This window comes from Mesorhizobium sp. L103C131B0 (assembly GCF_000502275.1).
GTDB lineage: Bacteria > Pseudomonadota > Alphaproteobacteria > Rhizobiales > Rhizobiaceae > Mesorhizobium.
This window is the reverse complement of the sequence record NZ_AYXC01000002.1, coordinates 331,991-389,661: the sequence shown is the minus strand read 5'-3', so window position 1 is coordinate 389,661 and position 57,671 is coordinate 331,991. Positions and strand designations below refer to the sequence as shown.

Annotated in this window: 45 protein-coding genes, 3 pseudogenes and 1 riboswitch (2 of these 49 running past the window's edge); of the genes and pseudogenes, 24 read left to right on the top strand and 24 right to left on the bottom strand. The window is 63.3% G+C overall.

All coding sequences use genetic code 11. The features are described 5' to 3' along the window. Positions 1 to 1,719 carry the 5' portion of an FUSC family protein gene (locus X730_RS159280; RefSeq protein ID WP_023825661.1) on the bottom strand. Its footprint begins 348 nt before the window's first position, so the window shows 1,719 of its 2,067 coding nt (coding positions 1–1,719); its start codon is at positions 1,717 to 1,719; the stop codon falls past the left edge of the window. A gap of 102 nt (positions 1,720 to 1,821) precedes the next feature. Further along, positions 1,822 to 3,876, bottom strand: a complete 2,055-nt coding sequence (gene parE, locus X730_RS159285; RefSeq protein WP_023825660.1) for a DNA topoisomerase IV subunit B — start codon at positions 3,874 to 3,876, stop codon at positions 1,822 to 1,824. 256 nt (positions 3,877 to 4,132) lie between these two features. On the opposite strand from parE, the gene cpaB reads away from it, so the two are divergent. From cpaB to X730_RS159325, 10 genes and pseudogenes are all read left to right on the top strand, one after another. Beyond that, entirely contained in the window at positions 4,133 to 5,038 is a 906-nt protein-coding gene (cpaB, locus tag X730_RS159290) for a Flp pilus assembly protein CpaB (protein WP_023681601.1), read from the top strand. 78 nt (positions 5,039 to 5,116) lie between these two features. After that, positions 5,117 to 6,593 (top strand): annotated as a pseudogene (locus X730_RS01000000164185) (type II and III secretion system protein family protein). Between the two features lie 4 nt (positions 6,594 to 6,597). Further along, the gene (locus X730_RS159295; protein WP_023667602.1) at positions 6,598 to 6,864 is read left to right on the top strand and encodes a hypothetical protein; all 267 of its coding nucleotides are present in this window, start codon (positions 6,598 to 6,600) and stop codon (positions 6,862 to 6,864) included. Between the two features lie 44 nt (positions 6,865 to 6,908). Further along, a complete protein-coding gene (locus X730_RS159300; protein WP_023681597.1) occupies positions 6,909 to 8,123 on the top strand; it encodes a response regulator/pilus assembly protein in 1,215 nt (404 codons plus the stop codon). Further along, positions 8,120 to 9,617 (top strand): annotated as a pseudogene (locus X730_RS01000000164180) (CpaF family protein). The gene X730_RS159300 and the pseudogene X730_RS01000000164180 overlap by 4 nt, the downstream one beginning before the upstream one ends. Before the next feature lie 4 nt (positions 9,618 to 9,621). Continuing rightward, positions 9,622 to 10,587, top strand: coding sequence for a type II secretion system F family protein (locus X730_RS159305; protein WP_023688292.1), 966 nt, complete (start codon positions 9,622 to 9,624; stop codon positions 10,585 to 10,587). A 1-nt stretch (position 10,588) separates the two neighbouring features. After that, the gene (locus X730_RS159310; RefSeq protein WP_023688293.1) at positions 10,589 to 11,554 is read left to right on the top strand and encodes a type II secretion system F family protein; all 966 of its coding nucleotides are present in this window, start codon (positions 10,589 to 10,591) and stop codon (positions 11,552 to 11,554) included. Continuing rightward, on the top strand, positions 11,485 to 12,552 hold the full coding sequence (locus X730_RS159315; RefSeq protein WP_245261299.1) for a hypothetical protein: 1,068 nt from the start codon (positions 11,485 to 11,487) through the stop codon (positions 12,550 to 12,552). Before X730_RS159310 ends, X730_RS159315 begins: the two co-directional genes overlap by 70 nt. A 133-nt stretch (positions 12,553 to 12,685) precedes the next feature. Next, entirely contained in the window at positions 12,686 to 13,156 is a 471-nt protein-coding gene (locus X730_RS159320) for a hypothetical protein (RefSeq protein WP_023825658.1), read from the top strand. Between the two features lie 161 nt (positions 13,157 to 13,317). Then, positions 13,318 to 14,481, top strand: a complete 1,164-nt coding sequence (locus X730_RS159325; protein WP_023825657.1) for a GGDEF domain-containing protein — start codon at positions 13,318 to 13,320, stop codon at positions 14,479 to 14,481. A gap of 12 nt (positions 14,482 to 14,493) precedes the next feature. Here the strand turns inward: X730_RS159325 and gcvP are convergent, their stop codons facing one another. From gcvP to gcvT, 3 genes are read right to left on the bottom strand one after another with little or no spacing between them, the layout of a single operon-like run. Then, positions 14,494 to 17,304 carry an aminomethyl-transferring glycine dehydrogenase gene (gene gcvP / locus X730_RS159330; RefSeq protein ID WP_023825656.1) on the bottom strand — a complete coding sequence of 937 codons (2,811 nt, stop codon included), beginning with the start codon at positions 17,302 to 17,304 and terminating at the stop codon, positions 14,494 to 14,496. Between the two features lie 17 nt (positions 17,305 to 17,321). Further along, positions 17,322 to 17,690 (bottom strand): glycine cleavage system protein GcvH, encoded by a 369-nt coding sequence (gene gcvH, locus X730_RS159335; protein WP_023725711.1) that lies wholly within the window; start codon positions 17,688 to 17,690, stop codon positions 17,322 to 17,324. A gap of 5 nt (positions 17,691 to 17,695) precedes the next feature. Beyond that, entirely contained in the window at positions 17,696 to 18,796 is a 1,101-nt protein-coding gene (gene gcvT / locus X730_RS159340) for a glycine cleavage system aminomethyltransferase GcvT (RefSeq protein ID WP_023735310.1), read from the bottom strand. A gap of 149 nt (positions 18,797 to 18,945) precedes the next feature. Beyond that, positions 18,946 to 19,032: riboswitch (glycine riboswitch) on the bottom strand. Positions 19,033 to 19,231: 199 nt separating this feature from the next. On the opposite strand from gcvT, the gene X730_RS159345 reads away from it, so the two are divergent. Further along, on the top strand, positions 19,232 to 20,233 hold the full coding sequence (locus tag X730_RS159345) for a hypothetical protein (protein WP_023735311.1): 1,002 nt from the start codon (positions 19,232 to 19,234) through the stop codon (positions 20,231 to 20,233). Between the two features lie 151 nt (positions 20,234 to 20,384). Here X730_RS159345 and X730_RS159350 read toward each other — a convergent pair whose 3' ends face one another. From X730_RS159350 to X730_RS159375, 6 genes are all read right to left on the bottom strand, one after another. Then, positions 20,385 to 21,176, bottom strand: coding sequence for a molybdopterin-binding protein (locus tag X730_RS159350; RefSeq protein ID WP_023822981.1), 792 nt, complete (start codon positions 21,174 to 21,176; stop codon positions 20,385 to 20,387). A 1-nt stretch (position 21,177) separates the two neighbouring features. After that, entirely contained in the window at positions 21,178 to 22,053 is an 876-nt protein-coding gene (locus X730_RS159355; RefSeq protein ID WP_023825655.1) for a cytochrome b/b6 domain-containing protein, read from the bottom strand. Positions 22,054 to 22,189: 136 nt separating this feature from the next. Then, on the bottom strand, positions 22,190 to 22,882 hold the full coding sequence (locus tag X730_RS159360; RefSeq protein ID WP_023825654.1) for a DUF1345 domain-containing protein: 693 nt from the start codon (positions 22,880 to 22,882) through the stop codon (positions 22,190 to 22,192). 21 nt (positions 22,883 to 22,903) lie between these two features. Further along, the gene (locus tag X730_RS159365) at positions 22,904 to 23,377 is read right to left on the bottom strand and encodes a YaiI/YqxD family protein (protein ID WP_023691149.1); all 474 of its coding nucleotides are present in this window, start codon (positions 23,375 to 23,377) and stop codon (positions 22,904 to 22,906) included. A 64-nt stretch (positions 23,378 to 23,441) separates the two neighbouring features. Further along, positions 23,442 to 24,011, bottom strand: a complete 570-nt coding sequence (gene gfa / locus X730_RS159370) for an S-(hydroxymethyl)glutathione synthase (protein WP_023691150.1) — start codon at positions 24,009 to 24,011, stop codon at positions 23,442 to 23,444. Between the two features lie 67 nt (positions 24,012 to 24,078). Beyond that, positions 24,079 to 25,206, bottom strand: a complete 1,128-nt coding sequence (locus X730_RS159375; RefSeq protein WP_023691151.1) for an S-(hydroxymethyl)glutathione dehydrogenase/class III alcohol dehydrogenase — start codon at positions 25,204 to 25,206, stop codon at positions 24,079 to 24,081. Between the two features lie 237 nt (positions 25,207 to 25,443). Between X730_RS159375 and X730_RS159380 the strand changes: the two genes are divergently transcribed. The 4 genes from X730_RS159380 to X730_RS159395 all read left to right on the top strand — a co-directional run bounded on the left by X730_RS159380 (position 25,444) and on the right by X730_RS159395 (position 32,762). Next, complete coding sequence (locus X730_RS159380) at positions 25,444 to 27,456, top strand: acetyl/propionyl/methylcrotonyl-CoA carboxylase subunit alpha (RefSeq protein ID WP_023825653.1); 2,013 nt, start codon at positions 25,444 to 25,446, stop codon at positions 27,454 to 27,456. Between the two features lie 259 nt (positions 27,457 to 27,715). Then, the gene (gene dnaE / locus X730_RS159385) at positions 27,716 to 31,243 is read left to right on the top strand and encodes a DNA polymerase III subunit alpha (protein ID WP_023688305.1); all 3,528 of its coding nucleotides are present in this window, start codon (positions 27,716 to 27,718) and stop codon (positions 31,241 to 31,243) included. Between the two features lie 169 nt (positions 31,244 to 31,412). After that, the gene (locus X730_RS159390; RefSeq protein ID WP_023825652.1) at positions 31,413 to 31,811 is read left to right on the top strand and encodes a nuclear transport factor 2 family protein; all 399 of its coding nucleotides are present in this window, start codon (positions 31,413 to 31,415) and stop codon (positions 31,809 to 31,811) included. A gap of 147 nt (positions 31,812 to 31,958) precedes the next feature. Continuing rightward, the gene (locus tag X730_RS159395; protein WP_023701195.1) at positions 31,959 to 32,762 is read left to right on the top strand and encodes a potassium channel family protein; all 804 of its coding nucleotides are present in this window, start codon (positions 31,959 to 31,961) and stop codon (positions 32,760 to 32,762) included. 7 nt (positions 32,763 to 32,769) lie between these two features. Here the strand turns inward: X730_RS159395 and X730_RS159400 are convergent, their stop codons facing one another. Then, the gene (locus X730_RS159400; RefSeq protein ID WP_023701194.1) at positions 32,770 to 33,651 is read right to left on the bottom strand and encodes a DMT family transporter; all 882 of its coding nucleotides are present in this window, start codon (positions 33,649 to 33,651) and stop codon (positions 32,770 to 32,772) included. Between the two features lie 182 nt (positions 33,652 to 33,833). Here X730_RS159400 and X730_RS159405 point away from each other — a divergent pair, with 182 nt between their 5' ends. After that, positions 33,834 to 34,340 (top strand): hypothetical protein, encoded by a 507-nt coding sequence (locus X730_RS159405; RefSeq protein WP_023701193.1) that lies wholly within the window; start codon positions 33,834 to 33,836, stop codon positions 34,338 to 34,340. A 6-nt stretch (positions 34,341 to 34,346) separates the two neighbouring features. On the opposite strand, the gene X730_RS159410 is transcribed toward X730_RS159405, so the two are convergent. After that, positions 34,347 to 35,675: a DNA polymerase IV gene (locus X730_RS159410; RefSeq protein WP_023825651.1), complete on the bottom strand. Its 1,329-nt coding sequence runs from the start codon at positions 35,673 to 35,675 to the stop codon at positions 34,347 to 34,349. A gap of 67 nt (positions 35,676 to 35,742) precedes the next feature. Between X730_RS159410 and X730_RS159415 the strand changes: the two genes are divergently transcribed. Then, entirely contained in the window at positions 35,743 to 36,318 is a 576-nt protein-coding gene (locus X730_RS159415) for a GNAT family N-acetyltransferase (RefSeq protein ID WP_023729854.1), read from the top strand. A 100-nt stretch (positions 36,319 to 36,418) separates the two neighbouring features. After that, complete coding sequence (locus tag X730_RS159420) at positions 36,419 to 37,906, top strand: hypothetical protein (RefSeq protein ID WP_023710629.1); 1,488 nt, start codon at positions 36,419 to 36,421, stop codon at positions 37,904 to 37,906. Between the two features lie 24 nt (positions 37,907 to 37,930). Here X730_RS159420 and X730_RS159425 read toward each other — a convergent pair whose 3' ends face one another. Together X730_RS159425 and X730_RS159430 are read right to left on the bottom strand one after the other, a co-directional pair. After that, positions 37,931 to 38,584: a hypothetical protein gene (locus X730_RS159425; protein WP_023710628.1), complete on the bottom strand. Its 654-nt coding sequence runs from the start codon at positions 38,582 to 38,584 to the stop codon at positions 37,931 to 37,933. Next, positions 38,581 to 38,880, bottom strand: a complete 300-nt coding sequence (locus tag X730_RS159430; RefSeq protein ID WP_023729852.1) for a DUF3572 domain-containing protein — start codon at positions 38,878 to 38,880, stop codon at positions 38,581 to 38,583. Before X730_RS159430 ends, X730_RS159425 begins: the two co-directional genes overlap by 4 nt. Positions 38,881 to 39,119: 239 nt before the next feature. Between X730_RS159430 and X730_RS159435 the strand changes: the two genes are divergently transcribed. After that, positions 39,120 to 39,491 carry a response regulator gene (locus X730_RS159435; protein WP_023667574.1) on the top strand — a complete coding sequence of 124 codons (372 nt, stop codon included), beginning with the start codon at positions 39,120 to 39,122 and terminating at the stop codon, positions 39,489 to 39,491. A 24-nt stretch (positions 39,492 to 39,515) separates the two neighbouring features. Further along, complete coding sequence (locus X730_RS159440) at positions 39,516 to 40,889, top strand: PleD family two-component system response regulator (protein ID WP_023710626.1); 1,374 nt, start codon at positions 39,516 to 39,518, stop codon at positions 40,887 to 40,889. 409 nt (positions 40,890 to 41,298) lie between these two features. On the opposite strand, the gene rpmG is transcribed toward X730_RS159440, so the two are convergent. The 8 genes from rpmG to X730_RS159480 form a co-directional block, all read right to left on the bottom strand. Then, positions 41,299 to 41,466 carry a 50S ribosomal protein L33 gene (rpmG, locus tag X730_RS159445; RefSeq protein ID WP_006201775.1) on the bottom strand — a complete coding sequence of 56 codons (168 nt, stop codon included), beginning with the start codon at positions 41,464 to 41,466 and terminating at the stop codon, positions 41,299 to 41,301. 322 nt (positions 41,467 to 41,788) lie between these two features. After that, positions 41,789 to 42,244 carry a hypothetical protein gene (locus X730_RS159450; RefSeq protein WP_023710625.1) on the bottom strand — a complete coding sequence of 152 codons (456 nt, stop codon included), beginning with the start codon at positions 42,242 to 42,244 and terminating at the stop codon, positions 41,789 to 41,791. A 116-nt stretch (positions 42,245 to 42,360) separates the two neighbouring features. After that, the gene (locus X730_RS159455) at positions 42,361 to 43,536 is read right to left on the bottom strand and encodes an MFS transporter (protein WP_023701188.1); all 1,176 of its coding nucleotides are present in this window, start codon (positions 43,534 to 43,536) and stop codon (positions 42,361 to 42,363) included. A 79-nt stretch (positions 43,537 to 43,615) separates the two neighbouring features. Then, positions 43,616 to 44,356, bottom strand: a complete 741-nt coding sequence (locus tag X730_RS159460) for an NUDIX hydrolase (RefSeq protein WP_023825650.1) — start codon at positions 44,354 to 44,356, stop codon at positions 43,616 to 43,618. 87 nt (positions 44,357 to 44,443) lie between these two features. Continuing rightward, entirely contained in the window at positions 44,444 to 44,896 is a 453-nt protein-coding gene (locus X730_RS159465) for a DUF983 domain-containing protein (protein WP_027050375.1), read from the bottom strand. Next, positions 44,896 to 47,202, bottom strand: coding sequence for a ribonuclease R (rnr, locus tag X730_RS159470; RefSeq protein WP_023825649.1), 2,307 nt, complete (start codon positions 47,200 to 47,202; stop codon positions 44,896 to 44,898). Before rnr ends, X730_RS159465 begins: the two co-directional genes overlap by 1 nt. Before the next feature lie 4 nt (positions 47,203 to 47,206). Further along, positions 47,207 to 49,870: a type I DNA topoisomerase gene (gene topA / locus X730_RS159475; protein ID WP_023825648.1), complete on the bottom strand. Its 2,664-nt coding sequence runs from the start codon at positions 49,868 to 49,870 to the stop codon at positions 47,207 to 47,209. 316 nt (positions 49,871 to 50,186) lie between these two features. Then, the gene (locus tag X730_RS159480) at positions 50,187 to 50,564 is read right to left on the bottom strand and encodes a hypothetical protein (protein WP_023825647.1); all 378 of its coding nucleotides are present in this window, start codon (positions 50,562 to 50,564) and stop codon (positions 50,187 to 50,189) included. 218 nt (positions 50,565 to 50,782) lie between these two features. Here X730_RS159480 and X730_RS159485 point away from each other — a divergent pair, with 218 nt between their 5' ends. The 4 genes from X730_RS159485 (at position 50,783) to X730_RS159500 (ending at position 55,897) form a co-directional block, all read left to right on the top strand. Continuing rightward, the gene (locus X730_RS159485; RefSeq protein ID WP_023701183.1) at positions 50,783 to 51,532 is read left to right on the top strand and encodes a cytochrome c biogenesis CcdA family protein; all 750 of its coding nucleotides are present in this window, start codon (positions 50,783 to 50,785) and stop codon (positions 51,530 to 51,532) included. Positions 51,533 to 51,653: 121 nt separating this feature from the next. After that, entirely contained in the window at positions 51,654 to 53,027 is a 1,374-nt protein-coding gene (gene glmU, locus X730_RS159490) for a bifunctional UDP-N-acetylglucosamine diphosphorylase/glucosamine-1-phosphate N-acetyltransferase GlmU (protein WP_023825646.1), read from the top strand. A gap of 195 nt (positions 53,028 to 53,222) precedes the next feature. Then, on the top strand, positions 53,223 to 55,046 hold the full coding sequence (glmS, locus tag X730_RS159495) for a glutamine--fructose-6-phosphate transaminase (isomerizing) (RefSeq protein ID WP_023825645.1): 1,824 nt from the start codon (positions 53,223 to 53,225) through the stop codon (positions 55,044 to 55,046). 92 nt (positions 55,047 to 55,138) lie between these two features. Continuing rightward, entirely contained in the window at positions 55,139 to 55,897 is a 759-nt protein-coding gene (locus tag X730_RS159500; RefSeq protein WP_027050381.1) for a DUF502 domain-containing protein, read from the top strand. On the opposite strand, the pseudogene recG reads toward X730_RS159500, so the two are convergent. Further along, positions 55,849 to 57,671: pseudogene (recG, locus tag X730_RS01000000164175) on the bottom strand (ATP-dependent DNA helicase RecG) (it continues 293 nt past the right edge of the window). The gene X730_RS159500 and the pseudogene recG overlap by 49 nt on opposite strands.

The window sequence follows — 57,671 nt, the reverse complement described above, 5'->3', positions numbered from 1 at the left end:
CGGCATCAGCTGGTTGATGCGGTCATAGGCCAGGCTCTCGAAGGCCGAACGCCGCGGCACCCGCTCATGCAGGCACAGCCGCGCCAGATCCTCGCGCATGGCCCGCACGATGCGGTTGGCCGCGCGCCATGGATCCACCGGCAGCACCACGATGAAGACGCCGATCGCCAGCAGGATGCCGACCAGCACCGACGCCGAGCCGGCGAAAAACGGGCCTGGGGCATAGGTCATCGCCTGATGCGGGCTGAGGAAGGCGAGGAAATTGATGGCAAAGGCCGTCGCCACGCCGACGGTGCGCGGATTGGCCATGCCCAGCGCCGTCGGTACCAGGATCGGCACGACAAACAGCGTGAACCAGCCGAAGCCGGGCAAAGCAGGCAGCGCGACCTGGCCGACAAGGAAGGCAAAGGGCAAAGCCAGCAGCGTTCCCTTGAAGAAGCCCCAGGACACCCGCACCGGGTCAGGCCGCGCGGCGAAAAGACTGGAGACGACGGCAACGAGGATGACGGTGCCGGCCGCGTCGGACCATTTCGTCGTCAGCCAGAAGGCGGCGACCGCCAACGTGGCAAGGCCGGCGCGTATGGCATTGCGCGAAGCCCCGGGATAATCGCGGTGCACCACCAGCGCAGGCGGCTGCCTGTTGCTCCGGCTGGGGCCCGTCACCGGTGCGCGCAGGGCGTCGAGGCCGCGCAGCACCTGCTTGAAGGCTTCGGCGAAATCGGCGGCGATGGTGAGGCGGGTTATGGTGCCGACCCTGTCGTCGCCCTGATCGGTCGAGGCGTCGGGCATTTGCCGGGCCTCGGCAATCGCGTCGAGCCGCGTCACCCAGGGCGACGTGTCGTCCAGCGCCTCGGGCGTCGCTGCCAGCTCGCTGACCAACGACTGCAGTTCGGAGCGTACCGGAATGAGCGCTGCGTTTTTCGGCGCGGCATGCGAATGCAGCGCGCGCGCCGCCGACAGCGCCGAGAGAAGCTGACCGATGGTTAGGCGGACCGGATGGGCGCGGGTGGCGAAGCTCGGTGCTTCGAGCCGGGCATAGGCGCGCATCTCGGCCAGCATCTGGGCGTCGGTGATCAGCTTGCGGTGCAGGCCGGCCAGCGTCGCCGGGTCGCCACCGGAAAAAGCGCCGCCTGCATAGGTTGCAAGGTCGAGGATGCTGCGCTTCAGCCTGGAGATAATGGCGTCAGCGGCCAGCTTGGGCAGGATCAGCCGGCTGGTCAGGCCGGCGCAGACGATGCCGAGCACGATCTCGGCGCAGCGCGCGACAGCGAGATCGACGACCACGTGCGGCTGGCCGAAAGCCGGCAGCCCAATGATCATCGCGGTATAGCCGGCAAGTGCGGCGCCATAGGCTTCCGGATTGCGCAGCAGCGACGAAACCAGCGTGCACAGCCCAATCCAGACGGATAGCGCCGTGACCAGCAGCCAGGGATTGGTGCCGAAAACCGAGGTGATGCCGATCGCCGCAAGTCCACCGGCCAGCGTGCCGAGCAGCCGGTAAAAACCTTTCGCCAGCACCATGCCGGCGACCGGCTGGGCGACGATGAAGACCGTCATCATCGCCCATTGCGGGTGGTCGAGTTTCAACGCGTAAGCAGCGAGAAGCGCGATCAGACCGGCCGAAACCGTGCGCAGGGCGAAAATCCAATCCGAGCGCGTCGGCTGCGTCAGGCCCGCCAAACTGGTTTCGAAGTAGCTCTTCAGCCGCGCCCGGATCACAAGCTGGTCTCCGTATCGGAAGTGCAGGCTAGAGCAATTCCAGGAAAAGTTTGAAACGGTTTTCCGCCCGGAACTGCGTCAAAACGAAGAGTCGGCCGGCGCTCAGATATCCAGCACTTCCGTCGCGGCGAATTCGGCGCGTTCCTGGATGAAGCGGAAGCGGGCTTCCGGCTTGGTGCCCATCAGCGCGTCGACAGCATCCTTGGTCGCCGCCACGGCGTCGATGACATCGACCCGGAGCAGCGTGCGCTTCCTCGGGTCCATGGTGGTTTCCTTGAGCTGCGCGGCCATCATTTCGCCCAAGCCCTTGAAACGGCCGATCTCGACTTTGGCGCGGCCGGTGAATTCGGTGCGCAACAGCTCGTCCTTGTGCGCATCGTCCCTGGCATAGGCAACCTTGCCGCCTTGCCGGATCGAATAGAGCGGCGGCACCGCCAGATAGAGATGGCCGCCATTCACCAGGTTCGGCATTTCCTGGTAGAAGAAGGTGATCAGCAGCGAGGCTATGTGAGCGCCGTCGACGTCGGCGTCGGTCATGATGATCACGCGGTCGTAGCGCAAATCCTCGTCGCGGTATTTCGAGCGCGTGCCGCAACCGAGCGCCTGAATCAGGTCCGAAATCTGCTGGTTGGCGGCTAGCTTGTCGTTGCCGGCGCTGGCGACGTTGAGGATTTTTCCGCGCAGCGGCAGCACCGCCTGGCTGGCGCGGTCGCGCGCCTGCTTGGCCGAGCCGCCGGCCGAGTCGCCTTCGACGATGAACAGTTCGGCGCCCGCGGCGGCATTCTGCGTGCAGTCGGCGAGCTTGCCGGGAAGGCGCAGCTTGCGCACCGCGCTCTTGCGCGACACTTCCTTTTCCTGGCGCCGGCGCACCCGCTCGTCGGCGCGCGCAATCACCCATTCCAGCAGCTTGGAGGCTTCCTGCGGATTGTCGGCCAGCCAGTGGTCGAAGGGATCGCGGATGGCGGTCTCGACAATGCGAATGGCTTCGATCGTTGCCAGCCTGTCCTTGGTCTGGCCGACGAATTCCGGCTCGCGAATAAACACCGACAGCATGCCTGCCGCCGAGATCATCACGTCTTCGGAGGTGACGATCGAGGCGCGCTTGTTGCCGACCAGGTCGGCATAGGCCCGAAGCCCGCGCGTCAGCACATTGCGAAAGCCGGCCTCATGCGTGCCGCCTTCGCCGGTCGGGATTGTGTTGCAGTAGGAGTTGACGAAGCCGTCACCGCCGAACCAGGTCACCGCCCATTCCAGCGAACCGTGGCCGCCCTGCTTCTCGCTCTTGCCGGCGAAGATTTCGCGGGTCACCTGGAAATCATCGCCGAGCGATGCCTTGAGATAGTCCTTCAAGCCGCCGGGGAAATGGAACTCCGCCTTGGCCGGCGTCTGGTCCTTTTCCTTGATCAGCGATTGGTCGCAGCTCCAGCGGATCTCGACGCCGCCGAACAGATAGGCTTTCGAGCGGGTCATGCGATAGAGCCGCGCCGGCTCGAAGGCGGCGCCCTTGCCGAAAATCTGCTCGTCGGGATGGAAGCGGATTTTGGTGCCGCGCCGGTTGTGCACTTCGCCGAGCTGCTCCAGCCCGCTCACCGGAACGCCGCGCGAGAACCTTTGGCGGTAAAGCTGGCGACCGCGCGCGACCTCGACTTCGAGATGGTCCGACAGCGCATTGACGACCGAGACGCCGACACCGTGCAGACCGCCGGAGGTCTCATAGACCTTGCTATCGAACTTGCCGCCCGAATGCAGCGTCGTCATGATGACTTCGAGCGCCGGTTTCTTGAATTTCGGATGCGGATCGACCGGAATGCCGCGGCCATTGTCGGTGACGGTCAGAAATCCGTCGGCCGACAGCTCGACATCGATGAAGGTGGCATGGCCGGCGACCGCCTCGTCCATCGAATTATCGATGACCTCGGCAAACAGATGGTGCATCGCCTTGTCGTCGGTGCCGCCAATATACATGCCGGGACGGCGCCGCACCGGCTCCAGCCCCTCCAGCACCTCGATGTCGGCGGCGCTATAGCCCTCGCTGCCGTCCTTGGTCGCGGCAGGACGCTTCGTGGCCTGCACCAGCGGGTCGGCCGGGCGCGAAGGTGTCCGAGCCGGTTGGGGCTGCTTTTCCAGATTGCCGAAAAGATCGTTGTTGTCGTCCATGCCTACCATAGAATCCGTGCCGCGAATCACCCGTCGATACTGCCACGCTTTTCGGCGCCAAGCGACGGAAGTTCCTGTTACGTTCGGGGATTAAACCCTTCTTATCCTAAAACCTTTCGATAACCAAGCCGGCGGAAATAGGTCCGTGCGGAGCGGGCGCGATTCCTGAATCTTTAACAAAGCGGCCTAGCGTCGCCTCAACAAAACAAAAGACCACGAATGTCAGGGGTTGGTTGTGAGGGGCAAGGCCATAACGATGATTGGCATCGCTGCCGTCTTCGGCGCGATTTCAATCTTTGCCGCGGATTTCTGGGTGAAAAGCCAGGCCAAGGCCGATGCCGAAGAGAAAACGGCGTCGATCCCGGCGCCCGCCGTCCCCAAGGTCGTCTTCAAGACCATCGTGGTGGCCAACGCGCCGCTGCGTTACGGCATGGAGCTTGACCGGGCGCAGCTCAGCGAAATCCCATGGTCCGAGGATTCGGTGCCGCAGGGCGCATTCACCACAGTCAATGCATTGCTCGCCGAAGGCAGCCGCGTGGTATTGTCGCCGATCGAGATCAACGAGCCGGTGCTGATCAGCAAATTGTCGGGGCCGAACGGCCGCGCGACGCTATCCAACATGATGACGCCCGGCATGCGGGCGGTGACAATCCGCACCGACGAGATCGCCGGTGTCGGCGGCTTCGTCATGCCGGGCGACCGGGTCGACGTGGTGCTGACACGCGATGCGGGCGAAATCCAGGAAGTGGCCAAGAACGCGCAGGGCGCTGCCGGATCGACCGTTACCTCCGAGATCGTCGTCTCCGACGCCAAGGTGCTGACCGTGGGGCAGGGCGCCGACGAGCGCCAGACCACACCGCAGATCGCCAATTCCGTCACCATCGAGGTGACGACCGAAGGCGCGCAGAAAGTGGCGCTTGCCCGCACCGTCGGCACCTTGTCGCTGTCGCTCCGCTCGGCCGCAGACGGAGGGGCCGCCAAGGACGGCGTCACCACCATCTCGTCCTTCGGCGGATCGGTCGCCTCCGGCGTCCAGGCCGCTGCCGGCGCGCTGTTCACTGCCGCGACCAAGGAGCCTGAGAAGCCGAAATTCAAGACGATCATCGTGACGCGCGGCACGCAGGTCGAAGAATACCAGGTTCCTGCGCGGGACCAGCAATAACTGCCGGTGGGGACCGGGCGAGGGACGGGACAGATGTCGGGACTTCATGCATTTCAGACGACGAAAGGACTGCGCCCAATGCGGGCGCTCGCGATAGCGGCTTGCCTCGCCGCGGCCGCAATGCTCGGCCTCAGCGCGCCAGCCAAGGCCGACAACGATATCGTCCATGTCTCGTCGACAACGAATGCGTCGATCAAGGTGGCCAAGGGCAAGCCGAAGACGGTCATGACCAATGCCGCCTTCTATCAGATCGTCATCGGCGATCCGGAGATCGCCAACGTCAATCCGCTGANAGACGGTCATGACCAATGCCGCCTTCTATCAGATCGTCATCGGCGATCCGGAGATCGCCAACGTCAATCCGCTGACCGACAAATCCTTCTATGTGCTGGGCAACAATCTCGGCACCACCGGCATCGCGCTGTTCGACGAGAACAAGCAGTTGGTCGGCACCGTCGACATCGAGGTGACGCTGGACACCGACCAGCTGGCCAGCACCATTCGCGCCAGCGTGCCGGACGCCAAGATCAAGGTCGGCTCGGCCAATGGCCGCGTCGTGCTGTCGGGCGAGGCCGATGACGCGGTCGCCGCCGAGAAGGCAAGCAAGATCGCCAGCCGCTTCTCCGGCAATGAAGAAGTGATCAATTCGGTCAACATCTCGTCCTCGCAGCAGGTTCAGCTCAACGTTCGCTTCGTCGAGATCAATCGCCAGGCCGGACAGGATCTCGGCGCCAAATACAGCGCCAATTTCGCTTACGGCATTGGCGGGCGCGACGTCACCCTCGATCCTGGCACGGTGCCGGGAGCCGGCAATGGCGAGATCATCGGCCGGCTGCTGTCCAACGGCCTGTCGATCGACGTCGCCATCAAGGCGCTGGAGGAACGTGGTCTCGCCAGGCGGCTGGCCGAGCCGAACCTGATCGCCCGCTCGGGCCAGACGGCAAGCTTCCTCGCCGGCGGCGAGTTCCCGATCCCGGTCTCCGAGGACAATGGCAAGATTTCCGTCAGCTACAAGAAATACGGCGTCAGCCTCGACTTCACGCCGACGGTTCTCAAGGACGGGCTGGTGAGCCTCGACATCGCGCCGGAAGTGTCCTCGATCGACGCTTCGGCCTCCTACAATATCGGCAATATCTCGGTCCCGGGCTTTATCGTGCGCCGCGCCAAAACATCCGTCGACCTGAAGAATGGCCAGAGCTTCATGATCGCCGGCCTGCTGCAGTCACAGAACGACATTACCACATCGCGTCTTCCCGGCCTCGGCAAGCTGCCGGTGCTCGGCTCGCTGTTCTCCTCCAAATCCTATCAGCGGCGCGAGACCGATCTGGTGATCATCGTCACCCCCTATCTGGTCAAGCCGGTCGATCCGTCGAAGAAGCTGCTCGAGCCGACCGACGGCACGCAGCCGGCCAGCAATGTCGACTATTTCCTCAACAACACCGAGGAAGTGAAATCGTCCGAAGCCAATCGTGCAGTGGCAATGGCCAGCGGCAGTACGGCACAGCCGGCCGCGGTCACCACCGTCGGGCATTTCCTCGACCTGCCGAAGGATTGAAGCCATGCGCGTGGAATCATGCATCGCCCTGCTGATCGCCGGCCTCGCCGGCGGCTGCACCAGCGACGACTATGTCCGCTCCGAGGGACCGACGATTGCCGCCGGCAACGCACAGGCCGCCAATACGGCCATGCAGATGGTCGATCCCTGGAAATACGGCGTCCAGAACACCAGGCTGCTGGTGCCGGCGCAGCGCAGTGAGGCGGCGGTCAACGCCGCCGACCAGGCTGCTGCCGCCAAGGCCGTGCAACCGACAGCGACAACCGATTGATTTGCCCGGTGATTTGACCGGGAATGACCTGACAGGCTGACAAAATGGCAAGCGGCATAAAGACCAAGAAAATCCTGCTGGTGTCCAGCGACCGGACCTTTGTGCAGGATACGCGCACCGCGTTCGCGGCCTCGGAGGTGATCCAGCTTTCGACCGTCGAGAAGAACATTACCGAACTGCGCGGCGAGGTCCAGGAAGCCGATTTCGGCGCGCTCATCGTCGACATGGATGCGGCAAAGCTGGAAGAGATCGAGTCGCTGCAGCGCATCATGCGCCGGCTTGAAGGCCGCGTTCCGGTGGTCGTCGTCACCCAGGAATTCAACGCAGCCGCAGTGCGTATCCTGGTGCAGCTCCAGGTCGCCGATTTCCTGGTCAAGCCGATCACCACCGCCGATCTGGTGCGGTCGGTCGTGCGCGCGCTGCAAGGGCCGGGGCGCGAAGAAAACACCGAGTCGCAGATCTATACCTTCATGCCGGCCGCCGGCGGCGTCGGCACCACGACGCTGGCGCTGCAGACCGCTTTCCAGCTGCATCATTCGGTGACGCGCGGCGCGTCGACCTGCGTGGTCGACCTCAACTTCCAGCAAGGCGCCTGCGCCGAATATCTCGACCTCGAGCCGCGCTTCGACATCACCGAAATCGAGAACCAGCCCGAGCGCCTCGACCGTCAGCTGCTGGACGTGATGCTGTCCAAGCATGCGAGCGGGCTCTGCGTGCTGGCGGCGCCAACGCATCCGTCGGAAATGCGCTCGTTCAAGACCGATGTCGTGGTGCGCATGCTCGATCTCGTTTCGGCCTATTTCGACAACGTCGTCATCGACATGCCGCGCACCTGGTTTCCGTGGACGGAAACGGTGCTGCTCGGCTCCAACAAGCTTTACATCGTCGCCGAAATGACGGTGCCGTGCCTGCGCCATACGCAGCGGCTGATCCAGGCGGTCTACGAGACGGCAGGCAAGGAAGTGAAGCCGAACGTGATCGTCAACCGTTTCGAGCAGAAGATGTTCGACAACGGCATAAAGCAGGCGGATGTCCAGGAAATCCTCGGCGAGCATTTCGTCGGCGGCATCTCCAACAATTACCGGCTTGTGCGTGAAGCGGTCGACCGCGGCGTGCCGCTGCATGAGATCGACCCGAACGCCAATGTCGTCAACGATCTGAAGAGGATCATCCTGCCGGAAGAAGCCGTGGTGACGCCGGAGAAATCGCGCTCGCTGTTCGGCATCGGCAGGGGCCTCCTGAAGAGGAAGGCCGGATGACCAGCCGCTTCTCGACCCTGCAGAACCGTGACGTCCGCGCGCTGAAGCCGGCCGAGGCGGCGCCGGTCGCGCATCACGCCGTGGTCATCCCGACGAACCGCAAGGCCTTGCCGCCGAAGCCGGAGACAACACCGGGAAAAAGCGCCAACAAGGTGCTCGATGCCCGCGTGCGCATCCACCGGCTGCTGCTCGAGGAAATCAACCTGGTCGCGCTGGAGCGCCTGCCCAAGGATGAGATGCGCCGGCAGGTGCAGGAGTTCGTGTCGGAAAAGACCCGCCAGGAGCGTATGGCGATCAACACCGTCGAACTTGAAGCGCTGGTCGATGACATCGTCGATGAGATGGTCGGCCTCGGCCCGCTGGAACCGCTGCTCAAGGACCCCGACATCAACGACATCCTGATCAACGGCCACCAGAACTGCTTCGTCGAAAAACGGGGCAAGCTGCAGCAGGTCCATGTCCCGTTCAAGGACGAGGCGCACCTGTTGCGCATCGTCAACAAGATCGTCGCCGCCGTCGGCCGCCGGGTCGACGNTCCCGTTCAAGGACGAGGCGCACCTGTTGCGCATCGTCAACAAGATCGTCGCCGCCGTCGGCCGCCGGGTCGACGAATCGCAGCCGATGGTCGATGCCCGCATGCTCGACGGCTCGCGCTTCAACGCCGCCATTCGCCCGGTCGCCGTCGACGGGCCGCTGGTGTCGATCCGCAAGTTTTCAAAGAACAAGCTCGGCCTGCACAAGCTGGTCGAGTTCGGCGCCATCACCCAGAACATGGCCGAGGTGCTGGCGGCTGCAGTCCACGCCCGCAAAACGACCATCATCTCGGGCGGTACCGGCACCGGCAAGACGACAATGCTCAACGCATTGTCAGCCTTTATTCCGGAAGACGAACGGTTGATCACCATCGAGGACGCGGCCGAACTGCAGCTGCAGCAGCCGCATGTCGCGCGCATGGAAACGCGCCCCGCCAACATCGAAGGTCATGGCGAGCTGAAGCAGCGCGACCTGGTCAAGAACGCGCTGCGCATGCGCCCTGACCGCGTCATCCTCGGCGAGTGCCGCGGCGAGGAGGCCTTCGACATGCTGCAGGCGATGAACACCGGCCATGAAGGCTCGATGGCGACCATCCACGCCAACACGCCGCGCGACGCCATTTCGCGCCTCGAGCAAATGCTGGGCATGACCGGCATGCCGATGACGGTGCAGTCGATCCGCAGCCAGATCGCCAGCGCGCTCGACCTTATCGTCCAGCTGACGCGACTGTCGGACGGCAAGCGCAAGGTGACCAGCGTCGCCGAGGTGACCGGCATGGAAGGCGACGTCATCCAGATGCAGGAGATATTCCGCTTCGTGCGCACCGGCATGGAAGCCGACGGCAAGATCCTCGGTCACTACGAGGCGACCGGCATTCGCCCGCGTTTCCTCGAGGACCTGCGCAATATGGGCATTGAATTCCCCGGCAAATATTTCGAACCCGGCCGGCCGCAGGAGTAGCCGGGTGTTCGAGAATTTCAGCCCGATCTATGTCGTCTATGCCGCGGCAGCGCTGACCGGCATCATGATCGCCGAAGGCTGCTATCTGCTCTATGCCGGCCGCAGCGACAAGCGCCTGGCTATCAACCGGCGCATGAAGCTGCAGGAAAACAAGATCAGCCAGGAACAGGTGCTGATCCAGCTGCGCAAGGAACGCGGCCTCGATTCCGGCACGTCATTCTTCTCGCCCGACCGTTTTCGCGCGCTGCGCACGCAGTCTGGCATGGTGATGCCCTTGCCGAAATTCCTGACGATGACGACGGGCGTGGCGCTGGCGATGATGCTCGTCGCGCTCTGGTACGGCCTGCCGCTGTTGCTCGCCATTTTGCTGTTTGTGGTGCTGACAGCGCTGCTGCCGGTAATTGTGCTGCGTTCCAAGCGTGCCCGGCGGGTGAAGCGTTTCGGCGTGCAGTTGCCGGAGGCGCTGGAATTGATCACGCGCGGCTTGAAGGCCGGGCATCCGGTTCCGGTGGCGATCTCCATGGTGTCGCGCGAGATGCCCGATCCGATCGGCACCGAATTCGGCGTTATCTCCGACGAGGTGACTTATGGTTCCGACCTGGTTTCGGCGTTGAATTCACTGTTTGATCGCGTCGGCCAGGAGGATCTGCCGCTGTTCGTCACCGCGGTTTCCATCCAGACGAGTTCGGGCGGCAATCTGCGCGAGATCCTCGACGGGCTGTCGACGACGATCCGCGAACGCGGCAAGCTGCGCCGCAAGGTGCGCGCCATTTCGACCGAGGGTCGTATGTCGGCCTATATCCTGACGGCGGTGCCGGCGCTGCTGTTCGCCGCCATCATGGTGATGATGCCGCAATTTTATCAAAGCGTCTGGGATGTGCCGAAGACCTGGTATCTGCTGGGCGGTTCGGTGACATGGCTGATGCTGGGCAACATCATCATGTTCAAGATGTCGAACTTCCGGTTCTGAGATGGAGCAGGTGATCCAGTTTCTTGCCTCGCTGGCGCCGACGTCGCTGATGCCGGTAGCCGCGATGCTGCTGGCATTGGGCGGCAGCGCGGTGGCATGGCCGCTGGTGGTGGCCAAAGGCGACCGCAACGATCTCAAGCGCCGGCTCAAGATCGACGACAGCAAGACTCCCCAACAGGCCGAGGTGGCGCCGAAGAAGAACCAGAGCGTCGTGCGCGAGAAGGCGGTGAAGCGGGCGCAGGAATTCTACGCCAAGAGCGATCCGGAAAATGTCGCCCGGCTGCGTATGAAGCTGATCCAGGCGGGCTATATGGAGCCGCGCGCGGTCGGCACATTCTTCCTGATCCGCTTCGCCTGCCTGGTGGGCGCAGCGATCGGCGCGTTCCTGGTCAACCATTGGATGGGCAGCGTCGATTCCACCGCGACCAGCCGCTGGACCTTCATCATCCTGTCGGGAGCCGCCGGCTATTTCGTGCCCGGCCTGGTGCTCAGCCAGAAGGTGCGGGAAAAGATGCGCGAATACCGCAACGGCTTTCCCGACTTCATGGATTTGATGATCGTCTGCTCCGATGCCGGCATGAGCATGGAGGCCGGCATCGAGCGCGTCTCGAAGGAACTGGCCAAGACCTATCCGTCGCTGAGCCAGAACCTGCAGCTGGTGTCGCTGGAACTCAGGGCCGGCCGCAGCCTCGACGATGCATTGAAGGCGCTCGCCGACCGCCTCAGCCTGGACGAGGTGCGCTCCTTCGCCACGCTCTTGCAGCAGTCGAAGGAACTCGGCACCAGCCTCGCCGGGGCGCTGCGCGTGTTCTCCGACGAAATGCGCCACAAGCGCATGTCGTTGGCCGAGGAGAAGGCACATGCCTTGCCGGCCAAGATGTCGGTGCCGGTGGTGGTGTGCATCCTGCCGGTGGTGCTGATGATCGCCGTCATCCCGATCATCGTCAAAATGACGGCGGTTCAGTAGATACCAAGGCAGTAGATACCAAGGCAGTAGATACCAAGTGGCCGCCCGGCGGCTTTCTGCGGTTACTCACTTCAACTACGCTTCGCCTGGATGTCATATCCGGCCGGTTTGGCCGCTCTCCTTCGGCAAAATCCGCAAAAAGCAAAATGAGTGAGCCGTCCATGCGAATAGTCTTGTGCACCGCCTTCCTCGGCCTCGCCGCGGCCAGTCTGTCGCCGGCCTCGGCCGCGGCCGACGATTGCGGCGACGCTGCCGCTCTGGTGCAGCAGGCATATCCCAAGGCCCAAAAGAGTGCCGATGGCGCCTCCTTCACGCTCGAACCTCATACCAGCATCGCCCAGACGCTTTGGGATGGCGATACGCCATTCGGCGTGGTCTGCAAGATCTGGCCCGCCCATGACGACCTGTTGTTGGTCGCCGTGCCGCTGATCGACAGCTCCCAATCCAGCGACGACGGGCATGTCGGCGATGTCGAGCTTCTGGTCGTCGACAGGAAGACCCGGCAGGTGCGCCAGCGCCTGCTCCAACCCGGGCTGATGACCGATGATGCCGTCGGCATCCGCGGGATCGACTTCGATACCGGGCGCTACAGATTGGCGCCCGATGTCGGCGCCTTCGGCCTGCGCATCGACATGGCAAACCATTCGCAGCCGAATCCTTTCAGTGAAACCGACCTGCGGCTCTATGCCCTTGACGGCGGTGCTCTGCGCCTGGTGCTCGACGGCATCATCGTGGCCGGCTTTGGCGGCGAAGGCGACACCAATTGCGCAGGATCCTTTCAATCCAGCCGGGTCAGCCTGGCGATGAGCCCGGCGAGACATCACGGCTATCACGACATCACAGTGTTCGAGCGGTTGGACACCGACAATCCGTCTGTCGACAAGAATGGCGAGTGCCAGTCCCATCCCGGCAGGTCCATGAAACGAACCTACCGGCTGCGCTACGACGGCAGGCGCTATCAGTTTCCGGCGGGGCTCAAGGCGCTGGAGCCGGAATAGGCTTCGGTTGGTTAATGGCTTCTGTGCCCGAAACCAAATTTTAGGCGCGTTTCCGCACTGAAGTTTAATCGCCCTGTTGTAGTCTGCTTCCTCAGAGAACGACCCGGTAAATCGGGCGATTGGGGCCAGGGGCATGCGTCACAGAAGTTTCACGGCAATGGCCGCGCTAGCGGCGGTCTTGATGGTCGGCGGCTGCACGACCGACAACGTCGACAAAACCAAGACCACATCGATCCAACCGGTGGCAAAAGACGTCAGCACCTCCGACCTTGCGCAAGGCAAGGCGCAGTTCCGCGAGGCCAATTACGGCCTTGCCGAACAGCATTTCCGCAAGGCCGTGGAACTGAAGGCCGACAGTGCCGAGGGATGGATGGGGCTTGCCGCCTCCTATGACGAACTCGGCCGCTTCGACTTCGCCGACCGCGCCTACGACCAGCTTTTGAAGGTTGCCGGGCGCAAGCCGCAGATTGTCAACAATATGGGCTATTCGCAGCTGCTGCGCGGCAACAAGAAGAAGGCGAGGGCGCTGCTCATGGAAGCAAGGGCCGGAATGGCCGACCCGAGCGTGATCAACGCCAATCTGGCGCTGCTCAACAAGGCCTGAGACTAGGGACACTCGCGTGCCGAGCTTCGCGGGACGGCAGTCGACGCTTTGTAAACCCTGTCGGCAGGTTGCTTTGAAAACCGGCCGAAAACGGTATCTCCGGCCGGTTGCATGCCTATGATGCGCCACAAATCGAAGATCCCAAAGGTTGCCGCTCATCCATGCTGGATTTCAGTTCGCTATTGCTGGCGGCTGCGCTGTCGGGCACATGCCTGAGCGTCACCATGTTCGTGATCTGGTTCACGGCGCCGCGTGCACGCTTCGTGCTGACGGTTGCGTGCGGCATTCTCGTCCTTGTCGCCCACGTCATCGTCTTCTGGCGCTACACGAGGGAGCCCAGTCCGTTGCTTTGTCAGGCAGCGTTGGCGCTGCTAAGCCTCGGTTTCCTGGCGCTTTCACTTTCGGCCATGCAATATCTTGGTGTGCGCAATTACAGCCGCGCTGTCCTGCCGGCCATGCTCGCGATCGCTGTCTGCGCCGGCGTGACCTATCTCGGTTTCGATGGTGTCGGCTTCATCCTCACCTATACGACGGTAGCAGTGCTGCTCGCCTCGATCGGGGTGATGTTCTGGATCAAGGGCGGTCAGGATCGCGGCATTCTGCTGGTCGTTTCGGCGCTAAGCGGCGTCTGCGGCGTATCCTTCGGGCTCTGCGGCGCCGTGCTTCTGGTCAAGGGCCAGTGGGTGCTCGGCGTCGCACCCGACAATTGGGCCGAGCGGTTGAATTCGGTCGTGGCGGTCGCCTGCATGACGGCTCTCGGCGCGCTGACGCTGTCGCTGCATCATCTGCAGGCACAGATCGAACTGAAGGCCGAGACCCTGACCGACCCGTTGACCGGTCTGATGAACCGGCGGGCTTTGAACTCGCTCTATCGCGAGCGCGTCTTCGGCCCGTTCATGTCGGTCGCCATGTTCGACCTCGACCACTTCAAGCGAACCAACGATGTCTATGGCCATCCCGTCGGCGATCGGGTGCTCTGCCGTTTCGCCGCAGTCATCAAGAAGTATGACAGGGTTGGCGTCGACGCCTTCCGGCTGGGCGGCGAGGAGTTCGCGTTGGTCATGTCTCGGATGACCGAAGACAAGGCCTACGATTTCGCCAGCAGGATCGGCGTCGCCTTCGGCACGGAAGTGGTGCCGACGCCGCGCGGGCCGTTGCGCAGCAGCGTCAGCGGCGGCATTGGCTTTGGCAAGGAAGACGGCAGCAGCCTGGATGAAGTGCTGGCCGAGGCCGACCGGGCGCTCTACGCGGCCAAGAACGCCGGGCGAAATCGCGTGCTTGTCCTCAACGGCAAAGCCGACGGACCGGCCCTGCGCTCAGCCTGACAGGCCAGAGTGTTATTCGGCGGCGCCGAGATATTCCGACAGCGGCGGGCAGGAGCAGACGAGGTTGCGGTCGCCGGCGACATTGTCGATGCGCGAGACCGGCGGCCAGTATTTGGCCGCTGTATCGACATCGCCGGCGGGGTAGGCCGCTTCCAGCCGCGAATAGGGGTGGGTCCACTGGCCGGCAAGGGTTTCGGCCGCCGTGTGCGGGGCATTGACCAGCGGGTTGTCCTCGAGCGGCCATTCACCCTTCGCCACTTTCGCTGCCTCGCCGGCAATGGCGATCATCGCCTCGCAGAACCGGTCGAGTTCGCGCTTGGGCTCGGATTCGGTCGGCTCGACCATCAGCGTGCCGGCGACAGGGAACGACATGGTCGGCGCGTGAAAACCGTAATCGATCAGCCGCTTGGCGATATCGTCGACGCTGATGCCAGCGCTCTCCTTGAGCACGCGCGTGTCGAGGATGCATTCATGCGCGATGCGATCGTGCCTGCCCTTGTAGAGAAGCGGGAAGTGCGGCGCGAGCCGCGTCGCCACATAATTGGCCGAGATGATCGCCGTCTCCGTCGCCTGCTTCAGGCCGGCGGCGCCCATCATGCGGATGTACATCCAGGTGATCGGCAGGATGGAAGCGCTGCCGAACGGGGCAGCGGACACGGCATGCGCCGAACCTTCGGTGACATGACCCGGCAGATAGGGTTTCAGATGCGCCCTGACGCCGATCGGACCGACGCCCGGACCGCCGCCGCCATGCGGGATGCAGAAGGTCTTGTGCAGGTTCATGTGGCAGACATCGGCGCCGATATCGGCGGGCCGCGCCAGGGCGACCAGGGCGTTAAGGTTGGCGCCGTCGAAATAGACCTGGCCGCCATGCTCGTGAATGAGACCGCACAGGTGGCGCGCGCCCTCTTCATAGACGCCGTGCGTCGAGGGATAGGTGAACATCAGGGCTGCGAGATTCTTCGAATGCTCGTTGGCCTTGGCCCGCATATCGTCCATGTCGATATTGCCGTCCTCCAGGCAACGCACGACGACGACGCTCATGCCGGCCATCGCCGCACTCGCCGGATTGGTGCCATGCGCGGACTGGGGGATCAGGCAGATGGTGCGATGGCCTTCACCGCGCGCGCGATGATGGGCGCGGATGGCGAGCAGACCGGCATATTCGCCTTGGCTGCCGGCATTGGGCTGCAGGCTGACGGCGTCGAAGCCGGTGATCTCCGCCAGCCAGCCTTCCAGCTCGCCGACCATGGCGCGATAGCCGGCCGAATGGCTGGCCGGCGCGAAGGGATGGAGGTTGGCGACAACAGGCCAGCTGACCGGCATCATTTCGGCCGCCGCGTTGAGCTTCATGGTGCAGGAGCCCAGCGGGATCATGGTGCGGTCGAGCGCCAAATCCTTGTCGGCTAGCCTGCGCAGCAGGCGCATCATGTCGGTCTCGGAGTGGTTTTCGCGGAAAACCGGCTGGGTCAGAAACTCCTTGCCGCGCGGCTTGCCGGGCATCGCGCCGGCCTCAGTAGCGCCGGACTTGGCGCCGAACAGGGCGGCGATAGCCTCGAGATCCGCCTCGGTCGAGGTTTCGTCGAAGGCGATGCTGATGCGGTCGGCATCGATGACGCGCAGCAGCCGGCCACCTTTTTCAGCGGCAGCGGCGATCGAAGCTGCCTTGCCCTTCACTTCGGCCGTCACCGTGTCGAAACGGCTTGAGCCGAGCACGGAAACACCAGCGGTTTTCAGGCCTGCTGCGAGGCCGTTGGCGAGCTCATGGATGCGGGCTGCGATCGCCTGCAAACCAGTGGGGCCGTGCCAGATCGCGTAGGCGGTCGCCATGTTGGCAAGCAGCGCCTGCGCGGTGCAGATGTTGGAGGTCGCCTTGTCGCGGCGGATATGCTGTTCGCGCGTCTGCAGGGCGAGGCGATAGCCGGGACGGCCCTTGCTGTCGATCGACTGCCCGACGAGGCGGCCGGGCATCAGCCGGGTCAGCTTGTCGGAGACGGCGCAATAGGCGGCGTGCGGGCCGCCAAAGCCCATCGGCACGCCAAAGCGCTGCATCGGGCCGACGGCGATGTCGGCGCCAAGCCTGGCCGGCGCTTCGGTCAGGGTGAGCGCAAGCGGATCGGCGATGAAGACGACCACGGCGCCGGTGGCGCGAGCCTTCTCGATCGCCGCCTTGTGGTCGCCATAGACGCCAAACGTGTCCGGCCAGGAGACCAGCAGGGCGGCGGTGTTGTCGTCGATGGTCTCGCCATCGATTTCGATGCCGAGCGGCTCGGCGCGGGTGCGCACGACGTCCAGCGTCTGCGGATGCGGCGTGCCGGCCAGCGCCACCTTGGTGCGCTTGTCGCGATGATGGCGCAGCGCGATGCCGACCGCTTCGGCCACCGCCGTCGCTTCGTCGAGCAGGGAGGCCGAAGCCACCGGCAGGCCGGTCAATTCGGTAACCAAGGTCTGGAAGTTGAACAGCATTTCCAGGCGGCCCTGGCTGATCTCGGCCTGGTAGGGTGTATAGGCGGTGTACCAGGCCGGGTTCTCGAACAGGTTGCGCTGAATGACCGGCGGCACATGGACGCCGTGATAGCCGGCGCCGATGAAGCTCTTCAGCACCCTGTTTTTTGCCATGATCGCCGACAATTCGGCCAGCGCTTCGGCTTCGCTGGCCGGCGCGGGAAGGGTCAGCGGCAGATCGAGGCGGATCGACTGCGGCACAGCCTGGCTGATCAGCGTCTCGACAGAGGGAACGCCGATCACGGCAAGCATGGCTCTGACATCGTTTACATCAGGACCGATGTGGCGGGCCGAGAAGGGGGTAAGTGCTGCGCTCATGGCAATAGGTCCTGATATCAACCGATATGGGCTTTGTAGGCGGCCTCATCCATGAGGCCTGCGAGTTGGCCTTCGTCGGCGAGCATCATCTTCCACAGCCAGCCGTCGCCGGTCGCAGCGGAGTTGACCAGCGACGGGTCCGAGGACAGCGCGCCGTTGGCGTCGGTGATCTCGCCGTCAACCGGCGCATAAACATCGGAGGCCGCCTTGACGGATTCGACGACCACGGCGGTATCGCCCTTGCTGAGCTTCGTGCCGATTTGAGGCAGCTCGACGAAGACGAGATCGCCAAGCTGTTCCTGCGCATAGTCGGTTATCCCGACGGTGGCGATGCCTCCCTCGACGCTCAGCCATTCGTGATCTTGTGTGAAATAGGTTTTTGCCATCGGAATTATCCTTTGCGGTAGCGATGAGGAGTGAACGGCAAGGAACTGATATCGACCGAGATTTTCGTCCCGCGAACATCGGCGAAGAGTTTCGTGCCCGGCTTGGCCAAGGCCGTTGACACATAGCCCATGGCGACGGGATGGCCGGCCGAGGGGCCGAAGCCGCCTGATGTCACGTGGCCGGCCGGATTGCCGTCGGCATCGAACAAAGCAGCGCCGGCGCGCACCGGCTGGCGGCCGTCCGGCTTCAGGCCGACGCGCTTTTGCGACGACCCGCGCTCCAGGATGGACCGCAGCGCATCGGCGCCGATGAAGGATCCGCCGGCGCGGAGATCTTTGGGGATCGCCCACATCAGGCCGGCACTCGCCGGATCGATCTCCGGCGTGATGTCCTGGCCGTGCAGGCACAGGCCGGCCTCCAACCGCAGCGAGTCGCGGGCAGCAAGGCCGATCCACAACACACGCTCGTCCTCGAGCAGTTTCGTGACCAGAGCGCGCGCATCCGCCTCCGGCAGGCCGATCTCGAAGCCGTCCTCGCCGGTGTAGCCGGAGCGGCTCATGAACCAGTTTTGCTTAGGCTCGATGCCATGCATGAACAAGAGTGAGCCGGTCTCGATGCCGGCGCGGGACAAGGCAGCCCAGGCTTCCGGCCCCTGGATCGCCAGGAAGACGCGGTCGAGCGCATCGACTTTGACGTCGAAGTCCGCGGCCAGCGCACGCAGATGCTTCTCGTCCTCGACCGCATTCCCGGCGTTGGCGACCACCATGAAGCGCTCGGCGCCGAGCCGGGTGACGATCAGATCGTCGATGATCCCGGTGGCCTCGTTGAGGAAGAAAGTATATTTGGACTGTGAAATCTCAAGCGCGCCGGCATCGAGCGGACTGGCGCGGTTGAGCAGTGCCGCAGCGCCCGGTCCGCTGACAGCGAACAGCTTCATATGCGAAATGTCGAACAGGCCGGCATGTTCGCGGGTGTGAAGGTGCTCTTTCATCACGCCGGCCGGATAGATCAGCGGCATAGACCAGCCCGCAAAGGCGCCAAAGCGTGCGCCGGCGGCGGTGTGCAGATCTTCGAGAGGAAGGTGTTTGGTGTCGTCGCCCGTCATGTCATCTCCAGAGTCGCACGCAATCGGCCGCTGCTGGCGACCAGTCCGTGCCCCTCTGTCTGAAGCCTGAGAGACTCGCGCAACCGGAACTCTGTCGGCGACGCTTACACCTTCGGCGCGGGGGCAAGCCCCGACTTTCCAGAGTGTCTTTCCCGTCTACGGTTCTTTTGCCTGAGAGATTTCGGGCGATTTCCCCTTCGGCGGCAGCTCGCGCTGCTCTCTCCCGCAAACAGGTAGGACTCAAAACTTAAGCCCTCGACGCGCCATCCATAGCTTGTCGGCGACACCTTGTCACCTGCCAGCGACACGTAAAGCGCGTCGTCTTTACAGTCTTCGCTAACCACGCCGTTTGCCGGTTTTTCAAGACAATGGCGATATTCTGGGCTGACGGTTTGGCCGGCAATTGCGTTGGGCACGGCGGATGGGGATTGACAGATGGGCGAACGGATCGGGAGCGCGCCGGTGGCGGGGCTGGCCTCGAAGGACCGCATCACGGCGGAAGATGTCGTCATGCTGCGTCGCGAAGTGTTCGCTGACGGCGTGGTGACGCGCGGCGAGGCTGAAGCACTGTTCGCGCTCGATGCGACAGCGACGGACAAATGCCCGCAATGGCCTGAATTCTTCGTCGAGGCCGTTACCGACTACATCGTCCACCAGGAAAAGCCGGCAGGCTATATCTCTGAAGACAATGCCGGTTGGCTGATCCAGACCATCTCGCGCGACGGAATGGTCGACAGTGTGACCGAACTGGAGCTGCTGGTGCATGTGCTGGAAAGGGCGAAATCATCGCCCGGCCGGCTCTCCGCCTATGCGCTCGAGCAGGTCGCCAACGCGGTGGTCGACGGCAAGGGACCACTGATGCTCGGCGGCGCGCTGGTTCCCGGGCTGGTCGCCAAGGCAGAGGTCGATCTGTTGCGCCGCATTCTCCATGCCTATGGCGGCGACGGCAACATCGCCATCACACGGGTTGAGGCCGAGGTGCTGTTCCAGATCAACGAGCAGACCGCAGCGGCCCACAACGACCCGTCCTGGAACGACCTGTTCGTCAAGGCGCTCGCCAATTTCGTCATGTGTTCGGCCGGCTACGAAGCGCCGACGCGCGATGTGGCGCTGCGTCGTGACAGTTTCTTGGACCAGGCCGAGCCCGAAATTGGTGGCTTCTTCAGCCGCATGGTGTCGGGCGGACTGGCCGGCATCATGGAAGCCTATCGTTCGCCCGGCGATATCGAGGCCGAATGGGAGTCGAAGAACCGTGCCGCCGAGGCACTCGCGCGCCGCGCCGAGACGATCGACGCCAGCGAGGCGAAATGGCTGGCCGATCGCATCGGCACCGACCGCCCGCTGCGTGACAATGAACGCGCGCTGCTGACGCTGATCAAACTCGCCTCGCCGGAGATACATCCGGCGCTCAAGCCACTGCTCGACAAGGTTGCTTAAGCCGCGCCGTTTTCTGCGACCGTTTTGCAGAGGACGATATTGGAGTGTCTTCAGGCCAATCGCCAAGTTCGGCCACGCGCTCGAAACCGGCTTCCTCAGGCAAGCTCGGTTCGGTCGGAGTCAGATCGTGCTCGGTCAGAATGCGAGGCCATCAAATCCCGCCATACCAGTCATAGCCATTGTCTTCCCAATAGCCGCCGCGGCCGCCGCCAATATTGGCAAAACTGTCGACGAGCTCGATCTTGTAGAGATACTTCGGCATCTTGTAGCCGAGCTGTCGTTCGACGCGCACGCGCAGCGGCGCGCCGTTTTCGACCGGCAGCGGCTTGCCGTTGAGGCCGTAGGCCAGGATCGTCTGCGGGTGGCGGGCATCGATCAGGTCGATGGTGCCGTAATATTTGATTTCCCCGGAGAGGCTGCGATCGATCGTATCGAGGCAGTGGAACATGACATAGCGGGCCTGCGGCTTGACCACAGCCTGGTCGAGCACCAGCGACAGCGGGGTGCCGGTCCATTTGGCGATGCAGCTCCAGCCTTCGACACAGTCGTGGCGGGTGATCTGCGTGCGGCTCGGCATGTTCTCCAACTGCTCGCGGCTGAGCGACAGCGGCTTTTCGACCAGGCCCGTTACCTCCAGCCGCCAGTCGGCGAAATTGTTGGCGAGCAGGCCCTTGTAGGTGTCATCGTCGGGCGCGGTGACGCCGTTCGGCCGCTGCGGCTGGCGGATGTCGGCCTCGGTGAATTCCGGCGCCAGAGCATCGCGGCCGGCAAGCCAGCGTTGCGCGCGGTAGGTCAGGCCATTGGCGTTTTCGAGGAAACTGCGCAGGCCATCGCCCATGCCGAGCTGGCTGTCGAAGGCATCGCAGCCCGACAACATGATGCCGGAAACGCCGAGGCCGGCACCCGTCAGGAACTTTCGGCGGCTGATCGGGAATTTGGCCATCTCACGCACTCCTCTCGGTGTCGCCATGCGTTGGCGGATCCGTGCGGTACCAGCCGGTGATGATCGAGCGCAGTTCGTTGATCGGGCCGGCAGCGAGGATCATCATCATATGGACGATGAAAAAGCCGACCAGCAGCACCATCACCGTGAAATGGATGGTGCGCGCCGTCTGCCGGCCGCCGAGCACTTCGTTTAACCAGGGCAGCACCGAGTTCATGCTCGGTGACATGGCAAGGCCGGTGATGATCATGAGTGGCAACAGCACGAACAGCACGCCGCCATAGGCTATTTTCTGCAGCGTGTTGTATTCGCGTGTGTGGTGGAACCTGAGCTTGGCGTGCTCGATGATGTCCTGCGGCAGCCGCTTGAGATCGTCAAGGCGCGGCGCCAGATCGCGGCGCAGATGGCCGTTGACCAGGCTGGCGACCAGCCAGACGACCAGGGTGGTGGTCAGTATCCAGGCGAAGAAGAAATGCACGACGCGGGCGGTGCCGAGATCGTAATAGGACGGGATCGTCGCCCAGGAGGGGAAGGCGCGCGAGGTTTGCTGACCGGCCGGGCCCGACCAGCCGAGCACGCCGGTGGTGTCGAAGCGATGGCCGAAGATTTCGGTATAGCCGCGCGGGCCGGTGGCGGTGTTTTCGGCGCCGATGGCAAAGACGGTGTTGTTGTACTCGAAGCCGGATTGCTTGCCGATGTAGAGCTGCGGCCGGGCATTGAAGATCTGCAGGCCGGACAAAAGCATGAAGAACAGCGAGATCGCCCACAGCCAGTGCGTCAGGCGGGTCCAGCGCGATTGCCGGTAGATCAGCGTCGCATCCTTCGTTGAGGCGGCATCGACGCCTGCGCCGGGCTGACTCACGGTAATGGTTTCCATCTTTTCCTCGCCTCCGGCTGCGCGATCCTGGGATGGCCGCGCTCGTCCTTGTCCTCCCAATACGTCGCTATCGAAAGCGATGTTTCATGCGGTCACGTTTTTATTACGGGCACGGGTTTATCGCGGGCACGGATACTCAATTGCCGAGGCTCACCGCGAGATTGACGACGGCGGCGACGATGACGGCGTTGAAGAAGAACGACAGGATCGAATGGACAAGCACCACGCGGCGCATATGCGAGGTCGTGATCGCGGTGTCGGCGGTCTGCGCGGTCATGCCGATCACCGTCGCGAAATAGAGAAAGTCCCAACCGTCCGGCCGTTTGCTGCCGGGAAAATCGAGGCCGCCGACCGGTATCTTCTTCTTGGTTTCGGCATCGATCGCGTCGCCGTCCATCCAGTAGACATGCGCATAGTGGAGGGCGGCCATGGCATGGATGGTGAACCAGCCAAGCGGGATCGACAGCATGGCGAAGCCGAGTTCGATGGGGTCGCGATCCTTGTGATTGATCAAAAGGAACAGCAGGACAATGGCCATGGCGACGATGCCGAGCGTGATGGCAAAGATGCCCAGCACTGGGAGGTCCAGTTCGCGCGCGTTCTTGCTGAGATAGCGGCCGGACAGCAGCGGCATCTTGGCGATGACGAGCGCGATGAAGACGACGAAGAAGGAATCGGCGGCAATCGAGATCGAATAGGCAAGCCGCGTGCAGACGGGGAGCGCTCCAATCAAAGGCAATACCGCGGCAAATACGACCAGACCGACGGCTAGCGACACAAAGAACTGCTTGTGCCGCTGCAAGGGGTTATTCGGCGATGTGTCGGCCATAGCCCGACCTCGGATGATGCTTCACGTCTGGTCGGGTGTGACGGATTTCAGAGCCCGCCGCAAGATACGGTCGAGCTCACCCAGGAAACGCGAGCGATCCTGTGGCGCAAAGCTGGCATTGTAGCCCTTGCTCTCGCCGGTTTCGCGCAGATGCTGCTTCAAATCGCGCATTGCAACCGCCATGCCGATGGTCTCCGGCGTGAACGGCCGGCCGGTTGGCCCAAGCACATGCGCGCCGAGCCCCACGGTGCGAGCGGCAAGCGGGATGTCGGCGGTGATCACGATGTCGTTGGGTTTTGCGTTCTCGACGATCCAATCGTCAGCGGCATCGGCGCTTTTAGAGACGACGACGTTGCGAATCATCGGATCGCGCGACGGACGCAGCCCGCCATTGGAGACGTAGGTGACGACCACGCCATGGCGCTCGGCGACCTTCTCGACCTCGGCTTTCACCGGGCAGGCGTCGGCGTCGACGTAGATGGCGGGTGCGGGCATTATCTCTCCAAAACGGACATGGGGCCGGCATGTTACCCGGCCCCATGCCAGAAATCTCGTACCGTCAGGCCGGCAGCGCGCCCGACTTCTTCGCCGTCCAGGTGGCTATGTAATCCATCAGGCCGGGGTTGAGACAGTCATAGGGTTCGAGGCCGATCGATTTCAACTGGCCGCGAATGCCGTCCATGCGCTTGGGGTCGACACCGGATTCGATGATCGACGAGACGAAAGCGGTGAAGCCCGGCGGTGACCAGCCGTCTTCCTCGAAGCGCTCGGGATGGATGAAGGACAGACCCTTGAACGGATGATCGCGCTCGACCGGGCCGTGCATGTGGACGCCGCAACCGGTGCAGGCATGGCGCTGGATCAATGCTGCCGGATCGACCACCTTCAGCTTGTCGCCATTCTCGGTGACGGTGACGTCGCCAGTGCCGGCGACCGCCACGACCGAGAACACCGCGCCGTCCGGTTTCCAGCATTTGGTGCAGCCGCAGGCATGGTTGTGGGCGATCTGGCCCTTGACCGTCACCTTCACCGGCTTGCTGGTGCAGGCACAGACCAGTGTGCCGCCGGCAAAGCTTGCGCTTTCCTTCGGCAGGCCATTGTCGATTTTCGGATGCAGTTTCTCAGGCATTATCTTCCTCCCTTGTTGAACCCATGCAACTACAGTCGCTGGCCCTTCGGTCGGCGGCTTCTTCTCCTCAATAAACGACGACGCTCCTGATCGACTTGCCCTCATGCATGAGGTCGAAGCCCTTGTTGATGTCTTCCAGCTTCAGCAAATGGGTGATCATCGGGTCGATCTGGATCTTGCCGTCCATGTACCAGTCGACGATTTTTGGCACGTCAGTGCGGCCGCGTGCGCCGCCAAAGGCGGTGCCCATCCAGGTGCGGCCGGTGACCAGCTGGAATGGCCTGGTCGAAATCTCCTGGCCGGCGCCCGCAACGCCGATGACGACCGACTTGCCCCAGCCGCGATGCGAGGCTTCCAGCGCCTGGCGCATTACCTTGGTGTTGCCGGTGCAGTCGAACGTGTAGTCGGCGCCGCCGATCTGGTCGGCACCGCGCTTGGTCATGTTGACGAGGTGGGGGACGATGTCGCCGTCGATCTCCTTCGGATTGACGAAATGCGTCATGCCGAACCTCTCGCCCCATGCCTTCTTGTCGTTGTTGAGATCAACGCCGATGATCATGTCGGCGCCGGCCAGCTTCAGGCCCTGGATGACATTCAAGCCGATGCCGCCTAGGCCGAAGACCACGGCGGTCGCGCCTTGCTCGACCTTGGCGGTGTTGATGACAGCGCCAATGCCGGTGGTGACGCCGCAGCCGATGTAGCAGATCTTGTCGAAGGGGGCCTCGGGGTTGACCTTGGCCACCGCGATCTCGGGCAGCACGGTGAAGTTGGAGAAGGTCGAGCAGCCCATATAGTGAAAAATCTTGTCCTTGCCGATTGAGAAGCGCGACGAGCCGTCCGGCATCAGGCCCTGGCCCTGCGTGGCGCGGATGGCGGTGCACAAATTGGTCTTGCGCGACAGGCAGGACGGGCACTGCCGGCATTCCGGCGTGTAGAGCGGGATGATGTGGTCGCCCTTCCTGACGCTAGTGACGCCCTTGCCGACATCGACGACGATTCCGGCGCCTTCATGGCCGAGGATTGCCGGAAACAGACCTTCGGGATCGGCGCCCGACAAAGTGAACTCGTCGGTGTGGCAGATGCCGGTCGCCTTGATCTCGACCAGCACCTCGCCTTCGCGCGGTCCGTCGAGGTCGACCTCCATGATTTCCAGCGGCTTTCCGGCGGCGACAGCGACAGCGGCGCGGGTTTTCATCAGGCAATTCCTCCCAAGGCGATTGGTCTTCAGGCTTTCAGGGTTTTTATACTGTTTCAACCCGATTTGGCGACCAAATATGGCGCAAATCTTGGCTCAGTCGTCGGCGAGCCCAACCTTCGCCCCTCGGCACGGGCCTGGCGGGCAGGGAGTGTCTTGATGGGTGCGCTGCCGGCGGTGCTTGAGCCCGGCTGCCGAAGCCCATAAGAAGGACGAAAGACCGAGGAAACGCCTTCGATGTTCACGAAAATCCTGATCGCCAATCGCGGCGAGATTGCTTGCCGCGTCATCAAGACGGCGCGCAGGATGGGGATTGCCACCGTAGCGGTCTATTCCGACGCCGATCGCGACGCCGTGCACGTCGAAATGGCCGACGAAGCCGTGCATATCGGGCCATCGCCGGCCGCGCAAAGCTATCTTCTGCCTGAAAAGATCATCGCTGCCTGCAAGGAGACGGGCGCGCAGGCCGTGCATCCCGGCTACGGTTTTCTGTCGGAGCGGGCCGCCTTCTGCGAAGCGCTTGAGGCTGAGGGCATGGTCTTCATCGGTCCAAAAGCCAAGGCGATCAAGGCGATGGGCGACAAGATCGAATCGAAGAAGTTCGCCAATGCCGCAGAAGTGTCGACGGTACCGGGCTGGCTTGGTGTCATCGAAAATGCCGACCATGCCGAAAAGATCGCCGGCGAGATCGGCTATCCCGTGATGATCAAGGCCTCGGCCGGCGGCGGCGGTAAAGGCATGCGCATTGCCTGGAGCCAGTCGGAAGTGCGCGACGGCTTCGACCGGGCGCGCTCGGAGGCGAAAAGCTCGTTCGGCGACGACCGCGTCTTCATCGAAAAGTTCGTCGTCGATCCGCGTCATATCGAAATCCAGGTGCTGGCCGACGCGCATGGCACCGCCCTCTATCTCGGCGAGCGCGAATGCTCGATCCAGCGCCGGAACCAGAAGGTTGCGGAAGAGGCGCCGTCGCCATTCCTCGATGCCAGGACGCGCAAGGCCATGGGCGAGCAGGCCGTGGCGCTGGCCAAGGCGGTCGACTACCAGAGCGCCGGCACCGTCGAGTTCATCGTCGATGCTGAAAAGAACTTCTATTTCCTTGAAATGAATACACGATTGCAGGTCGAGCATCCGGTGACGGAGCTTGTTACCGGCATCGACCTAGTCGAGCAGATGATCCGTGTCGCCGCCGGCGAGAAGCTGGCGATCGAGCAGAGCGACGTCAAGCTGAACGGCTGGGCGGTGGAAAGCCGGCTCTATGCCGAGGATCCCTATCGCAATTTCCTGCCCTCGATCGGCCGTTTGACGCGCTACCGGCCGCCGGAGGAGGGCACGTTCGGCGACATCGTCATCCGCAACGACACCGGCGTCACCGAAGGTTCCGAGATTTCGATGTTCTATGACCCGATGGTGGCAAAACTCTGCACATGGGCGCCGACACGGCTGGCGGCAATCGACGCCATGTCGGAAGCGCTGGACAGTTTCGTCGTCGACGGCATCGAGCACAACATTCCATTCCTGGCGGCGCTGATGCAGCATCCGCGCTGGCGCGAGGGGCGGATATCGACGGGCTTCATCGCCGAGGAATATCCTGACGGCTTCGCGCCGATCGTGCCCAATGGCGATGAAAAGGCAGTGCTGGCGGCGATCGCCACCGCGGTCGAGCTTCTGCGCCGCGACCGGCTCGACCGGCTGGGCGGGCGGCTGGCGCCGCATTCGGGCGCACTCAAGCGCGATTGGGTGGTGAAGCTCGGCGACGACTATCTCCAGGCTTCGATCATCGAGGGCATGATCTCCATTCCGATGGAAATCGATCTGTCGGTCGATGGCGGCAAAGCGCTGACCGTGGCGTCCGACTGGCGGCCGGGCGACCTCATCTGGCGCGGCACTGTCGGTGCCCGCAAGGTCACGGCGCAGATCATGCCGGCGCCGAACGGCCTGCGCATTGCCTGGAAAGGCATGTCGGTGACGGCGCGCGCCATGCTGCCGCGCACGGCGGAGCTGGAAAGGCTGATGCCGGAGAAGGTGGCGCCGGACACGTCCAAGATGCTGCTTTGCCCGATGCCGGGCCTGGTCGTGTCGATCGCGGTTGCCGAGGGGCAGGAGGTCAAGGCCGGCGAGACGCTGGCCGTGGTCGAGGCGATGAAGATGGAAAACGTGCTGCGCGCCGACCGCGATCTTGTCGTGTCGAAGCTCAACGCCAAGCCGGGTGACAGCCTGGCTGTCGATGCGGTGATCATGGAGTTCGCCTAGAGATTGTTTGGAAATTCTACTCCGGCGGCCATCTGAAGGTGGTTCTGCGCTTCCCGTGCTCACGGACCAATGGCCGCTGCGCTCCGGTTCTCGAAACCACCATCATATGACTCGCCAGTGCGAATTTCGAACAATCTCTGAGCCGTGCGGCTGGGTACGGAAGCCTGTGGTCGGTGGTCATTTGTGCTGGACTGGCATCGCCCGGTCCGGGACAATACATCTCCATCGACTCAAAGCCCTTCGAGCAATTTGAAACATCATGGCGGATGACAAACTTCCACGCGATCCCCTGAGGCGCGAAGCAGCGCTCGCTGCTGCGCGCCCGGAGGCGCCGGCGCGGCCGTTCATCCATCTGCGCGTGCATTCGGCGTATTCGCTGCTCGAGGGCGCCTTGCAGGTCGCCGCCGTTGTCGGTCATGCAGTCAAGGACGAGTGCCCGGCAATCGCAGTCACCGACACAAACAATCTGTTCGGCGCGCTGGAATTTGCCCAGAAGGCGGTGAAGGAAGGCATCCAGCCGATTATCGGTTGCCAGATCGATCTCGCCTTTTCCGGCGAGACCAGCGACGCGCAGCGCGACCGCCGCCGCCATGGTCCGGAGATGCACGCCGTGGTGCTGCTCGCCGCCACCGAGGCCGGCTACAGCAACCTCGTCAGGCTGGTCAGCCAGGTCTATCTGGAGACGCCGCCGGGCGAGCCCGTGCATCTGACGTCAGCAATGCTGGAAGGCCATAGCGATGGCCTGATCTGCCTCAGCGGCGGGCCGCGCGGCCCGATCGGCCGGGCGCTGAAGGAGGATCGCCGAGATCTTGCCGAGACGCGGCTTCTGGCACTCAAGGCGCTGTTCGGCGACCGGCTCTATGTCGAGCTGGACCGTGTTTCCGGTTATGACCGCGCTATCGAGAAATCATCGGTCGACCTTGCCTATATCCATGATCTGCCGCTGGTCGCCACGAATGAGGCGTTCTTCGCCGCCCGCGACGACTATGACGCGCATGATGCTCTGATCGCCATTGCCGAGGGTTCGGTGGTTGCCGCCGACAACCGTCGCCGGCTGACTTCGGACAATTTCCTGCGCAGCCAGGCGGATATGGCGCGGCTGTTCGCCGACCTGCCGGAAGCGATCGACAACACCGTCGAGATCGCGCTGCGCTGTTCCTATTATCCCAAGACCCGCAATCCGATCCTGCCACGCTTTACCGGCGGCGATGTCGCCGACAATGAGGTGGCGCTGAAAGCGGAGGCCGATGAGCTACGCCGGCAGGCGCATGAGGGGCTCGAGGCGCGGCTGGCTGCGCATGGGCCCACTTCCGGCTACACGGTCGAACAATACCGCGAGCGGCTCGATTTCGAACTCTCCATCATCGAGAAGATGAAGTTTCCCGGCTATTTCCTGATCGTCGCCGACTTCATCAAATGGGCCAAGGCGCAAGGCATTCCGGTCGGGCCGGGCCGTGGTTCGGGCGCCGGATCGCTGGTCGCTTATTCCACGACCATCACCGACATCGATCCGCTGCGCTTCTCGCTGCTGTTCGAGCGCTTCCTCAACCCCGACCGCGTGTCGATGCCCGACTTCGACATCGACTTCTGCCAGGACCGGCGCGAAGAGGTCATCCGCTACGTCCAGCAGAAATATGGCCGCGACCAGGTTGGGCAGATCATCACCTTCGGTACGCTGCAGGCGCGCGCGGTGCTGCGCGACGTCGGCCGCGTGCTGCAAATGCCTTACGGCCAAGTCGACAAGCTCTCCAAAATGGTGCCGCAGAACCCCGCCAATCCGGTCAAGCTGGCGGATGCCATCGCCAACGAGCCGCGCTTTGCCGAGGAGGCCGAGAAGGAGCCAATCGTGCAGACGCTGCTCGATATGGCGCAAAAGCTGGAAGGGCTCTACCGCCACGCTTCGACGCACGCCGCCGGCATCGTCATCGGCGACCGGCCCTTGTCGGAACTGGTGCCGATGTACCGCGATCCGCGCTCCGACATGCCGGTCACCCAGTTCAACATGAAATATGTCGAACAGGCCGGGCTGGTGAAGTTCGACTTCCTCGGCCTGAAGACGCTGACCGTGCTGGAGACGGCAGTGAAGCTGATCCGCCGGCGCGGCATCGAGATCGACCTGGCGACGATCCCGCTCGACGACCCTGAAACCTACGCCATGCTGTCGCGCGGCGAAGTGGTCGGTGTGTTCCAGGTGGAAAGTGCCGGTATGCGCAAGGCGCTGATCGGCATGCGGCCCGACTGTATCGAGGACATCATCGCGCTGGTGGCGCTCTACCGCCCCGGCCCGATGGAGAACATCCCGACCTACAACGCCAGAAAGCATGGCGAAGAGGAGATGGCCTCGATCCATCCCAAAATCGACCATCTGGTGAAGGAGACGCAAGGCGTCATCGTCTACCAGGAACAGGTGATGCAGATCGCGCAGGAGCTGTCGGGGTATTCGCTCGGCGAAGCCGACCTGCTGCGCCGCGCCATGGGCAAGAAGATCCGCGCCGAAATGGACAAGCAGCGCGAGCGCTTCGTCACTGGTGCGGTCGAACGCGGCGTCGGCAAGCCGCAGGCCGACTTCATCTTCGACCTTCTGGCCAAGTTCGCCGACTACGGCTTCAACAAATCGCACGCGGCCGCCTACGCCGTCGTGTCCTACCAGACCGCCTATCTCAAGGCGCATTACCCCGTCGAGTTCCTGGCGGCGTCGATGACGCTCGACATGGGCAATACCGACAAACTCGCCGATTTCCGCCAGGATGCGCTGCGTCTCGGCATCGAGGTGGTGGCGCCGTCGGTGATGACCAGCTTCCGCAATTTCGAGGTCGGCGAGAACCGCATTTACTATTCGCTGGCGGCCCTCAAGGGCGTCGGCGACGCTGCGGTCGAGCACATCGTCGCCATGCGCGGCGAAAAGCCGTTCAAGAATCTCGCCGATTTCTGTGAAAGGGTCGATCCCAAGATCGTCGGCAAGCGCGTCTTCGAAAGCCTGATCATGGCCGGCGCGCTCGACTGCTTCGGCCACGACCGCGCCCAGATGATGGCCGGCGTCGAACGGATGATGGGGCTGGCTTCTCTGGCGCAGCAGAATGCCATTTCGGGCCAGCACGACATTTTCGGCGCGTCGCTCGGCGCGCAACAGCAGGCGCTCAATTTGCCGCAGACCGATCCGTGGCTTGCCGCCGACCGGCTGCACCGCGAATTCCAGGTCGTCGGCTTCTATCTTTCGGCGCATCCGCTCGACGAGTACAAGGCGGCCCTGCAGAAGATGCGCGTGCAAAACTGGGGCGAGTTCTCGGCTGCGGTCAAACGCGGTGCCGCCGCGGGCCGGCTCGCCGGCACCGTCACCACCAAGCAGGAGCGCAAGACCCGAACCGGCAACAAGATGGGCGTCATCGCCTTTTCCGACACATCTGGCCAATATGAAGCCGTGCTGTTTTCGGAAGGGTTGGCGCAGTATCGCGATCTGCTCGAGCCCGGACGTTCGGTGGTGATCACCGTTTCGGCCGAGGATAGGCCCGAAGGGGTCAATCTGCGCATCCAGACGGTGCAGTCGCTGGAGGATGAGGCCAGCCGTATCCAGAAGGCGCTGCGCATCTTCGTGCGCGATGCGGCTCCGATCGGCATGCTGGCCGGCCAACTGGCGGTAAAGGGCGAGGGCCAGGTCAGCTTCGTGCTGATCAAGGAAGCCGGGCAAGGTGAGATCGAGATCGAATTGCCCAATCGCTACCGCATCTCGCCGCAGATCGCGTCGGCCATGCGCGCGGTGCCGGGTGTGGTCGAAGTCGAGCTCGTCTAGGCTGCGCTGATATACACGGCAATCGCATCGACGTCGGCCAGTGCATGACGGCATAAAGATGCTCTGGGCCTGACATTGCAGCCGATAGGGCCAGCGTGCGGGGCGTGGTTGACCTGACCTTCCTTTGAACCACATGCGTTGAGCAGAAACTTCAAAGGAACGCACAATCATGCCCAGCCGCGAACGCGTCGAAGCCTTCCTCAAGGAGGTGGTCGAAGGCAGCCACGTCAAAGCGATCGCCGACTTCTACCATGACGATGCCACCATGCAGGAAAATCTCGGCGTCCCGCGGCGCGGCAAGGAAACACTGATGGCGCATGAGCAGGCAGCACTCGACCGGATCGAGAAGATGCACACCCATCCTGTCCAGACATTCCTGGTCGATGGCGACAATGTCGCCATACGCTGGACCTTCGACCGTGTCGACAAGGCCGGCACCGTGCGCCGGCTGGAAGAGGTGGCCCTGCAGCGCTGGCATGGTGACCGGATTGCGGAGGAGCGGTTCGTCTACGACACCGCCTCGGCCTGGCGCCTCGTGGGGCCGGACGGCAAGGTGGTGGAGGGGTGACGATCACCGGGTCAGGTCATGATGAGATTTGGTTGAAATCTCATCATGATCTAACCCTTTGTTGGAGCATGATCTTTTCCAAAACCGGCACCCACTTTTTGGGATCATGCTCTAGACGGCCCCGGCTGGGACCGTTACGCACTTGTGATGAAGGCAGCCGAGAAGGACGGATTGCAGCAAAACTCAGCGATGGCGCGGCTGCGTGACAGGCTGCGCAAGCTCTATCACGGGCGCACGCCGGCGGCGTTCCGGTTTCAACTGGCGGCGGTCATCATCGACCTCGCCATCATCGCCTTCTTCGTTGCCACGCCGGTGCTCCAGGACAAGCCGTCATTCCTGTGGCTCGACTATACCGTCGCCGCATTGGTCGCCGCCGACCTGATTGCCCGGCTGTTAGCCTCCAACGACATGTTGCGGCTGATGAAACAGCCGACATCCTGGGTCGATGTCTTCATCCTTTTGACGCTGCTGATGCCGACGGCGCTGGCAAATCTGGCGTTCCTGCGCATCCTGCGGCTGTGGTCGCTGTCGCGCAGCGGGTCGCTGTGGCGGCATTTCGAAATGCGTGGCTTGAGGCCCTGGCGCGAGGCGAGCCACGCGGTCATCAACCTGTTGACGTTCCTGTTCGTCATCACCGGCTTCGTCTACACCTTCTTCTTCCGCACCGGCGCCGGCCTCGAAAACTACATTGATGCGCTGTATTTCACCGTTGCCACGGTGACGACCACCGGTTTCGGCGACATCGTGCTGCCGGGGATCGCCGGCAAGCTGACCGCGATCGCCACCATGATCATCGGCATCTCGCTGTTCGTCAGACTGGCGACGGCGATTTTTCGACCCGCCAAGGTGTTCTTTCCCTGTCCGCAATGCGGACTGCAACGGCATGAGCCGGACGCCGTGCACTGCAAGGCCTGCGGGCATCTTCTCAACATACCGGATGAGGGGAATTGACCGACCGCTACGAGGCCGCGACCTCGGCCGGCTTTGGCGCCTTGCGCTGCAGGTTGAGCAGGTTGCCCATCAGGATCAGCAGGGCGCCGCCGGCTGTAAAGATGTCGATCTGCTCGCTGTAGAGCAGCCAGCCGATCAGCGCCGACAGCGGCACGCGCAGGAAATCCATCGGTGAAATCACCGTAGCGTCGGCATAGGTGAGGGCACGCGCCATGCAGAAATGCGACGACATGCCGGTGAAGGCAATCAGCAGGATCCATGGCCAGAGTTCGAGCGGTGGGTTGCGCCATTCATAAAGCGCCGGGATCAGGCCGACCACCGACTGGATGATCAGCATCCAGAAGATGATGCGCACGACGCTGTCCGTGCGGGTCAGCGACTTGACCAACACCACCGATACGCCAAAGCACACGGCCGCGCCGAGAACGACGAGGTGACCCGGATCCATGGAGCCGACGCCGGGGCGAACGATGACCACCACGCCGATCAGGCCAAGCACGACCGCCGCAATTTTCGGGCGGGAGAGCCTTTCGCCAAGAAAGGTCACCGCCAGGATCGCGGTCCAGATCGGTGTGGTGAATTCGATCGATATGAGCACCGCAAGCGGGATCAGCGTCAGCGCATAGAGCCATGCCGCCTGGCCCGTATAGTGGATGACATTGCGAGCGATATGGGCCAACGGGCGCTGCGTGAGCATTGCGGCGAATCCGCCGCTCATCATCACCAGCGGCAACAGGATGAAGAAGCCGATTACCGAGCGCAGTTCCAGCACCTGGAAGACGTTGAGCTCGGCGGTGGTTGCGCGGCCGGCGACTGACATCGCCAGAAACGAGGCGATCGACAGCGCCATCCAGAACGCGGCTTTGGGGATCGATGGGGAAGGTGCCATAGGCGCTATGTCGCAAGCCGGGACTTCTATCGCAACCGTTAGGCGACGCATTCGACTGGGCCAGACCGTTGCAAAACAGCCATGCTGGAAGTGGAACCTGACGCAACGGCAGGCGTTGGTTCCCGGTATTGGCCAATTGCTGGACGCATCGTTTCTTCAACATCAACGGGGGAAAGGTTCCGATGAAATCATTCGCGCGGTTTCTGCTAGCCGGCTGCCTGCTAACTGCAAGCGCCGCGGCCCATGCCGACGAGGCGAATTTTCTCAGCTCCTTGCAAGGGAATTTCTCCGGCAAGGGGACAGTCAAGGTCACCACCGACGCACCGACGATGAATGTGTCCTGCACCTTCAATTCAGACGCGACCTCGAGCTCATTGTCGCTTGACGGCAATTGCCGTGGTCTTGTCGTGGTGACGCGCGCCATCAGCGCCAATCTGAAGGCCCGCGGGGCGACGTATACAGGCGTCTATGTCGGGTCGCGCACCGGGCCGGCACAGCTCGCCGGCAGCCGCTCCGGCAACGCGATCAGTCTCGGCATTCGCTGGGCGGCGGAGGTCAATGGTGATCGCAAGGCGCGGTTGACGGTCGAGAAAACCAGCGGCGACGGAATGCGATTGACCGTTACCGACGTCGATCCGAAAACCGGCAAGAACGTGGTGACGAGCCGCATCGATCTCAAGCGTATCTAAGCCGTCTCACTCCTCGATCGGCTCCGGCGGGTTGGCGTTGCGGCCTTTACCGAAGGTGTAGCCGGTTTCCACCGCCTTCTTGCCGAACTTGTCGCGCAGCGTATCGATGGCGCTTTCGGCCATGGCGCGCTTGCGCGAGCCGACGTCGACGAGATCGGGCGGATCGGCCTTCTCGTCATCCGAGAGATCGCTGACACCGATGCCAAGCAGCCGGTACTTTGTCCCGTCCGCCTCCTTGCGCAACAGCTCGAGCCCGGTCTGGAAAATGCGGTCGGCCAGCCGGGTCGGGTCGCCGAGCTGGCGGTTGCGGGTACGCAGCTTGAAATCCTGCGTCTTCAGCTTCAGCACCACCGTGCGCCCGGCAATGCCTGACTTCTTCAGCCGCGCCGAGACCTTTTCCGACAATCCCCTCAACACTGGAACCAGTTCGCCCATTTCAGCTATGTCGGTGTCGAAAGTGGTTTCGGCCGACACACTTTTCGCATCCTGGTGGGGATCGACACGGCGGTCGTCCTGGCCGCGCGAGAGATGGTAGAGCCGGGTGCCCATCACGCCATAGCGGCGCATAAGATCGGCGCGCTCCATGCGCTGCAACTGGGCGATGCTGCGGATGCCGTCGCGTTCGAGCGTTGCGGCAAAAGCCTTGCCGACGCCCCAGATCAGCGTCACTGGCTGTTCGGCCAGGAAACCCAGCGCCTCGGCTTCGCCGATCACCGAAAAGCCTCGCGGCTTGCGGAAATCGGAGGCAACCTTGGCCAGGAACTTGCAGTAGGAAAGGCCGGCCGAAACGGTGATGCCGATTTCCTTTTCGACGGTCTGCGCAAAGCGCGCCAGCACCACCGCCGGAGGCATGCCGTGCAGGCGCTCGGTGCCGGCGAGGTCGAGAAACGCCTCATCGATGGAGAGCGGTTCGACCAGCGGCGTCAGCGCCTGCATCAAGGCGCGGACCTCGCGGCCGACGCGGACGTATTTCTCCATGTTGGGTGGAATCACGACCGCTTCCGGACAGGCTTCGAGCGCCTTGAACATCGGCATTGCCGAGCGCACCCCCTGGATGCGGGCGATGTAGCAGGCGGTGGAGACGACGCCGCGCTTGCCGCCGCCGATGATCAGCGGCTTGTCCTTCAGCGCCGGATTGTCGCGCTTTTCGATCGCCGCATAGAAGGCGTCGCAATCGATATGCGCCAGATGCAGCTGGTAGAGCTCGGGATGGCGGGTGAGTCGAGGGCTGCCGCAACGCTCACAGCGCCTGGTATCGCTGCGCTGAAAGGTCAGGCAGTCGCGGCAAAAACCGTGCTCGGGATTGTTGACAGGGGCCGCCATCGCTGCGAACATAAAGAGAACAGATGCAATGGTACGTCAGGACGGAAGCCGCCACAAGCGGTTAGCCGGGAGATAACTCATGAGCACGACCATAGCGCCGCTGGCGCCCGACCTGTGGGCGGATTTCGAGGATCTTTTCGGCAAGCAGGGCGCCTGTTACGGGTGCTGGTGCACGCATTTCCGGATGGCGCCGGCGGTCCGGCGGGCCAGCGACAAACAGCGCAACAAGGATCATATCAAGGCGCGCATCGAGGCAGGGCCGCCGCCGGGGCTTTTGGCTTTCGAGGACGGCATAGCGGTCGGCTGGATGCAGATCGGCCCGCGCGCCGACGTGCCCGAATGGAACAATCGGGGCAGGGGCTCGGCGCCGGTCGATCCAACCGACGCCGTAGATCCCGGCGTCTGGGCCATCTCCTGCTTCTTCATCCGCGCCAGCGCGCGCGGCCGGGGCGTCAGCCACCGCCTAGTCGAGGGCGGCATCGCTTTTGCCCGCCAGAACAAGGCGCGGCTGGTCGAGGCGTGTCCGATCGACGTGTCGCGCGATTCGCGTTCGATCGGGCTATTCGTCGGCTCGTCGCGTGTGTTCGAAAAGGCCGGCTTCGAGCGGCTCCTCGAACGCAAGGCCGGCCGGCCGCTGATGCGGCTTGTGCTGTAGTCTAATTACCCGTCGGCGTTTGTTGATGTCCTGTGGAAACTGTAGGTTGGTTTCATAGCAGACGAACGAAGCGTTCCTTTTTGGTCAAATGGAGAATTTTGTGAACCGTGTCTTGCCGCTTGCTTTCCTTCTCGCCCTCAGCGCTCCTGCCTTTGGCCAGGCTGTCGATGCCCAAGGTGCCAAGCAACTTTCCGATGAGCTCTCTCGCTATGTCGGCAAACAGGCGCTCAATGAAGGCATTTTGAAGATCTCAGCCGAGGAGGGTGCCTACAAGATCACCTTCGATGTGAAGGCGCTTGTGGCGAAGATGCCGAAGCAGGATCTGAAGCGGTTCGATTTCCCGCCCGTCACGCTGCGGGTCAAACCGCGCAGCGACGGAGGCTGGGATGTCGCCTCGGATTTCTCTACGACTGGGTCCATCGAGGTAAATGGCCCAAATGGCCTGAACACCGGGCAAATCGTTGTCAAGGATGGCAAGTTCACGGGCGTCTATGACCCGAAACTGGCGGCATTTACCAGTGGCACCAGTTCGATTGCGGGCATGACGATGACGTCGCGCCAAGTCAGTCAATTGACCAATTTGAGCGTGGGGCTGGGCTCTTCCAAATTTGACGCCAGCAAGTCGGCTAACGGCGGCGTCGATCTTAATTTCACACAGGCGATGGCGGACTTCGTCGAAACGGTCAAAATCGATGACCGGTCAATCGCAGCGCTCCGGGCACCGGAGCTCGCTGTGAACGTGACCGCTAAGGCCATTCAGACCAAGCCGCTTCTGGATCTTTTGGCGTTCGCCGTCGCCCATGAGGACGAGGCCCGGCTGAAGGCCGATCAAGCAGAGTTCAAAACGCTTCTGCTCGGTGCGCTGCCGCTATGGGAACGGATCGATGGGACCTACGCATTCAAAAACCTTGCCATTGAAACATATGCCGGCAATTTCGGCGCGGCGCAGCTGAACACCGTTGTCGGCATGGACGGCATCACCAAGGACGGCAAGATCAGCTACGCATTCAAGGTTTCCGGCCTGACAATACCGCAGCAGATGCTGCCCAGTTGGACCGTTGCGTTGCTGCCGACGGATCTCGACCTGAATTTCGGCGGCGCCAACATCGATCTCGACAGTATGGCTCGGAAAACCATAGAAACCCTCGATTTCAGTAAGGATCCACCGCTTCCGGCAGATTTCGGCGATGAGATTTCCGCCGATTTCTTGGCCAAGACACCAAAGTTCGTGCTTGGACACAGCACGGTCAAGAATGGTGACATTGAGGTCGCCATGGAAGGCGAAATGACCTTCCCCGACAAGAAGCCCGATGCCAACGTGACGATCGACGTGACCGGCTACGACAAGATCGTGGCAAGCCTGCAGGAGGCGGCGAAGACGGACCCGCAGGCCTCGCAGGCTTTTACCGGCGCGCTGGCCATCAAGGGATTCGCCAAGACGCTGCCGGGCGGTCGTATCGAATGGGTGATCAACGCCAGGCACGACGGGTCGGTGACGGTCAACGGCGCCATGCTGAAGGGGCCTGATCCGGTCGTGGAAGACAACACCGATCAGGATGCGAGCCCTGGGACAGCAACGAAGCCCTGAGCGCTGGACTCAGAGGCGACTAACTCAGAGCCCGAGCGCGCTTGCGATCTTCGGCGCGGCCTCGTGCCAGTCCTCGACGGAGATGACGTCGTCCGGCACCGGCGGCAGGAAGGCGCGCAGCGAATTGTCGGCCATCAGGTGGAAGAGATGGGCGTCGGCAACCGAGTTGCGTGCCGAGATGAGGTTGGCGGGCTGGTCGTCGACAAAGACCACCGGCCGGCCCTTGCTACCACGCAACTTGGCCACCGCCGGTCCCTTGGCCATCTCGGTGGTCAACAGCGGATAGGGCAGCCCGAGCGCATCGAGATGAGCGCGGCGCGCCGCGCGATGCCGATGCGGCATGGCGGTCAAAAGGACGATCTCGGCGCGGTCGCCGAGGCTGGCAAGCGCTTGTTCGGCACCGTCGGTGACGCTCTGCCAGTCGGCCTGCGTATCGAAGAAATCTCCGAGAAGTGCCGTCACCTCCGGCTGTTCGATCAGCCGGCCGCTCGCCGTTTCGGCAATGTTGCCGGTGAGACGGAACGAGGCCAGCGTCAGGCCGAAGCCGCGCGATTTCAGGAAATGCGGAAACGGCCGGATGAATTCGAGCACGACATCGTCGACATCGAGGATCAGCAGAGGCCGGTCGTCGGCTGCAAGTTCGGCGATCTGGCGTGCCGTCTCGGGATCGTCGCTCATATCGAATGCTCATGGTCCTCGCCGCCAAGAGGCAGCGCGCGCAACGCCTTGCCGACTGAGGCAGGCGGGGTGCCGGTTTCCTCGGCAAAGCGCAGCAAGGTCGGCTCGTGGGCGAGGATGAACTGCAGCACGCCCGCAAGGAATCCCGGTTCGGCCGCGGCGCGGCGGATGGCGGACGCCTCGATGCCGGTGATGGCCAGGAAGCGCGGCAGGAGTTCGGGGTCGGCGGCGACGAAGCCCAGTGCCTTCACGGCAATGGTTTCCGCTTCCTCGCGCATTGACGCTGCGTTTGCCATCACTACTTTCTCGTTGCGGAAATGAGTCTCTTTTCCGCAGTAATCGCAAGCGTCGCCTGCGGCAAGCCACAGCCCCGATCCAATGTGGTTTTCGAGGTGGAATCCGAATGGCTTTTGCCGCTTCGGGTTTCCATTTCGTCAATCATATTGCCTTAAGAGTGAGCGAGGGTTTGGTGTGCTTCGACAAGGGCGCATAGCGGCAGGGCTTCGGGCAGAAGCCTGGCCGGGACGGGAAATCGATGCCTAAGAAGGTCATGATCGTCGAGGACAACGAGCTCAATATGAAGCTCTTTCGCGACCTCATCGAAGCCAGCGGTTATGAAACGGTGCGCACGCGCAACGGGCTCGAGGCGCTCGATCTGGCGCGCCAGCACAGGCCCGACCTGATCCTGATGGACATCCAGCTGCCCGAAGTGTCGGGGCTGGAAGTGACGAAATGGCTGAAGGAGGACGACGACCTCCATTCCATTCCGGTCATCGCCGTCACCGCCTTCGCCATGAAGGGCGACGAGGAACGCATTCGCCAGGGCGGTTGCGAGGCCTACATCTCCAAGCCGATCTCGGTGCCGCGTTTCATCGAGACCATCAAATCCTATCTCGGTGATGCCTGATGCCTTCAGCCGGAGCCTTGTGACATGACCGCGCGGATCCTCGTCGTCGACGACATCCCTGCCAATGTCAAACTTCTCGAGGTTCGGCTGCTGGCCGAATATTTCGAGGTGTTGACGGCCTTCAACGGGCCGGACGCGATCGAGACCTGCGAAAACGGCAAGGTCGATGTCGTGCTGCTCGACGTGATGATGCCCGGCATGGACGGGTTCGAGGTCTGCAAGCGGCTGAAAAGCGATCCGGCGACCGCGCATATACCGGTGGTCATGGTGACCGCGCTGGGCCACGTTGCCGACCGGGTGCGCGGCCTCGAGGCAGGCGCCGACGACTTTCTCACCAAGCCGGTCAACGATCTGCAGCTGATGACGCGGGTGAAGAGCCTGGTCAGGCTGAAGTCGCTGACCGACGAGCTGCGGCTGCGCGCATCGACCACCCGCAACATCGGCATCGAGGCGCTGTTGAGCCGCAGCTTCGCGTCGGAGGACGCCACGCCGAAGGTGCTGTTGATCGACGAGCGCAAATCGTCGTTCGAGCGCATCCAGAAAATGCTGCGCGGCAGCGCCGAGCTCGACATTGCGACCGATCCGCATGCCGGCTTCTTCCAAGCCGCCGAGGCGCCCTATGAGTGCGTGCTGATCTCGACCGGTTTTGCCGATTTCGATCCGCTGCGGTTGTGTTCGCAATTTCGTTCGCTCGACCGCACCCGCTTCCTGCCGATCATCCTGATTGCCGATGGAGGCGAGGAGGGGCGCATCATTCGCGGGCTCGAGCTCGGCATCAACGACTATCTGATGCGGCCGATCGACCAGCAGGAGCTGACGGCGCGGCTGCGCACGCAGGTGCGCCGCAAGCGCTACAACGACCAGCTGCGCGCCAGCGTCACCCAGACCATCGAGATGGCGGTGACCGACGCATTGACCGGCCTGCACAACCGCCGCTACCTCGACAGCCATTTGCAGACGCTGTTCGACCGCGCCGTGGCGCGGCGGCGGCCTCTGTCGGTGATGATCACCGATCTGGACCGCTTCAAGACCGTCAATGACTCGCATGGCCATGATGGCGGCGACGATGTGCTGCGCGAGTTCGCAAGGCGGCTGCGCAAGAACGTCAGGGGTATCGACCTTGCCTGCCGCTTCGGCGGCGAGGAATTCGTCGTTGTGATGCCGGACACGGACGGCGCGGTGGCGGAGAAAGTTGCCGAGCGCATTCGCGCTGAAATCGCCCAGCTGCCGTTTGCCATCGGCCCTGAAGGCAAGGCGATCGAAGTCACGGTCAGCGTCGGCGTGTCATCGGTTCTGAAGGGCGCGGACACGGTCGCGGCGTTGATGAAACGTGCCGACGTGGCGCTCTACGAAGCCAAAAGTGGCGGCCGCAACCGGGTCGTCGCCAAGGCAGCGTAGGCTAGACCACCGATTATGCAGTCAATCGGACAGGGTTAGGAATTTACCTTAATCCAAGCGATTCGGCAGGCTTGGTTAAGAAACTATTGATTTTCAAACATTGTTGCGCAAATGTGCGGTGCAAGAACAAGGGCGATGCGGGCACGAGGGTAGACAGCCGCATCGCTTCGCCGAATACCCCATGATGCTCAGGTCCGCCGCATCTCCTGGGTCCGTGGGGTCGGCCGGCCGGCGCTGGCACATAGTGGCCTCCTCGTACCGCTGCCATACGCCGACCGGCCCCCTTTTTTGCCAAAAAATGAGATGAGCACTTCGCGCCAAACAGCGGAGGGTTCTGGCTTTTCGGGGCCTTGAATCAAAAACGCCGCCCGAAGGGGCGGCGCTTTTGACAGAGCGTATGAAAACCAGATTACTTGATCTTGGTTTCCTTGAACTCGACATGCTTCTTGGCGACCGGGTCGTATTTGCGGAACGACAGCTTGTCGGTCTTGGTACGGCTGTTCTTGCTGGTCACGTAGAAGAAACCGGTGTCGGCGGTCGACAGAAGCTTGATCTTGATGTTTGCGGCTTTGGCCATTGTATCAGTCCGTTATGTTCGTGGGGTTTTGGCCGCTGGAGCGGGGGAAAACACCCGGACGCGGGAAACTTGGCGCGACACATAAAGAACGTGCCCGGAAAGTCAAGCCCGGCGCGGCCGCCGTGTCGTAAGCACATGAGTTGTCCGGATTAGGTAGCACATGAGTTGTCCGTTTTATCACCGGCTCGATGGAGGCTGAGGCTCAGGGCGTTCGAATCTCGAAAACCAAGCAATTGGCTTTTCGTCCGCTACGAGGCCGCTTCTCACCCCACAAGGAGAGAAGGTAAGGTCGCTGTTGCTCGCCCTCAGCGGGGCCGGATTTCTAGGCTTCTTCCTTAACTGGAAGCGCTTTTTTCCAGTCCCCGGTGGTGTTCCACCAGCGATTCGGATTGGCGCGGTCGTCCAGGCCCTTGGAGCGGCTGGCGAGGATCGGCTGGATGCGGATCACCGGCTCCTGGTAGGAATGCGCCTGGAAAATCGCCTCGACGACGCGGGCGGCGAGCACCTGGTCGTCGGGCAACTCGAACGAGACCTCGACGGTGCCGGGGCGGCGGCGCAGTTCGGTTTCGACGCCGGCGGCTGCACCTTCCAGCGGTCGGTAGCGTTCGATGCCGTGCGCCGTTTGATAGGCGTTGCGGTCGTATTTGCCCATTGCCAGCGGCGCGATCGCGACCACGGCGTCCATGATGCGGTCGACATCGGTTGCCGGGGCCTGGAAGCTGACAAGCAGCAGAAGCGTCATGCGCAGAGATGTGGTTTCAAAGCCGCTGTCGATCATCGCCGTATCCTCAAACTCGGGTTTTTTGGGACACCCTTTTAGCTGAGGTCTCCTGACACGGTTCTGTCAGCAGCGGCGACATCCCGTCAGGATTGCGCAGGCTGGCGACGGACAGGCTACCAGATCTTGCGGACCAGCCTGGCGCTGACCAAGGCGATATAGGCGGCAAAGAACAGGCCGAGCGACCAGCCGAAGCCGGAGGGCCCGAAGGCATCCATGCCGATGCCGATCGCCTGCGGGCCAAGCACCATGCCGACGCCGTAGCAGAGCACGAAGGCGGCATTGGCCGAGGCCAGTTCATGGCCGGAGAGCTGCGAGCCCAGATGGGCAAGGCCGATCGTGTACATGGCGGCCACCACGCCGCCCCAGACAAACAGAAGCGCCGCCATAAGGTGCCAATTGCCGGCGAAGAACGGCATGAAGATGGTGCCGGCAAGTCCGACCGTGGCACAGGCCAAAAGCAGATAGCGGCGGTCTGAGACGCGGTCGCTGATCATGCCGATAGGGATCTGCAACAGCACGTTGCCGAGGCCGATCATGGTGAGCAGGAGGGCTGCATCCGCCTCGGAATAGCCGATGCGGTTGCCATAGACGGGGAACAGCGCAAAGCCGCCGGTCTCGACGGCGCCGAACACCAGCACGGCGGCGGTCGCTGTCGGCACCAGCCAGATGTAGCGCAGGAAGTTGCTGGTTTCGCCGTCAACCACGATTGTGGGACTTTCATTCCGTGCGGCCAGCACCGGGATTGCGGCCAGCGCGACCAGGACGATGATGACGCCGAACGGCAAGAAGCCGGTGCTGCCGATATGGGCGAAGATCCATGGCCCGGCGGCGAAGCCGAGCGACAGCACGGTGGCGTAGATGCCGAGCACCAGGCCGCGCCGGCGCGGCGGGGCCGAGGTGCTGATCCAGAATTCCGACAGGATGAACAGCACCGTCAGCGCGATGTGCAGCACGATGCGTAGTGGGAACCACATCCAGAAGTCCGGCGCGAAGTGGAAGCCGACAAAGGCGAGCGCGCCGGCGGCGATCATGGCGATCATCGTCCAGGCGACGCCGAAGCGCATCGCCAGCGGCGTGGCCAGCGGGGCGCCGGCGATCGAGGCGAGGCCGGCGACCGCGGTGTTGAGGCCGATCATCGATGCCGAGTGGCCGCGGCTCTCGAGAATAACGCTGAGCAGCGGCATGCCGAGGCCTATGGCGATGCCGACGACGCTGATCGACGAGATCGCGGCGATCATCGGTAGCCAATGTACGCGCTCGTCGCCCTCTTGCTGGGTATCGACCGTCATGTGATGCCTGAATACTCTGTCTGTTTGATATTGCGCAATTCCGGACGGAAAACCGCGTCACACTTTTCCTGGAATTGCTCTAAAGAATTTCGCGAACGAAGCGGTTGCGGACAAGCCGGTAGAACGGCACGGACCCACCGGGTCGCAGGCGCGGATCGCCGGCAAGCCGCGTCTCCAGCTCCTGCAAGATCGTTCGGGTGATGTCGGGGATATCGGCCTCTCTGGCCTTGGCAAGCGGCAGCCAGACCAGTTCTTCCAGCTCATTGGTCGGGCCGCCACCCGGCAGTTCCACGGCGACATCGCTGCGCCAGGCGCTGAAGAAGCGGGTGTCGAAACGACGCACGCGATTGGGCGGGGTGATGGCGCGGGCAATGAAGCGCAGCGGCGCCAGCGAAGGCTGGACGCCGTGCTCGACAAAGCCCTGCCAGTCGCGTTTGTCGGTTGCGAACGAGCCTTTGCGGCCGATGAGCAGGCCGGCTTCCTCATAAGTCTCGCGGATGGCCGAGAGCGCGATGGCACGGGCCCGCGACGGGCTGATGCGGCCGACGCCGGCGGTCAGCCTGGCTTCTTCCTCCGGAAGCAATGGGGTGGCAACGGCAATGCGGCTGTCGGCCGAATCGGTGCGGCCGCCGGGAAAGACGAACTTGCCGGGCATGAAGGCGTGGCCTGCATGGCGCCGGCCCATCAGCACCAGAATCTCGTCGTCCTCGCGGTCGAGCAGGATCAGGGTGGCGGCATCGCGCGGGCGTATGGGCAGGCCGCTGTGGGCGGCTGCGCCACGGTCCATCCTGCTGACTTCCGCCTTGGTCATACCTTCCATGCGCAGGACCTAGCGGAAACTTCTGGCAAACGAAAGTGGCCTTTCACGGTCGGCATGTTGCGCCAGGCGACATTGCCCTGACGCAAACTAGGTTCCGGGATGCGGCTCGGTGCCGTCTTTTTCGCCGCCGAAGCCGTGCATATAGAGCGCCCATTGCAGTCCGATGACGGCGCCCTTGACCGGTTGCAGCAGAGCGACCGACAGCACGATGGTCAACGGCACCCAAATGGCGATGTGCTGCCACATGGAGAGCGTCGACGTCGCCTCGACGCCCATGAAGGCGCCGAGAACGATGTGGCCGACGATGACGATGACGAGATAAGCGGGCAGGTCGTCGGCGCGGTGGTGGTGGAACTCCTCACCGCACGCGGCGCATTTGTCGACGCTTTTGGTGAAGCCGGCGAATAACCTGCCTTCGCCGCAATGCGGGCAGCGGCCAAGGGCGCCGCGCTTCATCGCCGTCCACAGCGGGCGGGCGACTCGGCCCGAATGATGTTCGCCGCCGAAAACCTGCTTCTGGATTCCCATTTCGCTTGCCATTATCGTCTCCTGCCGCGCGACCCCGGGCGCGATTGCGACGCGCGGGCGCGGCCTTTTGCCTTGTGAAACGACCGTTTGGAGCCGGGCAGGGGCTTCGGGTCGGTCAGCATCTCGAAACGCATCGCGCCGGCCATAGGCGCCACCTCGATCAGGCGAACCTCGACGCGGTCGGCAAGCTGATAGCCCTTGCCGGTGCGTTCTCCGAACAGCGATCGCGCGGTTTCGTCATATATATAGTAATCGCCATCCAGACTTGACACCGGGATGAAGCCATCTGCGCCAAACTGCGGCAATTGGACAAATAGTCCCGATTTGGTGACGCCCGAAATGCGGGCGTCGAAGCGGCCGTCGATGCGCTCGGCGAGGTAGGCGGCGATCAGCCGGTCGACGGTGTCGCGCTCGGCCGCCATGGCGCGGCGCTCGGTGCCCGAGATCAGCACCGCGACGTCTTCCAGCCGCGTCTCTTCGTCCTGCGTCAGCCCGCCGGGGCCGAGCCCAAGTGCGGCAATCAGCCCGCGATGCACGATCAGATCGGCATAGCGGCGGATCGGCGAGGTGAAATGCGCGTAGCGCTTCAGGTTGAGGCCGAAATGGCCGATGTTCTTGGGCGAATATTCGGCCTGACTCTGCGAGCGCAGCACCACTTCGTTGACCAGCCCCTCATTGTCGGCGCCACGCACGCGCTCGAGAATGCCGTTGAACTGGGCGGGCCGCATCTGCGCGCCACGCGCCAGCGACAGGCCGAGCGACTGCAGGAACTCGCGCAGCGATTCCTGCTTGGCCAGCGACGGCGCATCGTGGACGCGGTAGACCAGCGCCTGCTTCTTCGCTTCCAGCGTTTCGGCGGCGGCGACATTGGCCTGGATCATGAATTCTTCGATCAGCTTGTGGGCGTCGAGCCGCTCCGGGACGATGACGCGGTCGACGGTGCCGTCCGGCTTGAGCAGGATCTTGCGCTCCGGCAGATCAAGCTCGAGCGGCTGGCGGCCATCGCGGCCGCGCTTCAGGATGGCGTAGGCGTCCCACAGCGGCTTCAGCACCGTATCGAGGATCGGGCCGGTCTTGTCGTCAGGAAGGCCGTCTATCGCGGCCTGGGCCTGCGGATAGGCGAGCTTGGCCGCCGATTTCATCATGACGCGGTGGAAGGTGTGACGCAGCTTGCGGCCATCGGTGGCAAAAATCATGCGCACGGCAAGCGCGGGACGGTCTTGGCCTTCGCGCAGCGAGCACAGGTCGTTGGAGATGCGCTCTGGCAGCATCGGCACGACGCGGTCGGGGAAATAGACAGAATTGCCGCGTTTCAGCGCCTCGCGATCGAGTGCGGTGCCATAGCGGACATAGGCTGCAACATCGGCGATCGCCACCGTGGCGATCACGCCGCCGGGGTTCTTCTCGTCGAGGTCGGGCGTGGCGAAGACGGCGTCGTCATGGTCCTTGGCGTCGGCCGGGTCGATGGTCACCAGCGGCAGGTCGCGCCAGTCCTCGCGGTGAGCAAGCGTCGCCGGTTTTACCGCCTCGGATTCGGCGATGACGTCGGCCGGGAAGATATGCGGAATGTCGTGCGCGTGGATGGCGATCATCGAGACCGCCTTTTCGCTGGTCAGCGACCCCAGCACCGCCAGCACTTTTGCGCGCGGCAAACCATACCGGGAGGCCCCCGCGGGCTCGACCTCGACAAGGTCGCCGTTCCTGGCGCCGTTCTGGAATTCCTTGTCGACGATCAGTTCGGGCTGGCGACGTTCGACCGGCTCGATTCGGAAGGTGCCGTCCCTCAGGATACGGAAGACGCCCAGCACGGCATCTGTCCGCTTCTCGAAAATCTTCATTACGCGGCCGGTATAGGCAGGCCCGGTCGCCTCGTCGGTCGGGAAGGTCTTGGCCAGCACACGGTCGCCGATGCCCGGCTGCGGGCCATTGCCGCCGCGCGAGACGCGGATCGAGACGACGGGCGGTTCGCCGGTGCCTACGGGCTCGGCAGGATGCGCCAGCAGGATGCCGTCGCCATCGCGGCCAAAAATGTCGAGTACGGCGACATGCGACAAGGCGCCGACACGGGCCAGCCGTTTGCGCTCCTTGGTCAGGATGCCTTCGTCCTGCAGGTCGCGCAGGATGTCCTTCAGCCAAATGCGGTCGTCGCCGCGCAAGGCAAACGCCTTGGCGATGTCGCGTTTTCCCGCGCGGTCGGGGTTCTCGGCGATGTAGCGCAGGATTTCGTCACGCGACGGCCTGTAGTCGTCCTTGACCTTGGCCCTCGTGTCGGCGGTGCGCGGATCGCCGTGGCTTCTACCGGTGATCCTGCGCGCCACTCTGCTATCCCTTTTTCTTCGCCGCCGGCTTCTTGGTCGCCGACTTCTTGGCTGTGGTTTTCTTGCCAGTGGTTGTTTTGGCAGTGGTTTTCTTGGCTGTGGGGGCCTTGGCGGCTGCCGCCTTGCGGAACGGCTTCTTGCCGCCGCCCTTGGCTTCCTTCTCGGCAATCAGCGCCACCGCGTCCTCGACGGTCACCGACTGCGGATCCTTGCCCTTGGGCAGTGTCGCGTTGACCTTGCCGTAGTTAACATAGGGCCCGTATTTGCCATCGCGCACGACGATCTTGCCGCCGCCATCGGGATGGTCGCCGAGTTCCTTCAGCGCCGCCGCGGTGCCGCCATTGCGGCCGCCCTTGCCCTTCAGCTGCTTCTCGGCGATCACGGTGACAGCGCGGTTGAGGCCGATCGAGAACACATCCTCTACGCTGTCGACATTGGCATAGGTGCCATCATGCAAAACGAATGGACCATAGCGGCCAAGCCCGGCGGAGATCATCTTGCCGGATTCAGGATGCTTGCCGATATCGCGCGGCAGCGACAGCAGCGCCAAGGCCTTTTCATGGTCGATCGAGTCGGGCGTCCAGCCCTTGGGCAGGCTGGAGCGCTTGGCTTCCTTGCCGTCGCCGCGCTGGATATAAGGACCGAAGCGGCCTGAGCGCAGCGTGATTTCCTCTGCCGTGTTGGGATCGTTGCCGAGGACCTTGGTGCCGTCCTCGCCGCCGCCATTCTCGCCATTCGGGTTGGCGGCGTCGCCGAGCTGGCGGGTAAAGGAACATTCCGGATAGTTGGAGCAGCCGACGAAGGCGCCGAACTTGCCGAGTTTCAGCGACAGATTGCCGGAGCCGCATTTCGGGCAGATGCGGGGATTCGAGCCATCCTCCCGCGCGGGGAACACCAGCGGCGCCAGTTCCTCGTTCAGCGCATCGAGCACGTCGGTGACGCGCAGTTCCTTGATGTCGGCGACGGCGCCGGAAAAGTCTTTCCAGAAGTCGCGCAGCACGTCCTTCCAGGCGAGCTTGCCGTCGGAAATCTCGTCAAGCTTTTCCTCGAGTGAGGCCGTGAAGTCATATTCGACATAACGCTCGAAGAAGCTTTCGAGGAAAGCCGACAGCAGCCGGCCCTTGGCCTGCGGCACCAGCCGGCGCTTGTCGATGCTGACGTAGTCACGGTCTTCCAACGTCTTCAGGATCGCGGTGTAGGTCGACGGACGGCCGATGCCGAGCTCTTCCAGCTTCTTGATCAGCGACGCCTCGGAATAGCGCGGCGGCGGCTCGGTGGTGTGCTGGGTGGCATTGATCGCCTGACGGGCCAGCTGCTCGCCGGCACGGATCTCGGGCAGGCGACGGTTTTCCTCGTCTTCGGCGTCCTCGTCCTTCTGGTCGGTGTAGGCGGCGATGAAGCCGTCGAAGCGAACGACCGAACCGACGGCGCGAAGCTCCGCCGTGCGGGCGCCATTGACCGCCTCGATTTCGACCGTGGTGCGCTCGATCTCGGCCGACTGCATCTGGCTGGCGATGGCGCGCTTCCAGATCAGCTCGTAAAGCCGCAGCTGGTCGGAATCGAGATACTGCCTGACCGAAGCCGGCGTGCGCATGAAATCGGTCGGGCGGACCGCCTCGTGCGCTTCCTGGGCGTTCTTGGCCTTGGCTGTGTACTGGCGCGGCTTTTCCGGGAGGTATCTTGGGCCGAATTCCTTGGCGATGGTGTCGCGGGCGGCGTCGATCGCCTCCGGCGCCATCTGCACGCCGTCGGTTCGCATATAGGTGATCAGGCCGGTGGTCTCGCCGCCGATCTCCATGCCTTCATAGAGGCGCTGCGCCACTTGCATGGTGCGCGTCGCCGAAAAGCCGAGGCCCGACGATGCCGCCTGCTGCAGCGTCGAAGTGGTGAAGGGCGGGCCAGGATTGCGCCGCGTCGGCTTGGCTTCCACCGACAGAGCCTTGAAGGTCGCGCCTTCAAGCATGCCCTTGATATCGTCGGCCTGCGCCTTGCTGGCGATGTCGAGCTTCTGCAGCTTCTTGCGCTCGAACGCGGTCAGCCGCGCCTCGAAGCTGTCGTTACGTGGCGTGCCGAGGAGGGCAGCGATCTGCCAGTATTCCTCGCGGACGAAACGTTCGATTTCGGATTCGCGGTCGCAGACCAGGCGCAGCGCCACCGACTGGACGCGGCCGGCGGAACGGGCGCCCGGCAATTTGCGCCACAGCACCGGCGACAGCGTGAAGCCGACGAGATAATCGAGTGCGCGGCGAGCCAGATAGGCATCGACCAATGGCGCATCGATCTGGCGCGGATTGGCCATCGCTTCCAGCACCGACGACTTGGTGATGGCATTGAAGACGACGCGGCTGACCGGCTTGTCCTTCAACACGCGCTTCTGCTTGAGCACCTCCAGCACGTGCCAGGAAATGGCTTCGCCCTCGCGATCCGGATCGGTGGCGAGGATCAGGCCATCGGCATCCTTGACCGCGTTGGCAATGTCGGCGAGGCGCTTTCCGGAAGCGGTGTCGACCGCCCAGGACATGGCGAAATCCTCGTCGGGACGCACCGAACCATCCTTGGCCGGCAGATCGCGGACATGGCCGAACGAGGCCAGAACCTTGAAGTTCTTGCCGAGATACTTGTTGATTGTCTTCGCCTTGGCCGGCGATTCGACGACGACGACGTCCATGAGGTCTCATATCAGCTGTGGGCGGCAGAAGAATTCCGCTGCGTGACGCATTTTTGTTGCCGCTCACATGGCCGCGCTTTTGCGATCGGTCAAGGGCAAGCGGCCAAAATGCGGAGGCGTCCGCCGCAATACACTCTAAGAGTGTATGGAGAAGACCACAAAATTTTTGCTTGGGACGGTTCGTGTTTGGAGCCACTGGGTAAGGCGCGCCGCGACCGGTTCGCGCTGCCTGTAAATGCAGAACTGGCCGCCGGGTCGTTGGAGCCGGCGGCCAGCTGAGTCCCGCCGAGCGGGCGCGGGATAGAGGTTCGGACGATCAGTCGGCCTTGACGATGTGCCAGACTTCGCCGACGCCGTCGCCGGTGATGTCACCGGCCTTCTTGTCCTTGATGAAGGTGTAGACCGGCTTGCCGTCATAGGCCCACATCTTGGTGCCGTCGGTGCGGTCGACGATGGTCCATTCGTCGTCCGCCTTGGCGCCCTCCTCGGCCTTCAGCGGCGGCCAGTTGGTGGCGCATTTGTCGTAGCAGTTGGTCTTGCCCTTCTCGTCCTTGTCATAGGTATAGAGCGTCATGCCACTGGCATCGGTGTAGATCTTGGTGCCACCGACTTCGGCTTCCTTCCACGCTTCGGCGGCGAAGGATGCGGCGGTGCTGAGCAGAAGGGCGGCCAAGCCGACGGTGATCGTTTTCATGGAAATCTCCCTGGTGATCCGACGAAGCGCGCAGAAATCGCGGCTTCGCTCTGTGAACGTTCGGCGAGGGATATTTCTTCCCCGGCTTGGTCAACTTGGGATTGGTCGGTAACAATTCGTCCGGCCGGACCGTATGTGTAGCCAAATGCCACACGATGGTGATTGGCGAACACGGTTTTGCACCGCTATACCGGCGCCAAGGAATCTGGAGTTCTGGAATGCCATTGGACATCGGCTATGTCAGCGCGGTCGGAGCGGGGGCGATCTCGTTCCTGTCGCCTTGCGTGCTGCCGCTGGTGCCTCCCTATCTCTGCTACATGGCCGGCGTGTCGGTCGACGATTTTCGCGGTGACGATGCCAGCGTCACGGCCAAGGCCGGCGCCCGCGGCGCGCTCATCTATTCCTCGCTCGCCTTCGTACTCGGTTTCTCCACCGTGTTCGTGGCGCTTGGCGCCGGCGCCTCGACCATCGGCCACTGGCTGCGCGTCTGGCAGGAGCCGCTGGCGATGGCGGCCGGGGTGCTGATCATCCTGATGGGGCTGAATTTCCTCGGCATCCTGCGCATACCGCTTCTGTCGCGCGAGGCGCGCTTTCAGTCGCAGGGCAAGCCTGCCAGCATGGTCGCCGCCTATGTCATGGGGCTGGCCTTCGCCTTCGGCTGGACGCCCTGCATCGGCCCGGTTCTGGGGCCGATCCTGACCTTGGCCGGCGGCCGCGAGACGGTGGGCGAGGGCGCTCTTCTGCTTGCCGCCTATTCGCTTGGCCTCGGCATTCCGTTCCTGATTGCTGCCCTGTTCTCCGGCGCCTTCATGCGCTTCCTCGGCAGGTTCCGCGTCCATCTCGGCCGCGTCGAAAAAGCCATCGGCGCGCTGCTGGTCGTCGCCGGCATGTTCTTCCTCACCGGCGGCGTGCAGACGGTGTCCTACTGGCTGCTCGAGAATTTTCCGGTGCTGGGCCGGCTGGGGTAGCGATCCGCTGATCGAGAGTGAACTGCCTCATCACCTCACCGGAATTTAACCGCATTGGTGCAGCATGACGCCAGATGCTACCACTCTGCGATTCCTGATCCCTTTCATACGGTTGCCATCCATGAGCCAGAGATCCTGCCTGTCCGTCATTCTCGCCGCCGGTGAAGGCACGCGCATGAAGAGCGCGATGCCGAAGGTGCTGCACCAGATCGCCGGACTGCCGATGGTCGCCCATGTGGTGAAAGCGGCCGAGGCCGCCGGCGCCCGCAGCCAGGCGCTGGTGATCGGCCATGGCGCCGATGATATGCGCAAGGCGGCGGCGAAATTCGCGCCCAAGGCCGAGACCTTCGTGCAGGAGAAGCGGCTCGGCACTGCGCATGCCGTGCGGGCTGCGCGCGATGCGATATCAAAGGGTTATGACGATATTCTCGTGATGTTCGGCGACACGCCGCTGATCGACGCTGAAGCCCTGGTGACCGCGCGGCAAAAGCTTGCCGATGGCGCGGCTGTTGTGGTGATCGGCTTCCGCCCGCCCAGCCCGGCCGGCTATGGCCGGCTGATCGAAAAAGGTGGCAAGCTCACCGCCATCCGCGAGGAGAAGGACTGCTCCGCCGAGGAAAAGAAGATCGGCTTCTGCAATGCCGGCATGATGGCGGTGGCCGGCGCTCATGCGCTCGAACTGCTCGACAAGGTCGGCAACAAGAACGCCAAGGGCGAGTACTATCTCACCGACATCGTCGAGATCGCCAGTGCGAAAGGGCTCGATGTCGTCGCCACCGAAACGAGCTTCGAGAGCGCGCTCGGCATCAACAACAGGGCCGAGCTGGCGCAGGCGGAAGGCATCTGGCAACAGCGTCGTCGGGACGAGGCGATGCTGTCGGGCGTAACGCTGATTGCGCCGGACACCGTGTATTTCTCGCACGATACCGAAATCGGCGCCGACACCATCGTCGAGCCCAATGTCTGGTTCGGCCCGGGCGTGAAAATCGCCGGCGGCGCCAAGATCCACGCCTTCAGCCACATCGAAGGCGCGACCGTCGCTGCCAATTGCGACGTCGGTCCGTTCGCACGGCTCAGGCCAGGCGCCGATCTCCGCGAGAAAGCCAAGGTCGGCAATTTCTGCGAGGTCAAGCAGGCGGTCATCGAGGAGGGCGCCAAGGTCAATCATCTGACTTATATCGGCGATGCCCGTGTGGGCGCGGGGGCCAATATCGGCGCCGGCACCATTACCTGCAACTATGACGGCTACTCGAAGTTTTTCACCGACATCGGCGAGGGCGCCTTCATCGGTTCGAACTCGTCGCTGGTGGCGCCGGTTACGATCGGCAAGGGAGGCTACATCGCCTCGGGTAGCGTCATAACCGAAAGCGTGCCGGACGATGCGCTGGCCTTCGGCCGCGCCCGCCAGAAGACCATTCCCGGCAAGGGCAAGGAATTGCGCGAGCGCTTCGCGTCTGCCGCAGCGGCGAAGAAAAAGGCCGGCACCGGCCATTAACCGCCGAAGCAATTGAACAACCGAGGAATTGCGGTAACCGGATTGCAAGAGCGGTGTGTCATGGTGCATCGGGTTGAGAAGCGTTCCGTTACAGCAGACGAAACGCAAAGTGACTTTCGCGGCGGGCCGGCAATCCCTAGATAGCGCTGGTTTTCCATCGGGACTGGTTTTCCAGCGGGAATTGGGGGCAGGCATATGTGCGGTATCGTCGGAATTGTCGGCCAGAGCCAGGTCGCGCCGCTCATCGTCGATGCGCTGAAGCGGCTGGAATATCGCGGCTATGACTCGGCCGGTGTCGCCACGGTCGAGCATGGCCGGCTTGGCCGCCGCCGCGCCGAAGGCAAGCTGATCAACCTCGAACGCCGGCTGAAGGACGAGCCGCTCGATGGCACGATCGGCATCGGCCACACGCGCTGGGCCACGCATGGCGTGCCCAACGAGACCAACGCCCATCCGCATTTTTCCGACGGCGTCGCCATCGTTCATAACGGCATCATCGAGAATTTCGCCGAACTGCGCGACGAACTGATCCGCGACGGCTATTCCTTCTCATCACAGACCGACACCGAGGTCGTGGCGCACCTGGTGGCGCGCGAACTCGCCAAAGGGTTGAAGCCGATCGAGGCGGCGCATCAGGCGCTGAAGCGACTGGAAGGCGCCTTTGCTCTGGCCATCATGTTCACCGGCGACGAGGACCTCATCGTCGGCGCCCGCAATGGCCCGCCGCTGGCCGTCGGCCATGGCGATGGCGAGATGTTTCTGGGCTCCGACGCCATCGCGCTGGCGCCCTTCACCAATTCCATCACCTACCTTGAAGACGGCGACTGGGCGGTGGTGCGCCGCGATGGCGTCACCATCTTCGACATCGACGGCAAAGAGGTTGCCCGCAAGCGCCAGCAATCGCTGTCGACCAGCTTCATGGTCGACAAGGGCAACCGCCGCCATTTCATGGAAAAGGAAATCCATGAACAGCCCGAGGTGATCTCGCATACGCTGGCGCACTACGTCGATTTCGTCTCTGGCCTGTCGAAGCCGCTGGAACTGCCGTTCGACTTCGCCAAGATCGGCCGGCTGGCGATCTCGGCCTGCGGCACCGCCTATCTCGCGGGGTTGATCAGCAAATACTGGTTCGAGCGCTATGCGCGGCTGCCGGTCGACATCGATGTCGCCTCGGAATTCCGCTACCGCGAAATGCCATTATCCGCTGATGATGCCGCCTTCTTCATCTCGCAGTCCGGCGAAACCGCCGACACGCTGGCCTCGCTGCGCTATTGCCGCAAGGCGGGCATGAAGATCGGCGCCATCGTCAATGTGCGCGAATCGACCATGGCGCGCGAATCCGACGTCGTGCTGCCGACGCTGGCCGGGCCGGAGATCGGCGTCGCCTCGACCAAGGCTTTCACCTGCCAGCTTTCGGTGCTGGCCTCGCTGGCGGTGCGTGCGGGTGTGGCGCGCGGCACGATCTCGAAGGATGAGGAAAAGACGCTGGTGCGCGCTCTTTCGGAGGCGCCTCGCTACGCCAACCAGGTACTGAAGCTCGAAGAGCAGATCGAGCGCATCGCGCGCGAAATCTCGCGCTACAAGGACGTGCTCTATCTCGGACGCGACACCAATTTCCCGCTGGCCATGGAAGGCGCGCTGAAACTCAAGGAAATCTCCTACATCCATGCCGAGGGTTATGCCGCGGGCGAACTGAAGCACGGGCCGATCGCGCTGATCGACGAGAACATGCCGGTCATCGTCATCGCGCCGCATGATCGCATCTTCGAAAAAACCGTGTCGAACATGCAGGAAGTGGCGGCGCGCGGCGGCAAGATCATCCTGATCACCGACGCCAAGGGCGCGGCGCAGGTCAGCGTCAAGACGATGGAGACGATCATCCTGCCCGACGTGCCGGAAATCATCTCGCCGATCATCTATGCGCTGCCGATCCAGATGCTGGCCTACTACGCCGCCGTGTTCATGGGGACGGACGTCGACCAGCCGCGCAACCTGGCGAAATCGGTGACGGTGGAGTAGTCGGCGCTCATCGGGGGTCTAAAAAACTTCGCAGTTCCAAAGCGCCGTCCGCTTCACTAGTGTGGCGCTGCAACCCGCGTCCCCGGTGAACCATGTCCGATGCTCCCAGAACTTCAGGCATGACCCGGCTGAGGAACTATTTCCTCACAGGCTTTATCGTCTGCGCGCCGCTGGCGATCACCGCCTATATCGCCTGGTCGTTCGTCGGCTGGGTCGATTCCTGGGTGAAGCCGTACATTCCGGCGCGCTACAGCCCCGACACCTATTTGCCGTTTCCGGTGCCCGGCTTCGGCCTGATCGTGGCGCTCGTGCTGATCACGCTGATCGGCTTCATGACCGCCAACATCGTCGGTCGCGCCATCGTCAATTTCGGCGAACGGCTGCTTGGCCGTATGCCGCTGGTGCGCGGCATCTACGGTTCGCTGAAGCAGATTTTCCAGACGGTGCTGTCGAACAAGGGCGATATGTTCCGCCAGGTCGGGCTGGTCGAATATCCGCGAAAAGGCGTCTGGTCGCTGGTCTTCGTCGCCAGCGAGAAGGAAACCGAGATCAACCAGAAGCTCGACCATGCAGGCGACCCGATGATCGCCGTGTTCATGCCGTGCACGCCGAACCCTACCACCGGTTTCCTGATGTACGTGCCGAAATCCGACATCGTGCTGCTCGACATGACGATCGAGGATGGCGCCAGGCTGATCGTCTCGGCCGGGCTGGTGGCGCCCGAAGTCAAGCCGAAAATGGTGACGATGAACGGCCAGCCGATCGACGGAGATCTCGCCAACCCGCCGCTTGGTGCTTTGGCTCAGCCGGCACGCAAGAGCCGCACGGCCTCGTCGCGGCCGAACAAATAGAGCAGCAGCCGCAGCGCCTCGCCGCGCTCAGACTGTAGTTCCGGATCACGCGACAGGATCAGCCTTGCATCGTCGCGGGCTGCTTCGAGCAAGTCGGCGTGCACCTCGATGCGCGCCACCTGGAAGCCCGGCGTGCCGGACTGGCGGGTGCCGAGCAATTCGCCTTCGCCGCGCAGCTTCAGATCCTCTTCGGCGATCAGGAACCCGTCCTCGGTCTCGCGCATCACCGACAGCCGGCGCTTGGCCGTTTCGCCGAGCGGGTCCTTGTAGAGCAGCACGCAGGAAGAAGGCTTGTCGCCGCGGCCGACGCGGCCGCGCAACTGGTGCAGTTGCGCCAGGCCAAAACGTTCGGCATGCTCGATGACCATGATGGTGGCGTCCGGCACGTCGACGCCGACCTCGATGACGGTGGTGGCGATCAGGATGCGGGTTTCGCCGGCCTTGAGCGCGCGCATCGCCTCGTCCTTTTCGGCGCCCTTCATGCGGCCGTGGACGAGGCCGATGCGATCGCCGAACAAGGGCTGCAGCGAGGCAAAACGGTCCTCGGCCGACATCAACTTGATCTCTTCGGATTCCTCGACCAGCGGGCAGATCCAGTAGATCTTCTGGCCGTCGGCAACCGCGTCCAGCATGCGACCGACCAGTTCGTCCAGCCGTTCCAGTGGCAGCGTGACGGTGCGGATCGGCTGGCGGCCAACCGGCTTTTCCGTCAGCTTGGAGACGTCCATGTCGCCGAAGGCGGTCAGCACCAGAGTGCGCGGGATCGGCGTCGCCGTCATCACCAGCATGTCGGGGGCGTCGCCCTTGGCGGTGATGGCAAGCCGCTGGTGGACGCCGAAGCGGTGTTGCTCGTCGACCACGGCAAAGACGAGGTCGTGATAGGTCACCGTTTCCTGGAACAGCGCATGGGTGCCGACGACGATGTCGATGTCGCCGCTGGCCAGGCCCGCCAGCGTATCGGCGCGTTCGCGGCCCTTTTCGCGGCCGGTCAGGATAGCGACGCGCAGGCCGGCCTGTTCGGCCAGCGGCGTGATTGTCGCCAGATGCTGGCGCGCCAGGATTTCGGTCGGCGCCATCAAGGCCGCCTGGCCGCCGGCCTCCACCGCGCGCCCCATGGCCAGCAGCGCCACCACCGTCTTGCCGGAGCNCGGAGCCGACATCGCCTTGCAGCAGGCGCAGCATGCGCTCGGGGTCGGCCAGATCGGCATTGATTTCGGCAAGCGCGAATTCCTGGCTGCCGGTCAATGAATAGGGCAGGGCTGCGCGCAGTTTCTCGACGATGCGACCGTCGCCGATGAGCGGCCGGCCCGACAGCCGGCGCACTTTTGCCCGCACCAATGCCAGCGAGACTTGGCCGGCGAGAAGCTCGTCATAGGCAAGGCGGCGCCATGCCACCCCCTCGATGGCGACATCGATCGGGTCCGCGGGATAGTGGATGCGGGCGAGCGCGTCGGCGAAGGCGGGGAAAGTCTGCTTGCGCATGAAGGCGCCGTCCTGCCATTCCGGCAATTCCGGCAGCCGGCCGAGCGCCTGGCCGATGGCGCGGCGCAGCACCTTGCCCGACAAGCCGGCGGTCAGCGGATAGACCGGTTCGACCAGCGGCAGTGTTTCCGCCTCGCTCACCAGGGCGATATGGTCGGGATGGACCATGGTCGGGCGGCCGTTGAACCACTCCATGCGGCCGGAGACGACGACATGCTCGCCCACTGGCATCGCTTTTTCGAGATAGGCGGCATGGGCGTGGAAGAAGATCAGGCCGATCTCGCCGGTGTCG

Bases quoted from the DNA above. Each gene is read 5' to 3' on its own strand.
- X730_RS159295 (WP_023667602.1), top strand. From the start codon at position 6,598: ATGCGCGTGGAATCATGCATCGCCCTGCTGATCGCCGGCCTCGCCGGC.
- X730_RS159430 (WP_023729852.1), bottom strand. From the start codon at position 38,880: ATGGCAAACGCAGCGTCAATGCGCGAGGAAGCGGAAACCATTGCCGTG.
- X730_RS159320 (WP_023825658.1), top strand. From the start codon at position 12,686: ATGCGTCACAGAAGTTTCACGGCAATGGCCGCGCTAGCGGCGGTCTTG.
- gcvT (WP_023735310.1), bottom strand. From the start codon at position 18,796: ATGACGGGCGACGACACCAAACACCTTCCTCTCGAAGATCTGCACACC.
- topA (WP_023825648.1), bottom strand. From the start codon at position 49,870: ATGGACGTCGTCGTCGTCGAATCGCCGGCCAAGGCGAAGACAATCAAC.
- cpaB (WP_023681601.1), top strand. From the start codon at position 4,133: ATGATTGGCATCGCTGCCGTCTTCGGCGCGATTTCAATCTTTGCCGCG.
- X730_RS159480 (WP_023825647.1), bottom strand. From the start codon at position 50,564: ATGAAAACGATCACCGTCGGCTTGGCCGCCCTTCTGCTCAGCACCGCC.
- X730_RS159485 (WP_023701183.1), top strand. From the start codon at position 50,783: ATGCCATTGGACATCGGCTATGTCAGCGCGGTCGGAGCGGGGGCGATC.
- X730_RS159450 (WP_023710625.1), bottom strand. From the start codon at position 42,244: ATGATCGACAGCGGCTTTGAAACCACATCTCTGCGCATGACGCTTCTG.
- X730_RS159395 (WP_023701195.1), top strand. From the start codon at position 31,959: ATGAAGGCAGCCGAGAAGGACGGATTGCAGCAAAACTCAGCGATGGCG.
- X730_RS159300 (WP_023681597.1), top strand. From the start codon at position 6,909: ATGGCAAGCGGCATAAAGACCAAGAAAATCCTGCTGGTGTCCAGCGAC.
- gcvH (WP_023725711.1), bottom strand. From the start codon at position 17,690: ATGGCAAAAACCTATTTCACACAAGATCACGAATGGCTGAGCGTCGAG.
- X730_RS159350 (WP_023822981.1), bottom strand. From the start codon at position 21,176: ATGGCCAAATTCCCGATCAGCCGCCGAAAGTTCCTGACGGGTGCCGGC.
- gfa (WP_023691150.1), bottom strand. From the start codon at position 24,011: ATGCCTGAGAAACTGCATCCGAAAATCGACAATGGCCTGCCGAAGGAA.
- X730_RS159440 (WP_023710626.1), top strand. From the start codon at position 39,516: ATGACCGCGCGGATCCTCGTCGTCGACGACATCCCTGCCAATGTCAAA.
- parE (WP_023825660.1), bottom strand. From the start codon at position 3,876: ATGGACGACAACAACGATCTTTTCGGCAATCTGGAAAAGCAGCCCCAA.
- X730_RS159465 (WP_027050375.1), bottom strand. From the start codon at position 44,896: ATGGCAAGCGAAATGGGAATCCAGAAGCAGGTTTTCGGCGGCGAACAT.
- rpmG (WP_006201775.1), bottom strand. From the start codon at position 41,466: ATGGCCAAAGCCGCAAACATCAAGATCAAGCTTCTGTCGACCGCCGAC.
- X730_RS159435 (WP_023667574.1), top strand. From the start codon at position 39,120: ATGCCTAAGAAGGTCATGATCGTCGAGGACAACGAGCTCAATATGAAG.
- X730_RS159365 (WP_023691149.1), bottom strand. From the start codon at position 23,377: ATGCCCGCACCCGCCATCTACGTCGACGCCGACGCCTGCCCGGTGAAA.
- X730_RS159375 (WP_023691151.1), bottom strand. From the start codon at position 25,206: ATGAAAACCCGCGCCGCTGTCGCTGTCGCCGCCGGAAAGCCGCTGGAA.
- glmS (WP_023825645.1), top strand. From the start codon at position 53,223: ATGTGCGGTATCGTCGGAATTGTCGGCCAGAGCCAGGTCGCGCCGCTC.
- X730_RS159325 (WP_023825657.1), top strand. From the start codon at position 13,318: ATGCTGGATTTCAGTTCGCTATTGCTGGCGGCTGCGCTGTCGGGCACA.
- X730_RS159415 (WP_023729854.1), top strand. From the start codon at position 35,743: ATGAGCACGACCATAGCGCCGCTGGCGCCCGACCTGTGGGCGGATTTC.
- X730_RS159400 (WP_023701194.1), bottom strand. From the start codon at position 33,651: ATGGCACCTTCCCCATCGATCCCCAAAGCCGCGTTCTGGATGGCGCTG.
- X730_RS159360 (WP_023825654.1), bottom strand. From the start codon at position 22,882: ATGGCCGACACATCGCCGAATAACCCCTTGCAGCGGCACAAGCAGTTC.
- X730_RS159390 (WP_023825652.1), top strand. From the start codon at position 31,413: ATGCCCAGCCGCGAACGCGTCGAAGCCTTCCTCAAGGAGGTGGTCGAA.
- gcvP (WP_023825656.1), bottom strand. From the start codon at position 17,304: ATGAGCGCAGCACTTACCCCCTTCTCGGCCCGCCACATCGGTCCTGAT.
- X730_RS159500 (WP_027050381.1), top strand. From the start codon at position 55,139: ATGTCCGATGCTCCCAGAACTTCAGGCATGACCCGGCTGAGGAACTAT.
- X730_RS159455 (WP_023701188.1), bottom strand. From the start codon at position 43,536: ATGACGGTCGATACCCAGCAAGAGGGCGACGAGCGCGTACATTGGCTA.
- glmU (WP_023825646.1), top strand. From the start codon at position 51,654: ATGAGCCAGAGATCCTGCCTGTCCGTCATTCTCGCCGCCGGTGAAGGC.
- X730_RS159355 (WP_023825655.1), bottom strand. From the start codon at position 22,053: ATGGAAACCATTACCGTGAGTCAGCCCGGCGCAGGCGTCGATGCCGCC.
- X730_RS159425 (WP_023710628.1), bottom strand. From the start codon at position 38,584: ATGAGCGACGATCCCGAGACGGCACGCCAGATCGCCGAACTTGCAGCC.
- X730_RS159310 (WP_023688293.1), top strand. From the start codon at position 10,589: ATGGAGCAGGTGATCCAGTTTCTTGCCTCGCTGGCGCCGACGTCGCTG.
- dnaE (WP_023688305.1), top strand. From the start codon at position 27,716: ATGGCGGATGACAAACTTCCACGCGATCCCCTGAGGCGCGAAGCAGCG.
- X730_RS159410 (WP_023825651.1), bottom strand. From the start codon at position 35,675: ATGTTCGCAGCGATGGCGGCCCCTGTCAACAATCCCGAGCACGGTTTT.
- X730_RS159405 (WP_023701193.1), top strand. From the start codon at position 33,834: ATGAAATCATTCGCGCGGTTTCTGCTAGCCGGCTGCCTGCTAACTGCA.
- X730_RS159345 (WP_023735311.1), top strand. From the start codon at position 19,232: ATGGGCGAACGGATCGGGAGCGCGCCGGTGGCGGGGCTGGCCTCGAAG.
- X730_RS159460 (WP_023825650.1), bottom strand. From the start codon at position 44,356: ATGGAAGGTATGACCAAGGCGGAAGTCAGCAGGATGGACCGTGGCGCA.
- X730_RS159380 (WP_023825653.1), top strand. From the start codon at position 25,444: ATGTTCACGAAAATCCTGATCGCCAATCGCGGCGAGATTGCTTGCCGC.